54 protein-coding genes and 4 pseudogenes (1 of these 58 only partly in view) are annotated in these 55827 nt (G+C 60.1%); 18 read left to right on the forward strand and 40 right to left on the reverse strand.

Going from position 1 to position 55827, the window contains the following annotated elements:
* Window positions 1-150: 30S ribosomal protein S21 (locus tag ACGYLD_RS14115; RefSeq protein WP_394403055.1), on the reverse strand; the 150-nt coding region annotated here is incomplete at its 3' end.
* Window positions 151-169: 19 nt separating this feature from the next.
* On the opposite strand from ACGYLD_RS14115, the pseudogene ACGYLD_RS14120 reads away from it, so the two are divergent.
* Window positions 170-433 (forward strand): annotated as a pseudogene (locus ACGYLD_RS14120) (iron chelate uptake ABC transporter family permease subunit).
* A gap of 318 nt (window positions 434-751) precedes the next feature.
* Window positions 752-1135 (forward strand): ATP-binding cassette domain-containing protein, encoded by a 384-nt coding sequence (locus tag ACGYLD_RS14125; RefSeq protein ID WP_271694222.1) that lies wholly within the window; start codon window positions 752-754, stop codon window positions 1133-1135.
* A 656-nt stretch (window positions 1136-1791) separates the two neighbouring features.
* On the opposite strand, the pseudogene ACGYLD_RS14130 reads toward ACGYLD_RS14125, so the two are convergent.
* The 4 genes and pseudogenes from ACGYLD_RS14130 to ACGYLD_RS14145 all read right to left on the reverse strand — a co-directional run bounded on the left by ACGYLD_RS14130 (window position 1792) and on the right by ACGYLD_RS14145 (window position 4823).
* A pseudogene (locus tag ACGYLD_RS14130) lies at window positions 1792-2375 on the reverse strand (cation diffusion facilitator family transporter).
* A gap of 133 nt (window positions 2376-2508) precedes the next feature.
* On the reverse strand, window positions 2509-2943 hold the full coding sequence (locus tag ACGYLD_RS14135; RefSeq protein WP_067631023.1) for a CBS domain-containing protein: 435 nt from the start codon (window positions 2941-2943) through the stop codon (window positions 2509-2511).
* A 479-nt stretch (window positions 2944-3422) separates the two neighbouring features.
* A complete protein-coding gene (locus tag ACGYLD_RS14140; protein ID WP_067264455.1) occupies window positions 3423-4088 on the reverse strand; it encodes a L,D-transpeptidase in 666 nt (221 codons plus the stop codon).
* A 405-nt stretch (window positions 4089-4493) separates the two neighbouring features.
* Complete coding sequence (locus tag ACGYLD_RS14145; RefSeq protein WP_236627323.1) at window positions 4494-4823, reverse strand: helix-turn-helix transcriptional regulator; 330 nt, start codon at window positions 4821-4823, stop codon at window positions 4494-4496.
* A gap of 72 nt (window positions 4824-4895) precedes the next feature.
* Here ACGYLD_RS14145 and ACGYLD_RS14150 point away from each other — a divergent pair, with 72 nt between their 5' ends.
* The 3 genes from ACGYLD_RS14150 to ACGYLD_RS14160 are packed head-to-tail and all read left to right on the forward strand — an operon-like array spanning window position 4896 to window position 7492.
* The gene (locus ACGYLD_RS14150) at window positions 4896-5744 is read left to right on the forward strand and encodes a cation transporter (protein WP_067631019.1); all 849 of its coding nucleotides are present in this window, start codon (window positions 4896-4898) and stop codon (window positions 5742-5744) included.
* A complete protein-coding gene (lspA, locus tag ACGYLD_RS14155; protein ID WP_067631017.1) occupies window positions 5741-6241 on the forward strand; it encodes a signal peptidase II in 501 nt (166 codons plus the stop codon). The genes ACGYLD_RS14150 and lspA overlap by 4 nt, the downstream gene beginning before the upstream one ends.
* Before the next feature lie 3 nt (window positions 6242-6244).
* A complete protein-coding gene (locus ACGYLD_RS14160) occupies window positions 6245-7492 on the forward strand; it encodes a cytochrome P450 (protein WP_067631015.1) in 1248 nt (415 codons plus the stop codon).
* On the opposite strand, the gene ACGYLD_RS14165 is transcribed toward ACGYLD_RS14160, so the two are convergent.
* From ACGYLD_RS14165 to ACGYLD_RS14210, 10 genes are all read right to left on the reverse strand, one after another.
* Window positions 7476-8135 (reverse strand): cation diffusion facilitator family transporter, encoded by a 660-nt coding sequence (locus tag ACGYLD_RS14165; RefSeq protein ID WP_394402914.1) that lies wholly within the window; start codon window positions 8133-8135, stop codon window positions 7476-7478. The two genes, ACGYLD_RS14160 and ACGYLD_RS14165, sit on opposite strands and share 17 nt — an antisense overlap.
* 111 nt (window positions 8136-8246) lie before the next feature.
* On the reverse strand, window positions 8247-8861 hold the full coding sequence (locus ACGYLD_RS14170; RefSeq protein ID WP_394402916.1) for a class I SAM-dependent methyltransferase: 615 nt from the start codon (window positions 8859-8861) through the stop codon (window positions 8247-8249).
* A gap of 4 nt (window positions 8862-8865) precedes the next feature.
* Entirely contained in the window at window positions 8866-9567 is a 702-nt protein-coding gene (locus ACGYLD_RS14175) for a cytochrome c biogenesis CcdA family protein (RefSeq protein WP_348348220.1), read from the reverse strand.
* Between the two features lie 115 nt (window positions 9568-9682).
* Complete coding sequence (locus tag ACGYLD_RS14180) at window positions 9683-10204, reverse strand: TlpA disulfide reductase family protein (RefSeq protein WP_067631003.1); 522 nt, start codon at window positions 10202-10204, stop codon at window positions 9683-9685.
* A complete protein-coding gene (locus tag ACGYLD_RS14185) occupies window positions 10201-10728 on the reverse strand; it encodes a DsbE family thiol:disulfide interchange protein (protein ID WP_185805110.1) in 528 nt (175 codons plus the stop codon). The genes ACGYLD_RS14180 and ACGYLD_RS14185 overlap by 4 nt, the downstream gene beginning before the upstream one ends.
* A 364-nt stretch (window positions 10729-11092) precedes the next feature.
* Window positions 11093-11788 (reverse strand): hypothetical protein, encoded by a 696-nt coding sequence (locus tag ACGYLD_RS14190; protein WP_227511965.1) that lies wholly within the window; start codon window positions 11786-11788, stop codon window positions 11093-11095.
* A 105-nt stretch (window positions 11789-11893) separates the two neighbouring features.
* The gene (locus ACGYLD_RS14195) at window positions 11894-12895 is read right to left on the reverse strand and encodes an IS30 family transposase (protein ID WP_317388860.1); all 1002 of its coding nucleotides are present in this window, start codon (window positions 12893-12895) and stop codon (window positions 11894-11896) included.
* A 324-nt stretch (window positions 12896-13219) separates the two neighbouring features.
* Window positions 13220-13333, reverse strand: a complete 114-nt coding sequence (locus tag ACGYLD_RS14200; RefSeq protein WP_141100289.1) for a hypothetical protein — start codon at window positions 13331-13333, stop codon at window positions 13220-13222.
* A 592-nt stretch (window positions 13334-13925) separates the two neighbouring features.
* Window positions 13926-14396, reverse strand: a complete 471-nt coding sequence (locus ACGYLD_RS14205) for a hypothetical protein (protein ID WP_088664340.1) — start codon at window positions 14394-14396, stop codon at window positions 13926-13928.
* Window positions 14393-15019, reverse strand: coding sequence for a TetR/AcrR family transcriptional regulator (locus ACGYLD_RS14210; protein ID WP_394402920.1), 627 nt, complete (start codon window positions 15017-15019; stop codon window positions 14393-14395). Before ACGYLD_RS14210 ends, ACGYLD_RS14205 begins: the two co-directional genes overlap by 4 nt.
* Before the next feature lie 183 nt (window positions 15020-15202).
* On the opposite strand from ACGYLD_RS14210, the gene ACGYLD_RS14215 reads away from it, so the two are divergent.
* Window positions 15203-15595, forward strand: a complete 393-nt coding sequence (locus tag ACGYLD_RS14215) for a potassium channel family protein (RefSeq protein WP_249777944.1) — start codon at window positions 15203-15205, stop codon at window positions 15593-15595.
* A 28-nt stretch (window positions 15596-15623) separates the two neighbouring features.
* Here the strand turns inward: ACGYLD_RS14215 and nhaA are convergent, their stop codons facing one another.
* The 7 genes from nhaA to ACGYLD_RS14250 form a co-directional block, all read right to left on the reverse strand.
* Window positions 15624-16757 (reverse strand): Na+/H+ antiporter NhaA, encoded by a 1134-nt coding sequence (gene nhaA, locus ACGYLD_RS14220; RefSeq protein ID WP_227513937.1) that lies wholly within the window; start codon window positions 16755-16757, stop codon window positions 15624-15626.
* A 5-nt stretch (window positions 16758-16762) separates the two neighbouring features.
* Window positions 16763-18097 (reverse strand): APC family permease, encoded by a 1335-nt coding sequence (locus tag ACGYLD_RS14225; protein WP_088664342.1) that lies wholly within the window; start codon window positions 18095-18097, stop codon window positions 16763-16765.
* Between the two features lie 24 nt (window positions 18098-18121).
* Window positions 18122-19174 carry an NAD-dependent epimerase/dehydratase family protein gene (locus ACGYLD_RS14230; RefSeq protein WP_065335119.1) on the reverse strand — a complete coding sequence of 351 codons (1053 nt, stop codon included), beginning with the start codon at window positions 19172-19174 and terminating at the stop codon, window positions 18122-18124.
* A gap of 180 nt (window positions 19175-19354) precedes the next feature.
* A complete protein-coding gene (locus ACGYLD_RS14235; protein ID WP_017467753.1) occupies window positions 19355-20005 on the reverse strand; it encodes an isoprenylcysteine carboxylmethyltransferase family protein in 651 nt (216 codons plus the stop codon).
* Complete coding sequence (locus ACGYLD_RS14240) at window positions 20002-20268, reverse strand: DUF2933 domain-containing protein (RefSeq protein ID WP_081749914.1); 267 nt, start codon at window positions 20266-20268, stop codon at window positions 20002-20004. Before ACGYLD_RS14240 ends, ACGYLD_RS14235 begins: the two co-directional genes overlap by 4 nt.
* A gap of 107 nt (window positions 20269-20375) precedes the next feature.
* A complete protein-coding gene (locus tag ACGYLD_RS14245; RefSeq protein ID WP_394402923.1) occupies window positions 20376-21677 on the reverse strand; it encodes a hypothetical protein in 1302 nt (433 codons plus the stop codon).
* 76 nt (window positions 21678-21753) lie between these two features.
* Window positions 21754-22647 (reverse strand): cation transporter, encoded by an 894-nt coding sequence (locus ACGYLD_RS14250; RefSeq protein ID WP_394402925.1) that lies wholly within the window; start codon window positions 22645-22647, stop codon window positions 21754-21756.
* A 250-nt stretch (window positions 22648-22897) separates the two neighbouring features.
* Here ACGYLD_RS14250 and ACGYLD_RS14255 point away from each other — a divergent pair, with 250 nt between their 5' ends.
* Window positions 22898-23758 (forward strand): patatin-like phospholipase family protein, encoded by an 861-nt coding sequence (locus tag ACGYLD_RS14255; RefSeq protein ID WP_088665105.1) that lies wholly within the window; start codon window positions 22898-22900, stop codon window positions 23756-23758.
* Window positions 23759-23823: 65 nt separating this feature from the next.
* Here ACGYLD_RS14255 and ACGYLD_RS14260 read toward each other — a convergent pair whose 3' ends face one another.
* A complete protein-coding gene (locus ACGYLD_RS14260; RefSeq protein WP_081749910.1) occupies window positions 23824-24678 on the reverse strand; it encodes a proton-conducting transporter membrane subunit in 855 nt (284 codons plus the stop codon).
* Window positions 24679-24855: 177 nt separating this feature from the next.
* On the opposite strand from ACGYLD_RS14260, the gene ACGYLD_RS14265 reads away from it, so the two are divergent.
* Complete coding sequence (locus tag ACGYLD_RS14265; RefSeq protein ID WP_043847429.1) at window positions 24856-25542, forward strand: DUF6629 family protein; 687 nt, start codon at window positions 24856-24858, stop codon at window positions 25540-25542.
* Between the two features lie 881 nt (window positions 25543-26423).
* On the opposite strand, the gene ACGYLD_RS14270 is transcribed toward ACGYLD_RS14265, so the two are convergent.
* Window positions 26424-27065 carry an RNA polymerase sigma factor gene (locus ACGYLD_RS14270; RefSeq protein WP_149789481.1) on the reverse strand — a complete coding sequence of 214 codons (642 nt, stop codon included), beginning with the start codon at window positions 27063-27065 and terminating at the stop codon, window positions 26424-26426.
* Between the two features lie 371 nt (window positions 27066-27436).
* Here ACGYLD_RS14270 and ACGYLD_RS14275 point away from each other — a divergent pair, with 371 nt between their 5' ends.
* Genes ACGYLD_RS14275 through ACGYLD_RS14315 form a run of 9 tightly spaced genes read left to right on the forward strand, consistent with a single transcriptional unit; the run spans window position 27437 to window position 36949 of the window.
* Window positions 27437-27799 carry an NADH-quinone oxidoreductase subunit A gene (locus tag ACGYLD_RS14275; protein ID WP_017468394.1) on the forward strand — a complete coding sequence of 121 codons (363 nt, stop codon included), beginning with the start codon at window positions 27437-27439 and terminating at the stop codon, window positions 27797-27799.
* Window positions 27799-30219, forward strand: a complete 2421-nt coding sequence (locus ACGYLD_RS14280) for a heavy metal-binding domain-containing protein (protein ID WP_394402928.1) — start codon at window positions 27799-27801, stop codon at window positions 30217-30219. Before ACGYLD_RS14275 ends, ACGYLD_RS14280 begins: the two co-directional genes overlap by 1 nt.
* Window positions 30216-31115 (forward strand): complex I subunit 1 family protein, encoded by a 900-nt coding sequence (locus tag ACGYLD_RS14285; protein ID WP_088665111.1) that lies wholly within the window; start codon window positions 30216-30218, stop codon window positions 31113-31115. Before ACGYLD_RS14280 ends, ACGYLD_RS14285 begins: the two co-directional genes overlap by 4 nt.
* Window positions 31112-31630, forward strand: coding sequence for an NADH-quinone oxidoreductase subunit J (locus ACGYLD_RS14290; protein WP_017469393.1), 519 nt, complete (start codon window positions 31112-31114; stop codon window positions 31628-31630). Before ACGYLD_RS14285 ends, ACGYLD_RS14290 begins: the two co-directional genes overlap by 4 nt.
* Window positions 31627-31938: an NADH-quinone oxidoreductase subunit NuoK gene (nuoK, locus tag ACGYLD_RS14295; RefSeq protein ID WP_088665110.1), complete on the forward strand. Its 312-nt coding sequence runs from the start codon at window positions 31627-31629 to the stop codon at window positions 31936-31938. Before ACGYLD_RS14290 ends, nuoK begins: the two co-directional genes overlap by 4 nt.
* Window positions 31935-33833, forward strand: a complete 1899-nt coding sequence (locus ACGYLD_RS14300; protein ID WP_088665109.1) for an NADH-quinone oxidoreductase subunit L — start codon at window positions 31935-31937, stop codon at window positions 33831-33833. The genes nuoK and ACGYLD_RS14300 overlap by 4 nt, the downstream gene beginning before the upstream one ends.
* Window positions 33834-33844: 11 nt before the next feature.
* A complete protein-coding gene (locus tag ACGYLD_RS14305; RefSeq protein WP_394402931.1) occupies window positions 33845-35305 on the forward strand; it encodes a NuoM family protein in 1461 nt (486 codons plus the stop codon).
* Window positions 35305-36672, forward strand: a complete 1368-nt coding sequence (locus tag ACGYLD_RS14310) for an NADH-quinone oxidoreductase subunit N (protein WP_249777947.1) — start codon at window positions 35305-35307, stop codon at window positions 36670-36672. The genes ACGYLD_RS14305 and ACGYLD_RS14310 overlap by 1 nt, the downstream gene beginning before the upstream one ends.
* Before the next feature lie 13 nt (window positions 36673-36685).
* Complete coding sequence (locus tag ACGYLD_RS14315) at window positions 36686-36949, forward strand: hypothetical protein (RefSeq protein ID WP_394402933.1); 264 nt, start codon at window positions 36686-36688, stop codon at window positions 36947-36949.
* Here the strand turns inward: ACGYLD_RS14315 and ACGYLD_RS14320 are convergent.
* The 12 genes and pseudogenes from ACGYLD_RS14320 to ACGYLD_RS14375 all read right to left on the reverse strand — a co-directional run bounded on the left by ACGYLD_RS14320 (window position 36946) and on the right by ACGYLD_RS14375 (window position 48686).
* Window positions 36946-37737: a TniQ family protein gene (locus tag ACGYLD_RS14320; RefSeq protein WP_394402935.1), complete on the reverse strand. Its 792-nt coding sequence runs from the start codon at window positions 37735-37737 to the stop codon at window positions 36946-36948. The two genes, ACGYLD_RS14315 and ACGYLD_RS14320, sit on opposite strands and share 4 nt — an antisense overlap.
* Window positions 37734-38615 carry a TniB family NTP-binding protein gene (locus ACGYLD_RS14325; protein ID WP_394402937.1) on the reverse strand — a complete coding sequence of 294 codons (882 nt, stop codon included), beginning with the start codon at window positions 38613-38615 and terminating at the stop codon, window positions 37734-37736. The genes ACGYLD_RS14320 and ACGYLD_RS14325 overlap by 4 nt, the downstream gene beginning before the upstream one ends.
* Before the next feature lies 1 nt (window position 38616).
* Complete coding sequence (locus ACGYLD_RS14330; protein WP_028288640.1) at window positions 38617-40251, reverse strand: Mu transposase C-terminal domain-containing protein; 1635 nt, start codon at window positions 40249-40251, stop codon at window positions 38617-38619.
* 147 nt (window positions 40252-40398) lie between these two features.
* Window positions 40399-40758 (reverse strand): annotated as a pseudogene (locus tag ACGYLD_RS14335) (two-component sensor histidine kinase); the annotation flags it as partial.
* The gene (locus tag ACGYLD_RS14340; RefSeq protein WP_394402939.1) at window positions 40755-41474 is read right to left on the reverse strand and encodes a response regulator; all 720 of its coding nucleotides are present in this window, start codon (window positions 41472-41474) and stop codon (window positions 40755-40757) included. The gene ACGYLD_RS14340 and the pseudogene ACGYLD_RS14335, both read right to left, overlap by 4 nt.
* A 105-nt stretch (window positions 41475-41579) precedes the next feature.
* Window positions 41580-42101, reverse strand: a complete 522-nt coding sequence (locus tag ACGYLD_RS14345) for a hypothetical protein (RefSeq protein WP_394402941.1) — start codon at window positions 42099-42101, stop codon at window positions 41580-41582.
* Between the two features lie 5 nt (window positions 42102-42106).
* Window positions 42107-42844, reverse strand: a complete 738-nt coding sequence (locus ACGYLD_RS14350; RefSeq protein ID WP_394402943.1) for a hypothetical protein — start codon at window positions 42842-42844, stop codon at window positions 42107-42109.
* Window positions 42845-42854: 10 nt separating this feature from the next.
* Window positions 42855-43388, reverse strand: coding sequence for a copper oxidase (locus ACGYLD_RS14355; RefSeq protein ID WP_394402945.1), 534 nt, complete (start codon window positions 43386-43388; stop codon window positions 42855-42857).
* Window positions 43389-43615: 227 nt separating this feature from the next.
* Window positions 43616-44113, reverse strand: coding sequence for a plastocyanin/azurin family copper-binding protein (locus tag ACGYLD_RS14360; RefSeq protein WP_009827247.1), 498 nt, complete (start codon window positions 44111-44113; stop codon window positions 43616-43618).
* Window positions 44114-44197: 84 nt separating this feature from the next.
* Complete coding sequence (locus ACGYLD_RS14365; RefSeq protein WP_065335300.1) at window positions 44198-44917, reverse strand: copper resistance protein B; 720 nt, start codon at window positions 44915-44917, stop codon at window positions 44198-44200.
* Between the two features lie 26 nt (window positions 44918-44943).
* Window positions 44944-46929, reverse strand: a complete 1986-nt coding sequence (locus ACGYLD_RS14370; RefSeq protein ID WP_009827245.1) for a multicopper oxidase domain-containing protein — start codon at window positions 46927-46929, stop codon at window positions 44944-44946.
* 1055 nt (window positions 46930-47984) lie between these two features.
* On the reverse strand, window positions 47985-48686 hold the full coding sequence (locus ACGYLD_RS14375; RefSeq protein ID WP_065331824.1) for an IS6 family transposase: 702 nt from the start codon (window positions 48684-48686) through the stop codon (window positions 47985-47987).
* 407 nt (window positions 48687-49093) lie between these two features.
* Here ACGYLD_RS14375 and ACGYLD_RS14380 point away from each other — a divergent pair, with 407 nt between their 5' ends.
* Window positions 49094-51130, forward strand: coding sequence for a protein-disulfide reductase DsbD family protein (locus ACGYLD_RS14380; RefSeq protein WP_394402947.1), 2037 nt, complete (start codon window positions 49094-49096; stop codon window positions 51128-51130).
* A 2-nt stretch (window positions 51131-51132) separates the two neighbouring features.
* Here the strand turns inward: ACGYLD_RS14380 and ACGYLD_RS14385 are convergent.
* From ACGYLD_RS14385 to ACGYLD_RS14400, 4 genes and pseudogenes are all read right to left on the reverse strand, one after another.
* A pseudogene (locus ACGYLD_RS14385) lies at window positions 51133-51853 on the reverse strand (MauE/DoxX family redox-associated membrane protein).
* Between the two features lie 68 nt (window positions 51854-51921).
* On the reverse strand, window positions 51922-52872 hold the full coding sequence (locus ACGYLD_RS14390) for a DUF305 domain-containing protein (protein WP_050686576.1): 951 nt from the start codon (window positions 52870-52872) through the stop codon (window positions 51922-51924).
* 119 nt (window positions 52873-52991) lie between these two features.
* Window positions 52992-53381, reverse strand: a complete 390-nt coding sequence (gene cueR / locus ACGYLD_RS14395; RefSeq protein WP_005619161.1) for a Cu(I)-responsive transcriptional regulator — start codon at window positions 53379-53381, stop codon at window positions 52992-52994.
* A gap of 9 nt (window positions 53382-53390) precedes the next feature.
* A protein-coding gene (locus ACGYLD_RS14400) for a heavy metal translocating P-type ATPase (RefSeq protein ID WP_043847201.1) crosses the window boundary here: on the reverse strand, window positions 53391-55827 show its 3' portion. 74 nt of this gene lie beyond the right edge of the window; only the last 2437 of its 2511 coding nucleotides appear in the window; its start codon lies off the right edge, out of view — the gene reads right to left on this strand; it ends in the stop codon at window positions 53391-53393.

The following is a 55827-nucleotide window of genomic DNA, read 5'->3' on the forward strand; positions in this document are numbered from 1 at the left end:
TTGGATATGGTCATCGTCCTTGCTCCTCTCAGGAAGCATGGACCAGATCGCAATTACACAGAAGATCGGACACTCTCCTTCGCTTTGAAGCTTTTTCTTTAAAACCCGAAGAGCCTGATCGACATTATTATCGCGGACACTGACCTGCATATGGATAACACTATTACTCATGGCGGCCGTGCCGGCTTCCTTCGTCGGTACGATCGGTTTCATCGGCATTGTCGGTCCATATGTGGCACGGCTTCTTTTAGGGGAAGATTAACGCTTCTTCTTGCCCGGAGCAATGCTAGCTGGCGCGCTGATCCTTTCGGCCACATCTGTGCTCTCGAAGGCCTTGTTCGGCGCTGTCCTGCCCATTGGCAATGTCACGGCATTGGTGGGCGCTCCCTTCTTTGCCGCTCTTATTCTGACCAAGGGGCGCAAAGCATGGTGACGCTGCAACTTGAAAACCTCGTTGCGCGCTATGGTCGGCATGAGGTCCTCAGCAAGGCAACAACACCGCCAATTCGAGGAGGCAGTGACGGCTCTTGTGAGGGCAAATGCGGCTGGTAAGTCCACGCTGTTTCGGCGCATCGCAGGACAGATGCGGGGGGCAGGGACTGTGCGCTTCAGCGATGCAGCCACGGAGGACTTGCGCTACATGCCGCAGGATACGGGGATGAATGCAGCGCTGACGGTCTACGAATCCATCATACTCGCGCTGAAGCGCGGTGGGAGCGGTTGACGCCTTTCTACTTCCGAGCTAACGGCCGTGAACGACGTATTGGCCAGATTGGGCATCACCGCTCTTGCTGAGCGGCAATTGCCGGAACTGTCAGGCGGGCAACGTGAGGTCGTATCGATCGCACAGTCGCTGGTGACGCGGCCGCGGGTTGTCCTCATGGACGAGCCCACCTCCGCGCTCGACCTTTGCCTCCAATACGAGGTATCGGAGGCTTTGCAATCCTATGCTGCTGAAAGCGGAGCTGTGATGATCCTCGCTTGGCATGACCTAAATCAGGTGAATACAGAATGCTCGGTCATCATTTTACCTCATAATGATCTCAAGCTGGCGGAAATTGCTGTTGAGCGGTTTCTCCGCGTTCCAGTGTCATGCCCGCAGTTTGCTGTGAAATCGGCCAACTACAGCAGCTAGGTCTCTTTTCGATCCACCCGGATCAACAACAATGGTTCCGGAATGGACCAACAGAAGCACGCCGCGAATGGCGAGTTCTGTCAAAAACCAGTTCACGTCACGTTCTGACAATCCCAAGCATTCTGGTGCCGTCACAACGACCTTATCCCCTTGATTTAGCGACAGCAGCAGTTGCTCTCGTTGGATGAGATGCTTTCGAGGACGCGTAGTTTGCCCTTCAAACTGGTCACACCAAACCTGTTCAATTACCCCATGCAGCGAAATTTCTTGTCGCTGCCGTTTGGCGGACGGCCTACCTTGGGCGGAAAGGATATATCCCCACGTAGCGCCGGATTTCGAAAACTTTGGGTCCATTTAAGGTCTTCCTCCTCTTAATCGTTCTTAGAAGCGGGAGGACTAGATCACGATCCAGCTTGCCGATTGATTGCCTCCGGCTAGGCTCACCCCTCTCCGCGGAACCATCTTCTTATCTGACCTAGTAGGCCAGATTCACAGAGCCAAACGCGACTATGCGCCGGCTTCGAACCTCGTGAGATTGAGGTCTCGGCCCTAGCTTGCTTGTCTCTTGCAGACGCTACTGAAGCAGGACGTGCATCCGTTTCAGATCGCTTTCGCTCAGCTTGCCTTCGCCGACAAGGGCAATCATCTCGTCATGATCAGCCAGTGTCTTGGTTAACATGGTTTTTCTCGTCTTCTTCCGGCCTGCCGTGACCGTAAAGGTCGGCGTTCTCATGGGCTCGGTCTTCGTGCTCAAATTCCAAACTCGAATGACCGATGCTAAAATCGTCCTTCAGCCGGTCCTTGATTGCCGTCTTGATATTTTCGATTTAACGCCAGCCGTCCGCTGTCAGCACGATGTGGCAGTCCAAAGCCGCCTTGTGCTCCTGCATCTGCCACAGATGGGCGGGTCGATCATGCGCATGCCACCCTCGTAGATCAGGTAGAAGCCGAGCAGGATAAGGGTCGTGTAGTTGATGAGCGCTGCGACAATTTCTATCCGCCCATAGCCGAAGGTCATGCGCGCGTCCGCAGGCCGCCGCGCGATTTTCCGAGCGGCAAAGGTGATCACCAACGATGCCATATCCGAGAAATTGTGCAGAGCATCCGCGATCAGTGCGAGGCTGCCGGATAGGATGCCGCCGACAATCTGCGCGACGGTCAGAAGACCGTTGGCCCAGATGGAGATGGAGACTCGACGGTCGCCGGACTCGAGGTCGATATGGGCGTGATCGTGGGCCATCAGGCAACTTCCTATCTGTTCGGCAGATCAAAACGCGGTCAAGCGCCGCGTTTTGACTTCCTTTCAACATGTGCAGCCAGACCGGACTTATTCGCAACAGGTTCGGTCACTCGGGATCCCATGTGCCATTGGGTCAGCAGCAGCCAGAACTCTTCTCTGGCTGCGACACTTCCTGTACCAATTCGGCTGTTTCCGCGCCGTCGGCTTCCCGTGCCACGTCCGCTTGAGCCACGATCCCACAGCATTTGCCGCTTTCGTCTGTAACCACGCTGCGGCGCACCTGTTTTTCTTCCATCTTGCTGCAACAGCTTTTAACGTCCTCATCAGGTGAGACTGTCAGGAGGTCATCCGACATGACGTCAGAAACCGGCGTGTCGGCTGCCTTTCCCTCTGCGACGGCACCACAGCAGATGTCGCGGTCCGTAATGATGCCGACCGGCTCACCGGCGTCATTGATCACGGGAATCGCGCCGACCGACTTTTCATCCATCAGCTTTGCGGCCTCCTGAATCGTAGTGTCGGTACTACAACATGTTGGATTGCTGGTCATGATTTCGTGAACTTGCATGATCTTACTCCTTGTTTTGGTTACTAGGGTGGAAACCGAAAGACGGGTGTTCAAGTTCCTTTCAGCGCGCTGAGTGGCGAGTTTTCGCGCGAGCCGTGCAGCAGCCACAATTTGGATAATTCAGTACTTGGAGCGCTGGTTTCTCTTCGGTCCAGGTCGGAAAAGGTCGGCAAGGGACATCAGGTATCTCCTCGAATCGCTTCCAAGGAAATGTAGTTACTACAGTTACTGTAGCTTCAAGCCACAAGTCTGTCCGGGTAGACGCGGTTGGAAACCTTCCCGAACAAATCGTTAACCTAGCTGCCCCTAGTCAGGACCCCACTACAGCTCGGCTTCGTTCCGAGGATGGGTGTTACTGGCATGAGCACAGCGGTCCAGCAAAAACGACACTGGTGCCGCTCTGCTCAATAGGTGGCAACCCGATCTGCACTACGCGTTCGGCGTGAGATATTGACCAGTGCAAACTGGGTGGGCGTAGATCACGTTCGCGGGGTCACGCTTTCTTCTGCCGAATACAGGAACGCCGTCGAACCAGTTTTGACGTTCGGGTATAGATGGTTGATATGTGCCATGACCATGCGGACACACCCCGAACTCGCGCGCCCGCCGATGCTTCTTGGTTCGGGCGTCCCGTGAATGCGTAGATAGGTGTCTCGGTTGCCTTCAAAAAGGTAAAGCGCCCGCGAACCAAGAGGGTTTTCTGGGCCAGGGTCAACACCGTCGGCAACCGGGCCATAGAGCTCGGGATCGCGTGCGATCATGTTTTGGGTCGGCGTCCAGTTTGGCCATTCCACTTTTCGCTGGATCGTATACGTGCCGGGCTCGTACAGGTTACCACGGGCGATCGCCACACCGTAACGCATCGCAGTTCCCCCTTCTTCGATGTGATAGATGTAGCGCGCTACGGCATCGACGTGGACGTCTCCCGGAACAAGCCCGTCCTTAGCGTCCACCCGCTGGGGCAAAAAGCGCGGGTGCAGGCCCCACGGGTTTGACGTAGTTGGATCAAAAGCGGGAGGTGTGACCTGCGCGTCCCAGGCGGCCTTCTCCTCCTTGGTGGGCCGGGTGGCTGCCAGTAGCGGGCCAGCGATTGGAGTAGAAAACAGCGCACCGCTGGTCTGGAGAAAATGTCGTCTTGTCAGCATCATTCTTACTCCTTCAACGTTAGGTAGGCAAACTAAGCTTAAACAAGGCCACTCTGCCGTTCAGTAAGGAAAGCCTGAAGCAGTATGGCCTGTTTGACTCGAATGCCGTTCTTCGTCTGCGGCCCTAACTCCTAAAGCTACTGTAGGTTCAAGAGAAATATTGAGGTCGAACCGGGGCTTTCGTGTTCTTACTTAGACAAGAACAGACCAGTCCGCCAGCAATTCGGTCGTGGCCCGTCACCGCAGGACTATCCGGTATTCTGGGTGCGGGGCCGATGTTCGCCATTGGTTGAAAAAACCTTCGCGGTAACATCTCGACTGTGTCTCACGTCGAAAGAACTACATCTAAAGAACGACCAAACCGGAGCGATGTAACGACCTGGCCGAAGGCCACGACATCTTGAATCACGTCTCGCGATAGTTGTCACAAGCCTCAACCCCTTCTGCGACGACATCAAGAAGAGCATCTACATCGCTCAATAGCGTTGTGATACGTGAATTGCTGATACGGTAGCGAACAAACCGTCCATCTCGATCGCTGGCGACAAGCCCGCACTCCAGCAGGCATCGCAAATGATTGGAGATATTGGGCTGCGTTAGTCCCGTGTGCGCGACGAGCTCCTGAACGACGAACGGACTTTTTGCCAAGGCGTCCAGAATCGTCAAACGACTGGTATCTGCGAAGCCGCGAAGCAATTTCGCGCGCTGTTCAATAGTGGTGGTCTTGTCTTCCATAACGATTTGCGCCATATCATTTCTCGCTGATATATAGAATCTTCTATCCACTTTAGCAGGAAAGCCGCGATCATGGCCAACACAGACAACGAGATAGCAGATGCGCCATTGTTTCGATACCGGGTTTCCGGCATGGATTGCGCGAAGGATGCTGCACAGATCGAGCGGGCGGCACAGTCGGCCGGGGTAGCGCCCGGCGATGTGAAAGTGTCGGCCGCAACCCACATCATGACACTGGCTGCACCCGAAGGGCGCCTGCCGGACATCGAAAAGGCCGTTGCGGTGACCGGCTACGGCTTCGACCGGATCGAGGGCGATGGAGACATTCCGCCGAATCCCGCCCATCAGGACCCGGCCTACCGACGCGCGCTCTGGATCGTCGTGATCCTGAACGTGGGCTACGGTGTCGTTGAAATGATCGGCGGGTTCATCGCCGGGTCACAGGCCGTGAAGGCCGATGCGCTCGATTTCATCGGCGACGGCGCGATCACCTTCCTTGGCCTGCTGGCCATCGGCTGGAGCCTCGCCTGGCGGGCACGGTCGGCCTTGATCCAGGGCATCTTCCTCGGGCTCCTCGGTCTCGGCGTCCTCGGCACGACCATCGTCCGGGTCTTCGAACGGACGACGCCGGATGCGGGTCTCATGGGCCTGCTTGGCATGATTGCCCTTGTCGTCAACGTCATCTCCGTTCTGCCGCTGCTGCCGTTCCGCAAGGGCGACGCGAACATGCGGGCCGTCTGGCTTTTCTCTCGCAACGACGCCATCGGCAATGCGGCGGTTGTCGTTGCCGCCGGTCTTGTGGCCTGGCTGGGCAGCGCGTGGCCCGACCTTATCGTTGCCTTCGGTATCGCCGGGCTATTCCTGCACTCGTCCTGGGCGATCATTCGCGATGCGCGGGCCGATCTGAAGACGACTGCATGAACAGCCGCGTTCTAGGCGGAGTTTGCGCCATCTCGGCGTTCGCCCTCGATCAGGGCACCAAGGCGCTTGCCCTGAACACACCTGCGCTTGAGGGCGGCGTCGAGGTTCTACCCTTTCTCAATCTCGTGCGGGTTCTGAACGATGGAGTCAGCTTCGGTATGCTGGGCGGGATCGTGCCTTGGTGGGGTCTCATCGCGCTTGCTGGCGTGATCGTGTTATGGCTGCTGATCTGGTTGTGGCGCGCGCCGGACAGGCTGACGGCTGCCGCTCTCGGTCTGATCATCGGCGGCGCACTCGGCAATGTCCTCGACCGGCTGCGTTATCAGGCCGTCCCAGACTTTCTGGATTTCCATTACGGAACATACCACTGGCCGTCCTTCAATCTTGCGGATGTGGCGATTTTCTGCGGCGCGGCCCTACTGTTCTGGGACAGCTTCCGCTCTGCGACGGACAAGCCTGGTCAGGGTCAACGCAAGGAAAACACAACGGGGGTGTAACCCATGTTCGGCATACCATCTGCGAAAGGCTTTGACAGCACACTTGCCCTGCTGCGCAACCCATATGGGTTCATTTCGGAGACCTGCCGCGCACTCGACACAGACCTGTTCGAAACCCGCATCCTCCTTCAAGAGACGATCTGCATGACCGGCGCGGCGACGGCAGAAGCCTTCTATCGGGAAGACCGGCTGATCCGCGCAGGCTCGATGCCAGGCCGCATACAGAAGTCCCTGCTGGGAGAAGGCGGCGTTCAGGGATTGGACGGCGCTGCCCACCAGCACCGCAAGAAGATGTTCATGTCACTCATGGGGACCGAGCGGATCGCCGCGCTTGAGGGCACGTCGCTTCACATGTTGGACAACTATGCGCCGGACTGGGAGGCGAGGAACGAGGTCGTCCTCTATGACGAAGTGCGCGAAATGCTCACAAGAGCTGCCTGCGCCTGGGCCGGGGTGCCGCTTAATGAAGCTGAGGTGGCGACCCGAACGGCGCAGCTTACAGCGCTTTTTCAGGACGCCGGGGCCCTTGGCCCCAAACACTGGCGCGCGCGTCTGGCGCGCCACCGCCTGGAAAAATGGGCAGCACGGCTAATCCAACAGGTCCGCGATGGTGAGCTTCAGCCGACGCAGGAAAGTGCCCTTCATATCATCGCGACATGGCGCGATCTCGATGGGGAGTTGTTGACCCCCAGGGTGGCCGCCGTAGAGCTGTTGAATGTCCTGCGCCCGACCGTCGCGGTATCCGTGTTCATAGTTCAGGCGGCGCATGCTTTACATCGGCATCCCGAGTGGCGGCAAAAGCTGAAGGACGACGAGGGACAGCTCGAACCTTTCGTGCAAGAGGTCCGCCGTCTGTATCCGTTCTTTCCCGCGGTTGCGGCACGGGTGAAGAGCGATTTCGAGTGGCGCGGACATCGCTTTCCCAAAGGGTACAGGGTTCTGCTCGACCTCTACGGCACGAATACCGACGCTCGTTCGTGGGACGCGCCGCAAGAGTTCCGGCCCGAGCGGTTTCACGATCGGGAGGTCACTCCCTACGAGTTCATTCCGCAGGGCGGTGGCGATCACCACAGGAACCACCGTTGTCCGGGCGAGTGGATCGCGATCAGCCAGATGAAGGCGTTTTGCAGTTTCTTCGTGAACGCCATCGACTACGAAGTGCCGGATCAGGATCTGGATCTGGAAACCGGAGAACTGCCGCCCATGCCCAAATCTCGGTTCATCATGCGTAACGTCAGGCCTCGGCAGTAGCTTCGCCCTCGTCCGGATCGACCGACCGCGCATCCTTCGTGGCCTCGAACGCCTCCCATGCAACGTAGGGCACGATCAGAAGCGCCGCCACCGGGTCGGCCCACCACCAGCCCATCCATTGCGTCAGACCGATCCCGGCCAACACCACGATCGTCTGATACTGCCAGATCATGGTGTCCTTGGCATCGTACTTCAGGGCGGGCGCATCGAGCCGCTTGCCGTAGCGATACTTGCCCCAGGCGAGGAACGGGTTGGCCACGAGCGAAGCACCCAGAATCGCGATACCCCACCAGTTGAAGCCCGGCGCCTTCTGCGAAATGAAGGCGGAGACCGCCTCGTAGAGGATCGCCGCGACGACGATCCAGAAGGCACAGGCAACCACGTAGAGCGCGACCTTCTTGCGGTGCAGGACCGTGCGCTTGTCGGCACCGTCCACCTCACTCTTCAAGCGCCAGATCAGAGTCGCAGCCGAGGTGGCCTCGACCGTACTGTCGAGGCCCCAACTCACCAGCGCTGCGCTGCCGGTCAGAAGTCCCACGGTGACGGATACGACGACCTCGATGATGTTGTAGACGAGGCTGGCGATCTCGACCCGGATGCCGCGCGTCAGATTGGCCTGCCGGTTATCTTGATGACTGCTCATAACATCTCATCACCGCAAAATTTTCGGCGAAAGTTCGAGGCGAGAATTGGCTACCTTGCCATCAGTTGCGCCACGGATCGAAAGCCGAGATTGTCCTGTTTCCAAGCTTCCTCAGTAGAGGCGAGCTTGTCCCTCATACATGAAAACCAAGGGCTTCGGACCTGTCGCGTAACCGGTGTTGAGCCGCTCCATGCGGAAGCCGCTTGTCTCGATCAAGTCGGCCGTCGGGCGGTCAAGATGGCAGTTCCCGGCGCAGTGTTTCCAGACAGGCGTCAGCCAGCGTTGCCAGCGCCGGATACGGGGTCCGGGCGCCAGGCCATGCTCGACGAAGCGGAAGACGCCATCCGGCTTGAGAACGCGCCGGATCTCGGCGAGAGCCTTCTCCGGTTCCGAAACGCTGCAGAGTGTCCAGGTGGCGACGACGCAATCGACGCTGCGATCTTCGAGCGGCAATGCTTCGGCCACGCCCTCGATCATCTCGGCCGCGGGCATCAGTCCATGGGAGGTTTGCGCGGCCCGAGAGAGGAGTTCGGGCGACGGATCAATACCGATGATCTGGCGCACGGCCTCGGGGTAGAGCGCAATGTTCAGGCCCGAGCCGATTCCGATCTCCAGCGCACGCCCATGCAGGCCGGAGATGGCGCGGCGCCGGTAGGGAAGAAGTTGATCCTGGCCCATCGCCAGATGCGTCAGCCGAGGGAGGATATGTTTCTCGTACAGTCGCATCTGTTCACCCGATCCGCGCAAGGACAGGGAAGGTGTCCAGCAGCCAGTAGGCCAGTGCGCTCAACCGCCCGGTCATCATCGCCAGGCCCATCAGGATCATGACGCCGCCCGCAGCCTGATGCAGGCGGCGACCCCAACGACCGATGCCGCGCAGCCTGCCGGCAATACTGTCGGTGAACCCCGCGACGACCAGAAACGGGATCCCAAGGCCGGCCGAGTAGACGGCAAGCAATGCGACGCCCTCGCCAATCGTCGCGCTTGTCGCGCTGGCGGTTAGGATGGCACCGAGGATCGGCCCGATGCACGGTGTCCAGCCGAAACCGAAGGCGAGTCCGAGCACGTAGGAGGCGACCGGTTGCCCGCCCGGCAGGTCGAGATGGAAACGCAGGTCGCGCTCCATGGCCGACAGGCGCGCTGCCCCGATCATGAACAGACCGAACAGGATCACGATCGCGCCGCCGACGAGGTTGAGTTCGTAGCGCCACTGCAGCAGCGTCTGACCGAGCGCGGTGGCAGAGGCCCCAAGCGCGATGAATATCGTGGAGAAGCCAAGGACGAAACAGAAGCTGAGCCAGACGGCCCGCCCCTTCGAAGGCGCTGCACTGCCGGTGACCGTACGTCCGGCAACGTAGGATACGTAGCCGGGCACGAGCGGCAGCACGCAGGGCGACAGAAAGGAAACGGCACCGGCCAGCAATGCCGCCATTAGTCCAAGAACGGAAAGTTCAATCAAATCCACATCTCCAAACTGATCGGTAGACCGCCACCACGTGTGCGCACGGAGCGGAACGGCTGGCGCGGTCGTCGTGCTTTTCCATGTCCTATTGCTTACGTTCGTCAATAAGAGCGCTTATCTGCGCAACGGCTTCGGGGCTGTTCCATTCGGCCGGGCCTGCGAGGCGCCCCCGCTCGCGCCCAATGCGGTCGATCAGAATCGTTGTCGGCAGCCCCACCACGGCCAAGGCCAGCATCGCGCGCGTATCCTCCGCGATATAGAGATCGAGGTTGCGAATGCCGGTCTCTCGGTAGAAGCGGCGCACAGGTTCGAGACCGGCCCGATCGATCGACAGCGGCAGAACATGAAAATCCGATCCGCCGAGGCGCGCTTGCAGCGCGTCGAGCGTCGGCATCTCCTCGCGACAAGGCGGGCACCAAGTCGCCCAAATGTTCAGAAGCACGACACGTCCCTCGAAGTCCGCCAGCGTCAGATCCCGTCCATCTCCATCCACGAAAGGCGGCGACAGGAGATCACGCGGAGTCCCGTGATTAGGGATCGGTGGTCGGGCGGAGGCAGGGCTTGCCGCAAGCGCCAAGACTCCGGCAAGGACGTCACGTCGCCTCACGGGTCGCTCTCAGCCTGCAACCGGCGCACGACCGGCAGAATGTCCTCCTCAAGCGAGGCCTGATCAAAGGGGCCGACATGCTTGTATGCAATGCGCCCCTCGGCGTCGATTATGTATGTTTCCGGCACTCCATAGACGCCCCAGTCTATCGCAACGCGGCCTGATCGGTCCGCGCCGATGCGGGTGAAGGGATCGCCGAGCTCTTCGAGGAAACCCAGCGCCTCCTCGGCATCGTCCTTGTAGTTGATACCGTAGATCGGAACGGTGCCCGCTTCGGCAAGATCGACGAGAAGCGGGTTCTCCGTGCGGCAGGGGACGCACCACGACGCCCAGACGTTGACGAGAGAAACCTGGTCTTGCAGGTTCGCCGAGCCTAGGCCGTCCTGCCGCCCTTCGATGGGCGGGAGCGCGAATTCCGGGATTGGTCTTCCGATCAGCGTCGAGGGCAACCGGTCGTCGTTGTTCCAGAGGCCCCAGTAGAAGACTACGCCCAGCAACCCAAACAGAAGAATAGGCAAAATCATGAGCGGCCGTCCGCTCCGGCGCCGCTTTTCTTGGTTATCCTTCGAACTCATAGCCTGCCATCAATGCTTGGAAGGAATAGGGTATCAGCAACCGCTGATATGAAGCAAACCGTCGCCGATCACAATGCCGAACGATGGGGGAGGCTTGGCCGCGGCTTCGCAGACCCGAGCCATACTTACTGTTTAGATTCGTAAGAAATCAGTGAAAGGTCGGTATCTGAAGAGGCCGTTGAATTCAGACCTCTGAACGGCCCCTTCGTCCGCTCTCCGGACATGCGCACCGAAAGCAGCGAAAAGCCGGTATTTGAGCAACTCAGCACGCTCAAATTCTCGCAGCATGATGGCAAAGCTGTCTTTGCCAGCGCTAGTAGTTCACCTGTTCGAAGTCGTAGTTGCCATCATAGTCACGCCAATCGACGAAGACAGATCGGTGATAGATACCCGGGCAATTCTGGCCCCAACGTTCAAGTCCCACATGGGCCTCAGGCAGGGCAGTTATAGAAGATCGCTGCCATGAGAAATCGCCTTGGGTTCCATAAGTGCCGAGGACTACAGTGGCGTAGCGTTCGCAGTCTCCTTCGCTTCCTGCTTCGTATTGCCGCGCGTAACGAACATCAAAGACACGGATGGATCGTACGAAATTGAACTCAGGTCCGCTGATATCGATGTCCGCCCGATCTTGAACGAGCCGGAGGGCCTGGTCGGCGGGAACGAATTTGTCTCTTGGCAAGGATTGGAGCGGTCGACGGCTGTCGGGCCGGTACAAGGCTTCAAAGATACGGCCAGCGTTGTTTGGTGGCCGATCGCCCTCATAGGAGGCGCCCATGGGACAGCGCCAGATTTGCAGCGGCGGTTCCACTGGCCAAGGCGTGATACGCCTGATGAATTCGGCGCGAGCTCGGGCGCAAGGGACGGAAGCGGGCCAGCCGCCAGACAGACACAAGAGGATCGCGCAGTCGATCGGGTATGTCTGCGCTCGGGCGGACATTGGTAGCGAAAGACCAGTCACGGTGAAAGCGACTGCAACCGAGGGGAGGAGCTTCTTGATCAGATAGTGCATGCTGCGGAACCTCCGTGAGAGGAGTCCAGCATATATACGATAATATACTATCGCAATGTGAGCGATACCTGAACTGCGACTCATGTTGGGATCAGGGTAGGGGCGTCATCGCATTTCCTCCAACATCTTTTCGCGGAAGACCTCAGCTGGCGTTTTCCATCCAAGGCACTTGCGCGGCGTATTGTTGAGGCGATCACAGATCACCTTCATATCGTGATCTGTGCATTGCCGGATATCGCGTTTGCGGGGCAACCACCTTCGAAGGCGTCGGTTAGTGTTCTCGACTGTGCCTTTCTGCCAGGGGCTGGAGGGGTCGCAGAACCACGTCTGGGTTCCGATCTCGGCTTGCAGGTGGGGCCAACTGACAAACTCGGTTCCGCGGTCAAAAGTGATGGACCGACGGGCGACGAGGGGGAGGTCTTTGATGGCGCTCATGATCTTGGCCATGACCGGCTTGGTGCGCTTGTTCGGGTTTTTCAGGATCACAGTGAAGCGGCTGACGCGCTCAACCAGTGAGGTAACGTTGGACTGGCCAAGCTTTTGTTTAAACAGCATCAAATCAGCTTCCCAATGACCGAACTGACGGCGATGAGCGACATCATCGGGTCGGAACAGAATGCTGACATCGCGGTGGAATTTGGGTTCTCTGCGCCTTCTGGTGCGACGTGGTCTGCGGGCGACACGGTGGGTCGGTAGATACCACCACAGGTCTTCGCGCTGACCTTCCTTGGAGTAGATGTAACGATAGATGGTTTCCTGACAGACCCTGAGAGGAGCGCGTTCGTGAATCATACGGTTACTGATCTGCTCTGGTGTCCAGCCGTTCTTGATACGCTCGATCACGCACTTGCGAAGCTCAGGATGTTTGATCAGTTTGCGCTCTCGAGCACGACGTTCCGCTTGCATCAGGTGAGCAGCGGCACCGTAATAGCCATCGCAACCCGGCATGCTTTCGTCCGAAAAATGGTTGCGCTTTAGCTCGCGAAATATCGTTGATCTGCAGCGCTTCAGAACGCGCGCCATCTCATCAACTGGGACCTTAGCGTGTCTCCAGCGTTCTATCTTGCGTCGTTCTGTGATACTCAGTTGGTCGTAAACGGCTCCCATACCGATTCCTCTCATTAGATAAACTACTGTTTTCTAACAAGAGTCGCGCTTGAGGGTAGCGCGCGCCAACACTAAGTATAAATACGCATAATGAAGTTTATGTTAAAATGCCTGATCAAAACATCTGCACACAATTTGCTCAGCCGCATCTTCTAAACAGCAGAAGCGTAGAGAAAATCGGTCCGATCCTCCATTTTCGAATAGACGCGGCGATCATCCGTAATTCCAACGGATCGCGAGGTTTCGCGATTACCCCAAAGAGATTTTGCAGATCCAGTCGAGAATTTTATCCAGCACCGAGATGCGCGAAAATATTGCCTTTGGTCATGGGCATTTCGTCTCTTTCAGGTTCATCCGGTCCGCGCGCACATACCGGAAATCACAATACCTGCCGCCAGAGACGAGCGTTTGAGAGCGTTCCAGTTGCCCTCCCCACATCTCCGCCAGCGGATAGTCCAGATTACAGGCATCCCTTGGCAAAAGTCACGGGCGTCCTCCGGCGAGAGCAGCTTGTGATGCAGCTCCTGGTAGGGACACCGCGTCACCAGGAAAACCCCTCCACGATCGCTGTCGATCCAACGCTTGCAATAGGACTTCGGGCCGAAGGGAAAGACGTCCATAATCAGATGCGTGTCGCGTTCGAGACGCTTTGCCGGGTCGCGGGTCGTCAGGCGCACAACCGCGTCCGGAACGGCCATGAACCTGCGGTAAATGATCCATGCCGCATCGCCGACCAGTTCGATGGCATAGGCACGCTCGACGCCGCGGTCGATGGCGGACTGGATCGCAGAGATGATCAGCGCGCCGTTCAAAAGCCAGAGCCGCGCACCGGCGCTGCGTTCGTGCGGGATTTCGGCTGCGTGCTTCTCGAAACGGGTCCATGTATCCGTTAGGAGCGCGTGGATCTCCGCCCGGGTGAAACGGCCCTTCGCCATCTCGCCGCGCACCCGGTTGCGGCCCAGAATGGCCCGCATCGCCGCCGCGCGCACGACCGGGCGGAACAGGACGCGGAACAGGCGCTGTCCGTGGGTCATTTCAGCCAGTCAGGCCCGAAGGCCCTGCCCCGATCCGTAAATGTCATCCAGCCAAGGACGGCGCCGCCCAGTGCGGACATGACGATGCCATTGAGCATGAACAGAAGGCCCGCACCCTGGGCACCGAAATAACCGAAGGTCATATCGAGCCTGAGACAAAGGGTATTGCAAAACAGCCCCAGCATCACCGTTGACAGCAGCGCAGTCAGGCCCACGGCACGCCAGCCGTCCACTCGGCCCAGCAAACCCAGCACCAAGACCGCACCGAATGCACCGCCCATTCCAACGCCGCAATAGACCAGGGTCCACATGGTCTTGTTGAACCAGCTGCCCTTGGGGAAAAGGTAGAACCCCCAGACGAGGAGGATCACAGCCTCGCCAAGGATCGAGAAAAGGAGCGCCAGTTTCAGGGGGCGGGCAGCACCAGTCCCGCCCGCGGTGAATGCGTGTTCGGTCGCGGAAGTCATTCCCGCTCTCCTTTTTGTTCGGTCAGGTCGCGCAAAAGGCCAATGATCCGGGCTGCGGCCTCTGCGACTCGTGTTTCGGACATCTCGCTCCATGTTGCGGCAAACCAGCGGTCGCCGCCCTCGAGCATCCCGAAGGTGGCATCCATCAATAGGTCCTGCGGCAGGTCGGTGCGCACCGCGCCAAGCGCCTGGCCCTGAAGGATCAGCGCTTCCAGCCATTGACGCATCTGCCCCGCCAGTAATTCAAGTGCGGGATGCGCCGTGCCGTCGGCGCGCGCCTGGATCGCGCTCCAATTCAGGGCCGCCAGGACGGGATCGGTCAACTGGCGTTGCAAAAAGGCGCGATACATCGCCTCCCACATCGCCCAATAGTCCGAGGCGGTCGCGGGCGGCGCGCCGGGAACCATGGCTGCCAGCAGGTCGTCAAGCGCCCGTTGCGTCACGGCGGCATAGAGATCGTCCTTGCCTTCGAAATAATGATAGAAAGACGATTTGCTCATCCCCGCAGCGGTGATGACACGGTTTATCGAGGCGCCGGACAGGCCATAAGTCGCGATCTCTGCCGCCGCAGCATCGAGGATTGCCGCCTGTCTCTCGGGCGTGACATTTTGGAAGCGCTTCATGGGAGCCATGGCAAAAGTTGTACTATGGGTTGGACCCGGAGTCCAATCAAACGTATGGTAGCTTTACTTGAGGCATTGGATCACGGCGCTTTCTTGCGTAAAGATCGTTAGAGGGATCATAAGTTGTTAGTTTCGATAGCCATATCCGTCGCACTCTTCGTCGCCACAGCCTATCTGCATCTGATGTCCCTGCGCTTCTGCTCAGGCCGCATGGCATCGGTTCCAATGCGGCCGCATACGCGCGTGCTTTCCATCGTGAGTCTGTTGTTTGTCACCCATCTGTTCCAGATCGGGCTCTTTGCGGGCGGCTTCTGGATTGCGGGGGCGTGGTTCGGGATCGGTGGCTTTGAGGGGTCCGACATGGCACACCCGCTCGACTACCTATATTTCTCGGCCGTCATGTACACATCGCTCGGGATCGGAGATATCGTCCCGACCGGTCATCTGAGATTTCTCGCCGGTGTCGAGGCACTGAACGGGCTTTTGATGATCGCCTGGTCTGCGTCCTTCCTGTTTGCAACAATGAACCGTCTGTGGGACTGGGAGCCTTGCCTCGAGCCCAAAGATGAGGAGTGAGGCATCCGTTGTTAGAGGGCTCAACCGATCAGCGGCTCTTGAACGCAATGAGGCCGAGCAAAGCGGCGACAGCTGAACTGCCCACAACGGCGAGTTTTGCCGTTGCGGCGATCGGGGTTGCGTCGAAAGCCGCGCCGATGATGAACAGGCTCATGGTGAAGCCGACACCGGACAGCAGTGCGACCCCAATGACGTCCCGCATCGAGGTGCCGGGCGGGAGTGTTCCGATGCCGAGGCGAAGCGCCAGGAGTGTTCCGGCGAGAAGTCCCAAAGGCTTTCCGACAATCAGCGCCATCGCAATACCGATGGCCACGGACCATGCCTGTGGATCGGCGGGAAAAAAATCCAGCATAACGCCGCCGTTGAAGAAGGTGAAGATCGGCACGACAAAGAACAGAGCAAATGGCGAAACGCGCCGCTCAGCGCGCGCTGTCGCTCTTGGCGGAAACGACGACAGCGGCAGAGAAAACCCGACAATTGCCCCTGCAATCGCTCCTTCGAGACCGGTCAGTATAAGTCCTGCCCAGAGAACGCAGCCGAAGGCGAGGTAAGGCACGAGCGATGCCCTTCGGGTTCGATTGAGTAGAAATAGACCTGCCAAGCCGCCAACCACCATCCAAAGCGGCCAAAGCTGATCGAACGATCCGTAGAACAATGCGATGACAATTACTGCGCCGAGGTCGTCGAAAATCGCGGCGGCCGTTGCAAAGGCGATGATCGCAGGACCAAGCTGACCCGAAAACAGCGAAAGGACGCCAAGGACCAAGACGATGTCTGTCGCAATGGGGATCGCCCACCCACGAAGGGCGACAGTATCTCCGAAATTGACTCCAAGATATATGGCTGCCGGCACGATCATGCCCCCAAGCGCCGCACTTGCCGGAAGCATGGCCGCACTGGGTTCGGACAGCGCCCCACGGGTCAGCTCGTGATTTGTGTGGATGCCAATCAGAAAGAAGAAGACCGTCAGAAGGCCCTGATTGATCCACTCGATCAGAGGGGCTTCGATTGCCCAGGTGCCCGCCCCAACCCGCAGAGGCAGGTGATGCACAATCGCATAGATGTCCGCCAGCGGCGAGTTCGCGGCCACCATACCCAGAGCAAGACCGACGAGCATGGCGAACCCCGCGCGCCGCCCGTCGCGGACCGATTGCGTGGCCACATCCGTCAACTGTGGGCGGGCTCATCTTGCGGCGCCAGCCAGCGCGACAGATAGGCGCGTTCGAACAGAAAGACTCCCGCGATCGTAACGGCCGCATAGGCGACGATGGCCGGATCGCTCTGCAGCTTCATGGCCGTGAACGCGACCAGAACGATCGCATCAAACCCGAGTGCTGCAAGAATGACGACACCCGAGGCGCCGATCTCTGCCCTGCGGTAGCGCCAGACACCCCAATGCACAGCCATATCCATTGTCAGGTAGAAGAACGCACCCAGCGACGCGATGCGGCTCAGATCGAAAAACACGGCAAGAAAGGATGCGATGACCACCGTGTAGACCAGCGTATGCCGCTGGATCGGACCGGACATGCCGAAATGGCTGTGCGGGATCATCTTCATGTCCGTCAGCATCGCCAGCATCCGCGAGACGGCAAACACACTTGCCAGCACGGCCGAAGCTGTCGCCACCACGGCCAACAGGACCGTCAGCAGGAAGCCGACCTGTCCCAATGCCGGTTCCGCCGCCTCGGCCAGCGAATAGTCCTTGGCGGAGATGATCTGATCGATGGTCAGGCTGGAGCCGACACCGAAGGCCACAAGCAGATAGACAACGACACACAGCGCAATCGAAATGATGATTGCGCGCCCCACATTGCGGTTGGGATCGGTGATCTCAGCCCCGCTGTTGGTGATCGTCGTGAACCCCTTGAACGCAAGAATGGCAAGCGCGACCGAGGCGACGAAACCCATCGCGCCAAAGTCGCCAGCGTCTTGCGTCGCGGCGGCAAAGCCAAACCCGCTCGACCACAGGGCAGCGATCCCGAAGAGCGCGATGCCACCGATCTTGATCGCGGCCATGACCATCGAGAACAGCCCGATCGATCGGTTGCCCGCGATATTCACAAGAAAGGCAAACAGGATCACCCCGACCGCGAGGATGGGCACCAGAGGTCCGCCCTCGATATCGAAGGGACGCAAGAGATATGTGGCAAAGGTCCGTGCGACGAGGCTTTCCGCGATCACCATGCTGAGCGCCATCAGCAGCGCCGCCCCAGCCGCAATCCCTCCCGGCCCGTAGCATTTTTGCAGGATCATCCCGATCCCCCCTGCCGAAGGCCAGGCGTTGGACATCTTGATGTAGCTGTAGGAACTGAACCCGGTCACGATCGCACCGATGATGAACGCAATGGGAAAGAGCGGCCCGGCCAGTTCGGCAATCTGACCTGTCAGGGCAAAGATCCCTGCCCCGATCATCACGCCCGTGCCCATGGCAACCGCGCCGCCCAAAGTGATGGAGTTCTTCTTGTAGCCGTCGCCGCCGTGGCCGTGCTCGTGATTCATGATTTGCCCCGTCTTTCCTGTTTCTTAGTTTGGCCTTTGCCAAGCGTTCGTGTGTATGGCCGCTCCGCCTGCCAAGTGGCGACGCAGACCGCTCAGCGCCTGCTCCAGATCAAGGTGGTCAACAATCGAATTGGCCCCTGCCTGTCGCGCATCGCCGAACCGCATTGCATCAAGTGTCACCAATATCATCGCAGCCGTCAAATCAGCCTGATCGCCACCTTCGAACAGGTTCGCGGCAATCTCTTTGCCGTCGCGATCGAACGCAACCGCCGCGATCCGTGTTCTTAATTGCCCGAATTGCGGCAGCCACTCTGAAAGCTTTGTCAATCGCCGGGAATGCTCTGACATCCAGCGTCCGAGCCAAAGCCGTTGTGCCACTGCAAACAGGCGTGTGACAAATGGCGGATCGACGGCCAGGTAATGGTGAACACGGACTTCGCGTCCGCCAGGATGAATTCCCTCATCGGGAAACGCCACATCGAGCGCCAGTCTCGGCGCCTCGTTCTGTGCGAAACTAAACCACCAGGGGTGCGTGCCAGGAAATACAGACCGGCCCGTCACCGGGTCGTCATAAGGCTGTCCAAGCGTCCGAAAGAACCACTCAGACGCTGCCTTCCCGTAGTGACGGCCCATGCCAAGCTCGACTCCGATACGCAGCGTCTCTACCCGTTTGTCGCTTGCCAGAGCTGCCGCCATCAATGTGCTGAGACCCGGAGCAGTTCCAACACCCGTCACAAGACACCCGTTTGTCCCGTCCGCCGCCCGGATCAGGGCGTGGACATAGCTCGGCGTCGCCGATGTATCGAGCACCGTACCGCCTCTTGCGAGAATTTCAGCGACCAGCCCCGGCGGTGTCGCTTCGGTCAGATTTACGACCATGGCGTCGTCGGGAAGTGAATGGGCCGCGTCGGGGCGCGCCACGTCGAGGGCTGTGTAAACCACGTTTTCATGCGCCGTTTCAACCGCACGGTTTCGCCTGGAAACCGCCCAAACCTTCCATTCCTGATGGTCGGAAAGGAGGCGAACAAGCCGCGACCCGACATCACCGGATCCTCCGAGGATCACCAGATTGCTCACTCCGTTCACCCTCTTGGTCTCGGCGCTTCTAAATCGCAAATCCGTCTTGCATTTCCGATATCAAACTCAATCTTCGATCAATTCGCAGGCGAGCGCTCGATCGTCGGCAAAAACTGACGCCGCTCCGGTTTCCCGATAGCCAGCTTGCGCTCTGCAAAAAACGGAACAGAACGCTTGCGTTCATTGCGCGGCAACTTCCCGGAATCGAGGCAGAAACGCCGGAACATTCTCTGCATATCTCTCCCATGCCTCGCCAAACCGGGCCCGACTGTCGGCCTCCTCGCTCTTGGCAAGTCGCGCATACATCCAGACCAGAACCGGGAACATTGCAAGCGTGAGGATTGTCGGCCATTGCACGAGGAACCCTGCCATGATGAGAACGAACCCCACATATTGCGGATGCCGTATCCGGGCGTAGGGACCCGTGACCGCCAGTCGCCCGGCCCGCTGTGCTGCCCAGAGATGGTGCCAGGCCACCGAGATCAGCCAGAAGCCCCCACCGATGAATGCAAAGCTGAGGAAATGGAACGGCCCGAAATGCGGGTTCGCTTCCCAGCCGAACATCATTTCCAGAAGGTGCCCGCTGTCATGGGCGAACCAGTCAATCCCCGGCCAGTTGGATTGGAGCCAACCCGACAGGAAAAAGATCGTCAGCGGAAACCCGTACATCTCGACAAAAAGTGCCACGATGAAAGCACTGAATGCGCCGAAGCTGCGCCAGTCACGCGATGTCTGTGGCTTGAAGAAACTGAACGCGAACAGAATGAAGACCGCCGAATTGATGAACACGAGCAGCCAAAGCCCGTATGACGATCCCGGGTCGCTCGTCATTTGTCATCACCCGATCCGCGGCCGCCATGTCCGCCGTGGCCACCATGACCGCCATGCATGAAGAAATGCATGCCAACACAAAGCAGCAAAGGGAGCCAGATCAGCAACCCGCTGCCCAGAATGTGCACCCGATGCTCGTAACCCAGCAGTAGTCCACCAAGGATGAGCGCAAAGATCAGGTAGATGCCCGCGCGTGATTTCCAGAACGAGGGCGGCCTCGGCGGATTGTCATTATCCAAATGTTTTTCGTGATGTCTTGTCATAACACATTCCCGTAGTCAGTTGTGGATCGAGGGGACATGAAACCAGCCCCCACGCGTCGGAGCCATTCGCGCAGTTTCTGCAAGGTTATGGCCAGTCTTTTTTCGCGTCATACGTCATGTCCCTTGAAAAGAACTCCTGCGGGCGCGCGACGTCCCTGAACCGCATCGAATTCGGCTTCTGTCAGAAAATCAAGCGCCCGCCGCCCCGTGACATCCGCCGCAGCCGCAAGAACATGCGCCCAGGTTGATCGGTTGGCGAACAGCATTCCGTCTGCATCGAGTGTGCCACCGCGACCGCAGAACCCGAGGAATCTCGACTTCCGCGATCCGGTATCGAGGCGGCGGAGGAGACCGCCGAGCGGCTCCGGCCTGGTATGCGAGACAAAGACCCGGGCGCCTGCCGTTTCGGGAAAGAACATTTCGAGCGTCGCGTCGGAGGCGGTCATCTTCGCCTCATGATCGTCGCGGGGGCTGCGGAACCGTCCCGGCTCGACCATCACGATGACACGGTGCCGCACGCTCTTTTCTTTCAGGCGATCCGACGCCGTGAGAGTTTCGGCCAGTTGGTAGGCGCCGACGGCGACCAGGATCAATTCCGGGTCATCGCCACCGACATCGCGCAGGCAGACCGCGCCGTCGGCCAGCACCCGTTGTGCCAGTTCGGGAGATAGCACGTCTGGAACTTCGCGCTTGGGAACCACCATCGTCCAGATCGCCCCGTGTGATCGAAAGACATCCCGCAGGCATGCGACGGCACTGTTCCAGTCCACAGGAAACACGACGCGAGAGAGATCGGACATTTCCGCCCACATCGTTTCGGCGGCGGTCGTGTCCTGATGGGACAGCTCGTTCTTGCCATTTTCCCACGTATGCGAGGTGAGGACAACCGGCAGGCCAAGCCAATAGGGTTGGCGACCTGCGGCGATCAATTGCCGCGTGAAGATCAAATCCTGGCGCAAAGCGCCAAGCATTTTCGTGGCGAAGGCTTCGTAGGAGACTGCCAGATTGAGACCGCTCTTGTTTCCCAGAACGGCGCATATGACGGCTTCTTCGTTAAGGGCTGTTATCACGCCACCGGTCTCGGATTCCGGCATCCCGGGCTCGGGGGCGGTCACACGATGCTTCAGCAGATCTAGGGTCGCGTTCATCCTGTTGCTGCGCATTTCATCAGGGTTGCCGACGCGGGCGCGCAGGCCGGGATTGGCGAGGACAAGCGCTTCGAAGTATTGGTCGAGACCTTCCATCGGCGAGACGTTTCTGCGACCCTCAGAGGCGTGCCACGGCGGTTCGGGCAGGCTGGGCGTCACCGCCGGGCGCGAGATCAGGGGATGGGCCCGCTCCTTGGGACGTCCCGAGGCGTCATGGTTGTTGAGCGCAAGCACCGCATCCGACAGGTCTTTTGGCGGCACCCAGAGGTTCGCGGCACCTTCGTTGAAGTCACGGCGGGCGGCCGCGTCGGTTCGCGGATTGCCCTCGAGCGGCAGGTTATGCGCACGGTTCCAAAACCTCGCCGTCCACCGGAATCTTGTTTCCCGGGCGGATCACCACCGTTTCGCCCTGAAGCACTTCGGAGGTCGGCACCTCGGTCTCCTGCCCGTCGCGGATCACCGTGGCCATCGGCGGCGCGAGATCGAGCAGCGCCCGGATCGCCGCAGAGGCACCGGCGCGCGCCCGCATTTCCAGCCAGTGGCCCAACAGGATGAAGACCAGCAACACCGCGACCGCCTCGTAGAACTGCACGCCGGGAAAGAAGAAGGTCGAGCCGACGCTGAACACATATCCGGTGCCGACCGACAGCACGACGAGCACGGCCATGTTGAGGACGCCGTTCTTCAGCGCCCGCCAAGCGGCTACGAAAAACGGCCAACTGGGCCAGACGATGCCCGCGCTGCCGAGGAAGAACAGCCAAAGGTCCAGCCTCAGGCCGAAAGGCGGCACCGGGGGCGTGAACATGCCGCCCATCGGCGAGTAGATGAAGATCGGGATGGTAAAGAGCAGCGCCACCCAGAACCGGTTGCGCATGTCGCGGACCATGTCGGCCATCTCCATGCCGCCGCCGTGACCCATCTCATGGGCCATCGCGTCCTTGGCAACGGGCCCTGTCGCGCCATGCGCCGCGTGGTCTTCATGGCCGGTGTGGTCCATCTGGCAGATATGGTTCGGCATACGCTCTCCGGCGCAGTGAAAGCCGCAGGCGTCGATCGCCTTGCGCAGCGCCTCCTCGTTCACCACCGTTTCGTCGTACTGCACTGTCACACTGGCAGACGCAGGGTTCGCTTCCGCCCGGTGAACGCCGTCGAGGGCGGATACATGACGTTCGACCGCGAGATGATCGAGTTCCTCGAACAATCCGCGGACCTCAAGGGTCAAGGTTTTCAATGCTGGCTCCTGTCGATTAATCCTTGCGGTCGCGAAGGACCGTCAGGGGAATAGACGTTGCCAGGCATCGGACGTTACAGTGTCCGGCGAAAATCTTCGCAGGCACTGCCGCTGGTGTCACCCATGAGACGGTAACGCTTTACGTCCACTCGCGTCAGTATTTCCGTATGGCGCGCACTGGCGCAGGGTCGGGCAGCCTGGGACCAACCAATTGACGAAAAGCCAAATTGCGGAGTTTGAATTGAGCAGCATGACCAAAGCGAGCACTGCAACCCACAAGTGCTTTGCCCTCGTGCTAAGTGGCGGCGGGGCAAGGGGCCTCTCGCATGCTGGCGTACTCAGAGCTTTGATCGCCAGGGGCTACATCCCAAGCGCCGTCGTGGGCGTGTCGATGGGCGCGGTTGTCGGTGCTACGTATGCTCTTAATGACAAATGGTACGACGCACTCGTGGGCATGGATACCAGCGGGTTTCCGGCAACACCGGACTTTCGCGTGCCTGGAATGGCTGCAAGGATCAGGGGAATGCGGCTTGCTTTGCTTGCCGCGCGGGACATGTATTTTGGCTGGGGATCAGGCGCGCGCACCGAGACCTGGGGCCGCAGTGTCCTGTCCGGCCTGACCAAGGGCAAGAACCTGCAGGACGGCCGCATCCCGGCTTTTGTCTGTGCAACCGACATGCTGTCTGGCCAACGCGTGGTATTCGGCAAGGGAGATGCCACTGATTATGTCTATTCAAGCGCGGCGCTGGCCGGAATACTGCCGCCCCTTGTCGATGATCCGTATGTACTGATGGACGGAGCCTATTCCGATATCGCGCCGGTGGACGTCGCCAGGGCCACCGGCGCGGAAGTCGTGATCGCTGTGGATCCCAGCCAGCGCGAAAACGCGACTGGCCCGAAAAACGGCTTGCAGGCGATGATGCGATCCATCGAGGTCTGCCAGTATGAACATGCGCGACTGCGTTTTGAGCAAGCGGATTTTGTGATCCGACCCGCTTTCAGCCAGACCATCGGCACACTGGAATTCCGGCAAAAGCGTCATTGTATTGCGGCAGGCGCCGTGGCGACCCGCCGCGCATATAACGACATCAGCATGCTGCTCGCCCCCTGATCGGCGAGTTGCCCCCGACGTGCGATTGCGCTCAGTTGCAGTCACCCAGGAAACATCCCTGCAAGCTACCCCATGAGCAGCGTGATCGGCGCGGTCGCGCCCAACACGATCATCAGCGGCGGCGCCGGGGCGGCGCTGTCCTGTCCGGACTCTCGCGGCTGACACATCGGCACCACGATGCGCAGGTAGGCCGCCAGCGCCAGCACGCTGTTGAGAATGCCGATCACCGCCAGCCACAGATAGCCCGCCTCGATCGCCGTACCGAAGAGCAGCACCTTGCCGAAAAAGCAGAAAAGCGGCGGAATGCCCGTCATTGACAGCAGGAACACCACCATCGCTACGCCGATCACAGGGCGCGCGCGGCCGAAGCCCCGGAAGTCGTCAAGGCTGCGTCCGGCGACCATGATCACCGCGAAGGCGCCGAGATTCATCGCCACATAGGCCGCGCTGAACACGATCACCGAGGGCAGCGCCAGCAAGCCTGGCCCCAGATCCACGATCCCCATCATGAAATAACCCGCCTGCGCCATCGACGAATAGGCCAGCAGGCGCACCTCGTTGCTTTGCACCAGCGCCGCCAGGTAGCCGCACGTCATCGTCATGGCGGCGATTAGCGCGACCACCATCGGCCAGCTGGTACCGACCGGTAGGTCGCGCAAGATCTGCGCGAAGGCGAAGATTGCCGCGACCTTGGTAATTACCGACAGATAGGCGGCCACGGACACCGGCGCGCCGTCATAGGCGTCGGGTGCCCAAAACTGGAACGGCACCAGCGCCGCCTTGTAGCCCAGCCCGATCAGCACCGCGGTCAGCCCGGCCAGCGCGATCAGCGTCCTGCCCGCCAGCCGGCCCAGCTCGGAAAAGAGCGTCGAGCCGGCACCGCCGTACGAGATGGACCAGCCGGAGACCCGGCGTTCAATCGTGCCGCTTTAGCCTCTGCGCCCGCGTGACTGCCGCGGCGACGCGGAGCAGGCCTTCCGCCTCCTGTTTTTGGGGGGAGCCGGACCAATCCTGCGGCTGACGATTTGCATTCTTTTCAAGGCTGTAGAAGTCGCTTACGTTTGGAAACAGAGAGTAGGCCTGAAAAGGAAAATGCCATGTGCCTGTCGGCCCAAGTCAGTTTTGCTGCAAGCGTTTTCCTTGTCGGGGGTGGGGCCGCCATTTCAATCGTGGCCTTCCAGCGCAACAAACGCTATCTCCCGCTTGCATTGATGCCGCTTTTCGCAGGTCTTCAGCAATTCACTGAGGGTTTCGTGTGGGTTGGCATGAACGGAAATGATCCCCTGACGGTCTTGTGGGGGGCAATGGGGTTCATCTTCTTCACGTGGTTCATGTGGCCGATATGGGTTCCCTTCTCGGTTTATGTGCTGGAGCCGGACGACAGTCCGCGCAAGCGATTGTTCCGCCTCATGGCGCTGATCGGACTGGCCTTCGGCCTGCTGCTATACATCCCGCACGGGCTCAACAGCGACATGGTTGTGGTAGAGATCAACAACCAGTCGCTGGCCTATGAAAAATCCATGTGGCTCGATTTCATGATGCCGCGGTGGTTGACCAACACGATCTACGTGACCCTCATCACCCTGCCGCCGGCCCTGTCGCACTACAAACATGTGCGCCATTTCGCCTTGACGCTGGTGGCGGTGATCGTGGTCGATATTGCTTTCCTGCAATATGCCTACATCTCTTTCTTCTGCCTGCTGGCAGGACTTGCGACGCTGCATCTGGTCTACATCATCCTGACAAATAAGTGCGCCCGTGAATGTCCTGAACTGTTTGCCTAAATCCGACAAGTAAATGGCGCGCTCTACGGAATCACAACGGCGATTCTCTGTATTTTTTACCGGCCTGTCCAAGGGGTCGTCGTAGGCTGAACGTCAGGGCTTCCGGGACGCTGCCATGGTACCGGCGCGTGAATGGCAGGGCGGGCTGTCTGGTCGGTCATTGATTATTGCGCTTCGTCTTGCGGGCTTAGACTGTGTTGGTTGGTTTGGTCACTGTGGCGTCATGTGGTCTGCGGGCGGCCTTCCCTGCCTTGCGCCTAGCGTCGGTTCCTGTCTTGAGGGCTTTTTACAGGGATGGCCACGAGCGCTTCTTCGACAACAATGCCGTCACGATGTGCTTCGACTATTCTGCTGGCGAGCAAAACCGAAACGAGGATACCAACCAGAATGAGAGGTCCGAACATGTCTGTCTTCCTTACTGATGAACGCTGATTGCGCGGTTCATAAGGGTAGACGCCGGCTCTGTCCTTTCGTTACACACATTGGGGTGCGGTCCGTGAGCCGACCACTCAATGGGTCCTCTTTCCCCTCCCTTCCCCGCGTGTTTGATCTGCGTCCGACGCCGGTACTGTGAGGACTGACGCTACCAAAGCACTGGCCATCTGGCGGCGGAACAGAAAAAGAACTGTTTTGGCGTCACCTGTGCTGAGCCCGACCGCGTCTGCCGCAGACCGAAGGCTTCGCCCTTCGACATCGACTTTCAGAAACAACTCGCCCGACAACCTTCAAACATCGGCTTGAACAGTGCTTCGACACTCGCAGAACACATCCGATATCAAGTCTGCGACTGCCTGCGCATCTGCCGGTTCCGTGGACATACGATCCTCCCGAGCGGCTTCTGCATGAAGACGCCGTTTGAAGCGCAGCATTACAAAATCGCCTCAAGACGCGGTGTGTTGGTCCTCGCAATCGGTCTCTTCAACCGGATGCTCGCAGCCGTCCGGCGGACAGGAACAATCGTCAAAGCCATGACGGCAACAAGGGCCGCAGTGGGCCATCAACGCGTCACCAAAAGCAGCGCGGGCGCGGTGGAGACGCACATTCAATGTCCCGGACTTGAGCCCGAGGTCAGCTGCCACAATGCCGCGATCCTCGTCGTCGATGTCAATTCGGCGGATCAGGTCTGCATCACCCGGGCGCAGTTCGGTGACCAACCCTTTGACGCAGTTGCAGATCACGTCCATATCTTCGACCGGGTCATCCGTGACAACGGCAGACTGAGCCTCCAGTGCAACAGCCTCCTTTAGACGCCTGGACCGTCCCGACTTGCGATAGTGATCATTTAGCGCTGACCGCAACACCGCGTAAAGCCAGGCATCCATGCGGTCCGCCTCGCGCAGCTGATCCTTACGTGCCAGAACGCGGATGCAAAATTCCTGCAGCACGTCCTCAGCATCGGCTCGGTTTCCCAGCCGTTTGACTAGGAAGCCCAAAAACGCGTTTCTGTTCACCGACAGAGTTGCTTCAAGGCCGGGCTGACCGGCGCCGCTGCCCTTTGCGATATGGTTTTTAGTTTCCGACATGGTTGCACGCCGCCCTTGCATAGAAAGTCCGATCCAACCCGGCAGGCGCAGTCATCAAACATGTCGCCATGGGCAGATACCATGAACCTATCCATTCCAAGGCGAAATTCCAATATCAATGATTTTGAAGTCGGCAATCCATCGCGCCATTGAAATTTATCTGAATGGTTGCGGAAGACAATAGCACAATGTTTTTCACAGTCTCGACGTCTCGCGTAACATCTTCAGCTTCGAGAAGAAATTTCTTGTAATCGTTTTTCTTTTTGGGCGTCTTCGACTAAACGTGGTCAAAAACGGACGGCGCGCACCTGATTGGGGCGCAGCACCCGAACGGGAAAAACCGGCCAAGCACGACAGGAGCCAGGGCGGACATGAGTGAACTGACGCAATACGCCATTCTGCTCGGCCTGACGCTTGGCACGGTCGGGCTGGTCCTGAGCCTCTATGCCCTCGCCCGTGCGATCGGGCGGGCGCGGGCGGAACCGGCCAAGGATGTGCCCGCAACCGCCGGCACTTTGGCGCGCGATCCGGTCTGGGTCCGATACCACGCCAAGTATTACGGCTATGCGCTCCTGTTTCTGGCCTTCGATATGGAGATGGCCTTCATGTACCCCTGGGCGGTCGTTTACCGCGAAGAGGGGCTGGTCGCCCTGCTCGACATGGGCGTTTTTCTCGCGATCCTGTTTCTCGGCCTGCTCTATGGATGGAGCCAGGGCGCGCTGAGGCGGCAATGATGGATTTGTCCGGGGCACGTCAGGGTCTGTTGCGCGGTTTCCGCGGGTTGGTCGCCGGGGCCATGGCGCGGGATTTGCGCGCGTTCGTGGTGCCTGGAGAGGACGTCGCGAATGCGCTTGGTCTCGATCTGGACGCCGCAGGGCTGATCCGCGCGGTGACGCCGCGCCACGCGAACGTCTTGCTGATCGCGGGGCCCTTGCCCACTGCGCTGGCCGATGCGGCCAGCGTCGTCTGGGCCCAGATGCCGCGACCCCGGTGCATTCTCGCGCTTGGTGAGGCCGATCTTGGCCCTCTGCCCACTGCCGACGTGATGGCGGAGATGTCGCAGGCGGGCCTGATCTCCGGACTGGAGGATCTGCGCAAACTGCTCTGCAATGGGGCTTTTGCACCAGACATCGCGGAATTTGATGCGCCTGCCCTGTCGGAGCGGATCGAATACACCTGCCCCATGCATCCGGAAGTCATTTCGGACGAACCCGGCAAATGCCCGAAATGCGGGATGTTCCTTGTGGAACGCCGCGTTTCCGGCGCGGCGTCGCACGGCCATGAGGGCCATGAGGGCCATGAGGGCCATGAGGGCCATGAGGGCCATGAGGGCCATGAGGGCCATGAGGGCCATGAAAAATCGTCCGCGGTTTCCACGCAAGCAGAAAAGGCCCATCATCAGTCGGATGCTGTGACAGGCGCCGAGACGTCCGCCTCCTATGTTTGCCCGATGCACCCGGAAGTGACCTCGGACACGCCCGGTTCCTGTCCAAAATGCGGCATGGACCTCGTCCCGCAGGCCGAGGCCGGAGAGCACGTGCACCACGGCCATCACGCCGAACCGGCCACGGAGCCGACAGGCCCCTATACCTGCCCCATGCACCCGGAGGTCACCTCTGACACGCCCGGCTCCTGCCCGAAATGCGGCATGGACCTCGTCCCGCAGGCCGAGGCCGGGGAACACGCGCATCACGAACATGGCCATCACGCCGAACCGGCCGCAGAGCCGAAAGGCCCCTACATCTGCCCGATGCACCCGGAGGTGACTTCCGACACACCCGGGTCCTGCCCTAAGTGCGGCATGGACCTCGTCCCGCAGGCCGAGGCCGGGAAACATGCGGACCACGGCCACGGCCATCACGCCGAACCGGCCACGGAGCCGACAGGCCCCTACACCTGCCCCATGCACCCGGATGTCGCCTCCGACACACCGGGTTCCTGCCCCAAGTGTGGCATGGACCTCGTCCAGCAGGCCGAGGCCGGAAAGCATGCGCATGGTGGACATGGCGGTCACAAGCACCACAAGGACATGCCAGCGCAAGAGGGCCAAGGAGAGCACGCCGCGCATGGCGCCCACGAACAGCAGGATGCGCATGGCGCGCATCATGGCCACACAGGCCACGGCGCGGCGCCAGACATCCCGGGGATCGAACCGCATTTCATGTCAATGGTCGAACTCACCGAAGGCAAACCGGTCAGCCCCGACGGATTGGTCATGGAATGGATAGACGCGCCCTTTGGCCCCTTCTTCCCGGGTCTTCCGGGCGGTCTGCACCTGGACCTGACCCTCGATGGAGACAGCGTCGCGGGCACCGCGGTCAGAGGGATGAAGATGGCGGCGCTGCCATCAGGCGTTGCTCTCGAAGACTTCGCTGATCATCTTGCGGACGCGGTGCCCTTGTCGCCGGTGGCAATGCGCGAACTGGCTTGCCGTGCTGCCGAGAAGGCTACCGGACAAACTGCACCCAAGGACACTCTGGCCGCCCGCGCCGCAGCAGTGGAACGCGAACGGATTGCAAGCCATCTCAACTGGCTGGCCGGGTTGGCTCGACAAGCGGGCCTTGCACCGCTGGGGCGCCGGGCGGCGGCCATGGAACACCGCGTCCGGACGGCTAAAGCGGATGAGGTGGCAGAGCAAGCAACTTCTATAACGAGCCTTCTGTACGGTGCACTCAACCGATCACTTATGGGACCAAAACTGACCGGGATCGGGACGCTTCAGGGAGCATCGGAAGGTCCTGTGGCACGTGCGGCGGACCATGCGTCCGATGCCAGACACGGCGACGGGGTCTACGACGAATTAGGTTTCGAACCGATCACGCAGGATGAAGGCGACGCCATGGCGCGGCTCCGCCAGCGCTGCGCAGAAATCGGGCAAAGCCTTGACCTGATATCGGCGGCGGGCGCGACCGCGATGCCAGAGATGCCGCGTGCAACAGGCGACGGCCACGGCACGGCAACGTTGGAAACACCGCGCGGACCCGCAACGCTGCACCTGACATTAAAGGGCGGTACAGTCGCCTCGGCCCATCTGAAGACGCCGTTCTCCGACCTCGCCGCGCATGTGCCCGACCTGATAAAGCAGATGGAACTTGCCGACGCACTGACCGCAATCGCCTCGCTCGATCTCGATCCCTGGAGCGCGACCCAATGAGCATCGCGGTGATTATCCTCGCTCTCGCGATCGGCTGCTACGCCGTGGCCGTTCTGGAAGGCTGGGCCGTCCATGGACGCCTCAGCCTCACACGGCCGGCGACCTCGGCGCTAGCGCTGCTGGGCCGCGAACAGATCCTGCCGCGCACATCTGACAGGCTGTTTTTCGAGGCTGGCCCGGTCCTCTTGCTGGTCGCGGGCCTGTTGTCAGTCGCCGTTATCCCACTGGCACCGGGGCTGATCATCACCGATCTGGCCATCGGCGCGTTGTTTCTGAACGCCGCGCTGGCTTACGTGCTGGTTGCGCTTATCATGGCCGGCTGGGGGCCGAACGGGGCCTACGGGATGATCGGCGGCTGGCGCTTTCTGGGCCAGTTCGTCGCCTATGCCATGCTGATCGTGATGCCCATAACGGCAGTTGCGATGCGGGCCGAGTCGCTCTCCACCACGCAGATCGTCCTGTCGCAGGCGGCCTTGTGGAACGTCGCCTATCAGCCCATCGGCTTCGTCCTGTTCGTCATCGCGGCGATGGGTGTCGCCTGGCTGCCGCCCATCGACCTGCCCACCGGCGGCGGCGATCTGGCGGGTGGAGTCGAGGCCGAATACACCGGCGCGCGGCTGGCCGTCCTGCGACTGGCGCGGCTTGTGATCATCGTCGCACTGGCCAGCGCGACCGTTACCTTCTACCTCGGCGGCTGGCTTGGACCGTGGCTGCCGGGCTGGGCCTGGACTGCGCTCAAGACACTTGGTGTAGCGGCCGCGATGCTGATGCTCGGGCCGCGCCTGCCGCGCCTGCGCGAGGCGAAGTATCTGGAACTGAGCTGGAAGCTCGGCATCACCCTGGCGCTGGCCAATATCTTCCTTGTGGGCGTCATCGCCCTCGTGGTGCCGATATGAGCCTTGCCACCGCTCTGTTTCTCGCCTTTTTCGGCACCGCCGCGATCTGGTTCGGGGTGGTCGTCTTTCGCACACATTCGATGGTGCGTTCGGCCATTGCGCTCCTGTTCAGTCAGACCGCCATCGGGGCGATGTTCCTTGTCATGCAGGCCGAATTTCTGGGCGTGCTCCAGATCATGATGATGGCCACGGAGATGAGCGTCATGGCGATTTTCATGGTCATGTTCATGATGGACCCCGGCGGCATGGGCAAGATGGACATGACGCACCAGAAACGCCTGTCGCTCTGGGCGGGCGGGATTGGCTTGGTCGCCGCACTGGTGGTGATCTGGACCGCCGGCTGGCAAGGCCCCGTGCCCGACGTGCCCGGGGCCGATGAACAGGCGCGCTTGCTGGGCCGCGAACTGCTGGGCCGCTCCATGTTCATTTTTGAAAGCGCGGCGCTGATGATCCTGACCGCGATGATCGCGGCGACCATGGTCGCGATCGCCCCGCAAGAAAAGGATAGCCAATGATCCCGGAACTCATGATCGCGCTCAGCGTCGGTGCGGCGCTTTTCGGCGTTGGCCTCTATGGTGCGCTCAGCCAGACCAACCTTGTGATGATCATCATGGGGGTCGAGTTGATCCTTGCCGCGGCACTGCTCAATCTCGTGGCGTTCTGGCGCTATCTGCACCCCGATGTGACAGCGGCGAAGATGTTCGTGCTGATCGTCATGGCGGTGATGGCGGTCGAGATGGCCGTGGGTTTCGGCATCGCCATCGCCCGGTTCCGCTCGCGCGGGTCGGTCGAGATGGAAGAAGCGCGGGAGCTCAGGGGGTGATCTGGCTTTCGCTGACGATCCTCGCGCCTTTGGGCGCGGGCCTGACGACACTTGCGCTCCGGCGCATGCCCGAGGCGATTGCGCTGACCGGTGCGGCCTTGGGCCTTGCCGGGGCGATTGCTCTGTTGGCCGGGGTGGCGGGCGGTGCGGATGTCACGGCCACCCTGCCCTTCCTGCCGGACCTGCCGATCCGGCTGGTGGCCAACCCGCTGACGGCAACGCTGGCGCTGGTCGTCGCGACCGTCGCGGCGATGGTCCTGACCTATGCGGCGGGTTACATGTCCCATGACCCCGAGCGCCCCCGCTTTTTCGGCACCATGCTGATGTTCGTGGCCGCGATGCAGCTTCTGGTGCTGTCGGGGGACTGGATCACCCTGCTGGCCGCGTGGGAGATGATTGGTTTTGCCTCCTACCTTCTGATCGGCTTCTGGCATAGGCGAAAGGGCGTGCCCGGAGCGGCCATGCGGGCATTCCTCTATACCCGGACGGCCGATCTGGGCCTCTACCTCGCGGCCTTCCTGCTGATCGGTATCGCCGGAACCTCCGAGATTTCGGCCACGCTTTCCACCACCGGCACCCCGGCGCTGATCGCAGGGCTGCTGCTCTTGTTTGCGGCGATGGGGAAGTCGGCGCAGGTGCCGATGCAGGACTGGCTGATGCGGGCGATGGCGGGGCCAACGCCGGTGTCTGCCCTGCTCCACTCGGCCACGCTGGTGGCGGCGGGGGCGATCCTGCTGATCCGGACCGCGCCGATGCTGCCCGGCGGCGCGCTTCTGGCCATCGGGATTGTCGGCGGGGCGACGGCGGTGATTGCCGGGCTGATGGCACTGGCCGCAACAGACCTCAAGCGTCTGCTCGCCGCCTCGACCGCCAGCCAGTACGGGCTGATGCTGATCGCGGTGGGGGCCGGCGCGCCCGTTGCCGCGCTTTTGCATCTGATCGCGCATGCCGCGATCAAATCGGCGCTCTTTCTCGGCGCAGGCGTCTTTCAGCACGACCGCGAGAGCACCGATCTGGACACGCTTGCCGGCGCGGGCCGCGCCCGGCCCGGCATTTTTGCGGGCTTTGCACTGGCCGCGCTGGCGCTGGCCGGGCTGCCACCGCTCGCCGCCTTCTATTCCAAGGACGCAATCCTCGCCGCGGCTCTCGATAGCCCCTCTGCCGCGTGGTTTCTGCCGCTGGCCCTTGCTGGGTCGGTGCTGACCGGGGCTTATATGGGCCGGGCATTGAAGGTGCTGTGGTCCGGCACGCCGGAGAAGCCCCGCGATAAGGTGCCGCTCATGGCCGTCGGCATGGGCGTTCTCGTGATACTCGCCGCGACTCTGGGCTTCGCTTTCAAACCGCTGGAGGCGATGCTGGGCGCGCATCTGGCCGAGCCCGGCTGGATCGTCCCGGCCATGGGGCTGGCGGTGGGTCTGGCCGGGCTGGCGCTTGGCTGGCTGCTGGCCCCCGCCCGCCTTCTGGGTCCGCTGCTTGCGCCAGCACGAAACGGCTTCCCGCTCGCAGGTGGCATGGACGCCCTCGTGGTCCGCCCGACGCTGGCCCTGGCACGGCTCTGCGACCGCCTGGATGCCTGGATCATCCGCCGTGTCGTGCTGGGCGGCATCGTCGCAGGTACACAAGCATTGTCACGCCGGATCGAACGCGCCGAAGACAGTCTTCTGGCGCTGCTCAACGCGGTGGGCAGGCTCAACCTGTCCCTCGGGCTGGCCAGCCTGCGTTTTGACCGCGACACCATCGATCGTGCGATCTTTGGCCTTGTCGATCGCACAATCGCCCTCGGCACCCGCGCCCGCCGTCTGCAAAGCGGCCTTATCCACCGCGAAATGGCGCTGACCGTCGCCGGAATCGCTCTCGTCACCGGCGTACTCCTCGCCGCCCCGTTCTACTTCTGAGGATCGCGCCCATGCCGCTTCTGACCATTGCCACCTTCCTGCCCATCCTTGCCGGTCTCGCGCTCATGGCGCTGCCCGACCGGTCCACGCGAACGGCACATGCGGTGTCCATCGCCGCCACGGGGGCCGTGTTCCTGATCACACTGGCAATCTGGGCGCGCGGCATCGTGGCCGGAGACTTCGCCCAGGTCGAGGAAATCGCCTGGATCCCCGCCATCGGCGCGGCCTACCGGCTGGGCGTGGACGGATTGAGCCTGCCTCTGGTGCTGCTGACCTCGCTTCTGTTTTTCCTGTCGGCGTTGTATTCGGCGCGGATCGGGGAGCGGGCGGCCTCCTATGTGGTGCTCATGCTGATGCTGGAAACCGCCTCGCTCGGCACGTTCATGGCGCTTGACGGCCTGCTCTTCTACGTCTTCTTCGAGGTCTCGCTGGTCGGCATGTACTTCATGATCGCAGGCTGGGGCTATGAAGAGCGTCAGCGGGCCGCACTCATGTTCTTTCTCTACACGCTTCTGGGCTCGCTGCCGCTCCTGCTGGCGATCATCGGGCTTTACCTCGGATCGGGCACCTTCGACATGCGTGTCTGGGTCGAGGGCACCGCACTGGGCGGGCTTCCTGCCATGCTGGCGCTGATCGCGATGCTCGTGACCTTCGCGGTCAAGATCCCGGCCTTCCCGGTCCACACCTGGCTTCCGGCGGCGCATGTGCAGGCGCCCACGGCGGGCAGCGTGATCCTGGCCGGCGTGATGCTGAAATTCGGTACCTACGGGCTTGTGCGCTTTGCCTACCAGATGACGCCCGAGGCCTTCGCACAGGCCGGACAGGTGATCCTCGCCTTCGGGGTGGTCAGCGCGCTATACGGGACCTTCGCGGCACTGGCGCAGAGCGACCTGAAAAAGATGATCGCCTACACGTCCGTTAACCATATGGGGTACGTGGTGATGGGCGTCGCCATTGCTGCACTGGCGACAGAGCCGCGCATCCGGACCATCGCATTGGATGGCGCAACCCTGCAAATGGTCAGCCACGGTCTGGTCACGGGCGCGCTCTTTTTCCTTGTGGGGATGTTGCAGGACCGGGCCCATACCCGCGGAATCGGCGATTTCGGCGGGCTGCTGGGCCGTGTGCCGTGGCTTGGCTGGGCCTTCATCCTGTCGGCTTTCGCCTCTCTCGGGCTGCCGGGGCTCGCACACTTCCCGGCCGAATTCCAGATCTTCCTTGCCACGCTGAACGGCATGCCCTGGGGGTTGATCGCGATCCTGGCCATCGTGATCACCGCAGCACTCTACCTGCGCGCCATCGCCGGCGTCTTCCTGGGCGAGATGAACGACAAATGGGCCGACATGCCGGATCTGGATAGGCGTGAAAAGCTAGTGATCCTGCCGCTTCTCGTCCTGACCGTTCTGATCGGTGTCGCGCCCGGCTGGCTGATTGACATGATCCACACCACTATGATGGGCCTCGGCAACTGATGGAGATGGGCCGCGATCTTGCCCTTCTGGCGCCGGAGCTGACGCTGGCCGCCGCGGCGATGCTGATGATCGTTGCGGAGATGTTTCGCGCGGCGCGGCTGGTGCTGGCCATCGGGCTGGCCGGGCTTGCGGCGGCGACGATCCTGACGCTGCCGATGCTGAGCGTCGACGCCACCGTCTTCGGCGGCACCTACCGGATCGACCTGATTTCGGGCTGGGCCAAGCTGATCCTGCTGCCCGGCACCGCACTGTCCCTGCTGCTGGTCCGGGCCGAGATTGCTGGCCGCCGGCGCGAGGGCAGCGTTCAATCCCTTGTCGTGCTGGTGACCCTCGGCGCGCTGATGCTGTCGGGGGCGGGCGACATGATGGTGGTGGTGATCGGTGTCGTGCTCACCGGTCTGGGCTCTTTCGCGCTTGTGGCCTGGCCGCGCGACGATGCGGCCACCGAAGCGGCGATGAAATACCTCGTCTTCGGGGCGGTCACCGGATCGGTGATGATCTACGGGCTGACCTTCTGGTTTGGGGGCTCCGGTTCGACGCTGTTTTCGAAACTTGGCCAGTTGCAGGGCCAGACACTTGTGATCATCACCGGGCTGATCGCCATCATCGTCGGTCTGGGTTACAAGGGAGCTCTGGTGCCGTTCCATTTCTGGGCACCGGACGCCTATCAGGGGGCGCCCGTCTCGATCGCGGCCTACCTGTCCGTCATCACCAAGGCGGCCGCCTTTTTCGCCTTCGCACAGGTCCTGCGCGACCTGCCCCGTGACGGTGGCTGGCCTCTGGCACTGGCGGTGATCGCGGCGGCGACAATGACCTATGGCTATCTCGCCGCACTGGTGCAGACCTACCTTGTGCGCCTCATCGCTTATTCCTCGGTGGCACAGTCGGGATATTTCCTGATGGGCGTCGTGGCCCTTGGGGCCAGCGGCTTTGCCGTTCCGGGCATTCTGGTCTTTGCCGCCGCCTACGTGGCGATGAACCTCGGCGCCTTTGCGGTTGTCCTGCTGGCCGGGCGCAATCTGGGCGATCTTGAAGGCTTTGGTCGCACCCATCCGTGGCTCGGCGCGGCGATGGTGGTGTTCCTGCTGTCACTGACCGGCATCCCGCCGCTTTTCGGTTTCGTGGGCAAGTTCTACCTGCTCTCGGCAGCGGTCGAGGCCGGGTATCTGTGGCTTGCGATCATCGGCATCCTGAACTCGGTGCTGGCGCTCGGGGTTTATCTGCGGCTGGTGGTGCCGATGTATCGAACTTCTTCGACAGAGCACCCATCAGAGGTGGGCGCTGTTCTGGCCCAAGGAACAGTCGTAGTCACCGTGCTTGTCACGCTTCTTATGGGGTTCGCGGCCGGGATCCTGCCCGGGCCGTAGACCAGACATCGGCATGGATTTGAAGGTGACCGGGCCAGCCCGCCGGTTTGAGACGCGTTCAAGCGAAGAGCATCGGACATTCGCGCGCGCACTTTTTGCGCGCGATGATGTAGATGAGGTGCTGGGTCCCGAGACCGGCAAGCAGGCAAAAAAATCTACGCATAAAACACGAACAGGGTATCGACCACTGCCACAATCGTCAGCGCGCATCATCGCATGTGTCGCGTTGCCCTTTAATCTGAGACGCGACGCGTTTGGCGACTATTTTTGCCCTTAATTGTGAGATACGGCTGTCATGGGGCCCCTGTTTCTCGCGCACCTTTGCGCGATGTGATCAACCGCGGCAAGCAATCGAGGCTCCTTCTCGAAGGCGCGCAAGAGAGCAACCCTTGCATAGTCGTCGATGCTTTTGCTGACGATGGCTGCCTTAGCCAAGGGATGAGATCGAGCGGCGGCGATTGCGGCGAGGTAGAACAGCCTAACTTCCGATCTGGGGTTCTGGACAGCGAACGACGGATCCCCGCGGAAGGTTTTGAGTGACATGGCAAAGGTGACTGCGCGCATTGCGCGCCGAAGTTGCTTGGGGCCGCGCGAGCGCGCGGCGCACTCAAGCATCTCTGCCCCGCGGCGCGCTCGGTATATCAGTTTTCCAGATATTTGTTCCTCACGGAGTTTGCCAAGGGTCTGCACAAGTCTCGTCCCGCAAACTTGGCAGTCAAATGCCCAGGCCCGCCTCCAATGCCTGAGCGAAAGACCCTCTCTGGCGCATTGCATGCAATGCTGGAATGGCATCTGAGCCGTCAGCGAGGCTTCTCGTGGCGTCATTGCCGGAAAGGTCAAAGATCGAACAAAATCTGGGTTAACCCGTGCGGCGTTGGCAATCTTCGCCGCCGCAGCCGCGTCGACGTTGAAGTCCAAGGCGGTGCCATGCGCGGTATCGATTCTGAGATGAGCCAGTAGTTCCGCATCATCACAGTAGTTGGCCGCCGCCAGCCGAGACAACCAACCTGACAACAACTCGTCTGGCAGCGGCGCGACAGTCTTGGGCAGCGGGTGCGGCTTCACACCCGGGACTTCTGGAGCCGCCGATGGGGGTTCGCATGGCGCGACCAAACCGGCGTCCATTTTGCGATTGCGTCATCGGTGATGCATTCCTCGCCTGTGATAATGGCGTCGATGGAAAGATCCTTGACCAGAGCGAAGATGCGCGAGGTCACCCCACCGGTCAGTGCCAAGACCTGCTTGAGAGATTTGACCTTCAGGTTGGACTTCTTTTCCAGTGGCATGGCAGCAATAAGGGTCTGGATCATGTCCGAGAACTCGGCATCGTCGCGCCAGTTTGGCAGATGATGTTCGTCCAGCCGTCGGGCAAGCTGGATATCACCGCGAATAGCATCGACGGCCTCGCTGACCCCAAGGCAGACCAGTGACACCTCGAGTTCATTGCTGAGATACCGCAGGACATTGAGAAATCGGCGCTGTTCGCGGTGGGTCCCGGCCAAGAGATTGTGGACCTCGTCGATCATGATCATCCGCAGGCCAAGGTCGCGTAAGAGCGCGATGACACGGACTTCGAGGGAAGCCACATTTTGAGCGCGGGCGCTAAGAGCCGTCGCCGGGGCGCCGACGGCGGCCAGGATGTGCAGGTAAAACCGCCGTTCATCAGGTGCGGGCGGCGCTTGCAACAGCAGAAGCGGTGTGCGGGTGATGCCCGACGCCGGATCGTATTCTGGTGCGTACTTGCGCGACAGGTTTCGGGCAATCATCGTCTTTCCGATCCCGGAGGCGCCATGCACAAGAAGCCCAGGCATACGGGTTTGTCGTGGCGCATCGATCATGCCCTGCAAGCGGTCCAACACCTGTTCCGCCCGAGGAAAGCCGATCCAGATATCCGATTGAATGAGGGCGATCCGGCCGTCTTCTTCAGTTGTCCCTGCCCTCAATTCACCATCTCTCCACCTTGAACAATGGGCGCGATGTATCACCCGTATCGATCGGGCGCAGCCCTTCGGTTGTCGAGACGGCCGAGTTCGTGCCCTTCAATGTCCCTTTTCTTTCACGGGTTCTGCGTTCGGCCTTCGTCAGGCCCCGGCTTTCAGCTTCGATCTGGCGTTGCTGTCGGATCAGCTCAGCCAGCACCAGCTCATTAGACCCGGACTTGCCAAGGGCACGGGCCTTCCTCATCGCTTCGCGATATTCCCAGAGCGAGACGGGCGGAATTTCCAGGTTTCTGTACCGCGCCTCAACATACCGGCCATCGTCCAGTTCGACCCAGATCATTGAGATATCGCGAGGATCGTAGCGAACGACCACCTTTCCATCCCCGCGCCCAATGTGGCCTGCAAGGGCATCGGACCAGTACCTTATCTGGAACAGATGGATGCCGTCACGCCTGATCTTGCGCAGTTCACTCGGCAGGAAGCTCACCTGAAAGGCTTCCATCTCGAAGGGGATGTCGCCTGTCATTTGCTCTGAGAGCGCCTCCCATTTGGCAACGGGCGTGCAGCCAAGACTTGAATGAATGCTGTTGTTGTAACGGCAGATTTCCAGAGCAAACCAGCGATCGAATTCGCTCAACGTCATCGTGGCCTTGCTTTCGGCGTCATAGTCGCCCTTTGCCGCGATCGAGGATTGCGTTGTTCCCGGCAACAGGTGAACGGCCCCCATCATGGTGCCGATCAACCGTTCGATGTGACCACCGAAGTGAGGACTTGCTGGCGGTCGATAGACCAGATCGATCCCCCAATCCGCACAGGCCGACCGAAAGGCGCGCGACCGGAAATCGCGACCGTTATCGACGTGGATGCTGTGCGGTTTGCCCTGTGCCGGCCAAGGAACATCGCACGCCAATTCCGCAAGAAGTTCCTCCTTGAGGGCCACCGCCTGTGTCAGGCAAAGCGCCACTGACAGACGCGAAGGTGCCTCGAGAGAGGTGTAATATCCGGTCACCATCCGCGTTGCGACGTCGATCGCCAGCGTGACCCAAGGCCGCCCAATTGGTTTGCGTTCAAAGCCGTCGACAAGAATGATGTCCGCCGGTGTATGATCAATTTGGACGATCTCCAGTGGCATACTGGCCTTGTTCTCACCTGTGACCGGCGCAAATTTCTGGCGGGCCGCCTTTGCGCCCTCTCGTGCCTTCGCAACTTCGCGGGCATCCATCGCATCCAGACGACGCTGAACCGTTCGCCGTGTCGGCGGTTGCAAGCCCTCCTGCCAGCAAGCGCTGCGGATTTCTGTCACGACGCGCGACAAGCTCGAACGCTCCCGGCGCAAGAAATAGCGGCGAAGGTGCTCCTCGATTACCGCTTCGACTTTGCTGGATATTAACATCGTCCCGGTCGGGCGGCCCCGTTTCCGCGGAGCCAGAGCGCTGGTGCGCCCACCCTCTTCCGCCAACCGTTTTATCCAACGCCAGACCGTCGCCCTGCTGACACCAAGCTCCCAAACGGCGTCATTGATGCCACGTTCCAGGCTGCCAGTCCCATTGAGATATGCCTGAACAAGAGGGCGCAGCACCGCGGCCCTGCGCGCCTCTTCAGCACCAACAGCAACGCAGTCTTCGCCATCATCATTCATCGATATTTGCCGCAAATGTCTGTGAACCCTGTCTCAGGTTTAAGGGCAAAAATATCAGAATTAAAGGCAAAATCTCATATTTAAGGGCAAAGCTCAGCCGTTGATTTCGTTGGATTTCCCATCTCACAATTAAGGGCTACGCGACACATGGATTTCGATGCGGATGTCGCGGCTGTAGTCATCGCCCAGAAGAGCCCTCACCCGCGCCTCGACCGCGCCGCCTGCGTCATGATCCGTATGCACAACCTCCGGCTCTTCGGTCAGGTTGAAACGGATCAATGGAGAGGTCGCGGCGCGAATGATCTGGGGGTGCAGCTCCGGAGGCGCGCCTTCGATCAGTTGTGCTACATTGGCGGCCCGTCCGGCGGCTTCCGCGCCGATCGCCGCCTGTACGGCGAGTGTTCTTTCGTCAACGAAGAACCAGAGGCTCACCGCCTGCGCCACGACGATAACACCCAGCACCAAGAGTGAGATCTGCGTGCGCAGTCTCCACGGGCGCGTTTTCACGAACTGACCTCGACATCGCAGGTCAGGCTGTAACCGCCGTTGCGCACGGTGGAGATGACACGGGGGCGCAATACGTCCGGTTCGATCTTGCGGCGCAGGCGGCTGATCTGATTGTCGATCGTCCGGTCAAGCGGTCCGGCCACGCGCCCCGCTGTCATTTCCAGCAGCTCATCGCGGCTCATGACGATACGCGGGCGTTCGAGCAGGATGGACAGGAGTTTCAGCTCACCGGAGGTTACCTGATTGCGGGTGCCGTCCGGGGCGGTCAGGGTCCGTCCGTCATAGTCCAGTTCGAGATGGGCGAACCGGATGCGCTTGCCCGCGAATGGGTCCTGCGGAGGGCTCTTCTCGCTGCGTCGCATGATGGCCCTGATCCGGGCCAACAACTCGCGCGGATTGAAGGGTTTGGAGAGATAATCATCCGCGCCGCCTTCCAGACCCTCGATGCGGTCGTCGTCCTCTCCGAGGGCGGTCAGCATCAGGACCGGTGTGCCGCACTCCTGACGCAATCTTTTGCACGCAGTCAGCCCGTCTTCGCCGGGCATCATCACATCGAGCACGATCAGATCGAAAGAATGTCTTGCGCGCTGAGCGTCCATCTCTGCGTCACTTTCGGCGACCGAGGTTCGCATGCCGTTCCGTTCGAGATAGCTTGAAACGGAATTGCGGATCTCGTCATGGTCGTCGACGACCAGAATGTGGGCAGGTTCGCTCATACCCGGTGTATATCAAACCGCCGGTGTAAATGTCCGCCCCCTCTTTGTAGCCAAATGTAACGGCAGTTTGACGCGTCGCGGGAGCAGGGGGGACAATAGGAGCCCTCAAGTCTGCGACAGCGCATGTTCCGGCGGTCTGCGGATCGCCAGCCGGTGCACCCCGGCGGATTGCTGTTCTTCCATGCGGGGCGGCGTCCCGGCGAAGAAGGTCGTGATTTCCTGATACCTGATCCGCGTATCCTCAAGCGCCTGATAGTATCGGAAAAGCTCCTTCAGTGGGGCCGAAAAGTCTTTGTGCGCGGCGAGGACCGCGACCAGTGCCCCAAGCGTGATCCGGCCTTCGATGACGAAATATCCGCCAAGTGAGTAGAACAGAAACGGTGTCAGCGCCGTCAGAAAGTTGTTGAGCGCCTTGATGAAGAACTTGAGACGAAAGATCCTTCTGCGTACCTGCTCCAGCGCCTTGAAACTAGCGCCCGCCGCCGACAGGCCGGACGAGGCGCCCTGTCGTTCGCGCAACTGCTCGCTCAGTTGCCTGCCAAGATCGCGGACCTCTTTGATCCGGATACGCGACAGGGTGTTCACCCGGCGCTGCAGCTTCGGGAGCAGAATAAGCTGAATGGGCAACACGGTCAGCGCGCGGCACCCAGGATCGGGTCCTGAATGAACATGAACAGCAGAATGGTGAAAAGCGTGCCACCCTGCAAAACCGGCAGGGTCAGGACTTCGGCCGCGAAGCCGCCGATGGGTTCCACTTCCTGTGCGAGTATTGGGACGATCTCGCTTTGCTCGGACGCCTCCGCATCCGAGCGCCACCGCCGATAGATCAGCAGCCTGAAGCGTCGGAGAAACCGCTCCGCCGTATAGCCCTTGAAGACGTTGAGCGTGTATTTGATGAGTCCGTTCAGGCTGATCGACAGCAAATACAGCCCGCAAAGCAGCAGCAGGAATATGACCTGATCCAAACTCTGGCCCAGAACCTCGACCGGGAAAGTCGCGGATTCCAGCGCATTGTTCACGATCTGCTTGGGCAGTTCCAAGGTCAGATACAGGATCGGAAGCGCGAGAAGGCTCAGCATGATCATCTGCGCCTGCTGCCGTCTGGTGTAGCGCAGGACCGAGCTGAACAACCCGGCATCAAGCCCCCTCACGTGGTTCATGCGCGCGACCGGTTTTGCCGGGCGGCTCCAGAGCCGCAGGATACCGCGCAGGACGAGATAGAGGGCGACGCCGATCAGCAATCCCGGCGCCAGGACCAGAATGAGGTGAATGAACGGATGAACCCAGTCCGGCGTCGTATCATTGTAATCGTATCCGAAGAGGGCGGAGACGTCATGTACGAGGACGTGATACCTGTCCATCAGCGACATTGGAGCGCGCTCAATATCCGGCGGGTGAGGCGAGGTGATCATGCACGATGATGCCCCCCCACATCCCGGCATCTCTGTGGCCGGGGACCAGACAGGCAAATTCCAGATTGGTCACGTCTGAAAACTTCCAGATCAGTTCCCCGGTTTCACCGCTGGGTATCGATATGAAGTTGGCGGCGTCATGGGTCATGTCCGGATGCTCCTGCATCCATTGCCGGTTTTCGGTGACTTCATCGAAGGAGCCGAGAAAGAAAGTGTGATCGAGTTTGCCGGAGTTCGTGACCCGAAAGCGGACAACCGCTCCGTTCTCGATGTGAAGCGCATCCGGATCAAAGAGCATGTAACCGCTTCCGGTCTCCCTGACCGTGATGTCGACCGTCCTGTCGGGCGTGGCATCGCCGGGGGGTTCTCCGATCGGGTCATGGTCCGGAAGGTCGTAGGCCCTCAGATGGGGTTGCTGGCTTTTGCCATCGGACGCATGCGCGGAAAGGGCGGACAAGATGAGCGCTGCCGCGAGGGTGCAAGTTTTGAACGATGTCTTCATGTGCTCAACGCCTCCGCAGTAGGGGAAATTCTAGAACCGGGTTTATTCGATCGATTGAAGCCGTGAGCCCAAGGGTTCAGCAAACGTCGGATCTGGGTACTACCGCCGCTGGCGCGGTACACCATCGTCGCAGACGGGCGCCCAACGGGGGAAAGAACGGGCGCGGTGTACGCCCGTTCTGGTATTAACGTTATCGCAAGGCGGTGCTCGCGATCCGCACTGACCGTTTAGTGAGTAACGGAGACTTCGCGGAACATGCCGGATTCGTAATGACCGGGGATCAGGCAAGCAGCTTCGAACGTGCCGTTATTTGCAAATGTCCAGATGATTTCGGCATCTTCGCCGGGCGCGAGCCGGATGCGGTTGGGCTCATTATGACCCATATTCATACCGCTCATATCCGCCATTTCGTTCTTGTGCGCGGCGTTCTTCTTTTGCGAGTCGAGAATGAACTCATGGTCCAACTCGCCCTCGTTGCGGACGACGAAACGGACGGTCTCGCCTTCTTTGAAATCCAGATCGCCGCCCTTGAACAGCATTTCGCCGTCGTCTGTTTCGACCATGTCGATCTCGACCGTGCGGTCCACCGCAGCGGCATCGCCGGGCATGCCGATCTTCATTTCTCCATGGGTGTCGCCGGACTTGTTTCCGTGAGCCGCTTCGCCGGCAAACCCCGGTGCCGCAAAGGAGGAAGCCAGTGCGATTGTCAGCAGTAGATGTTTCATCTGTTTAGTCCTTGGTTGCTTTTGGGTTCAGGTATTGGCCGGAGGACTCATCAGCCCTCCGGATTGCTCCCGCAGGAACAAATCTCAGAATTGAAGGCGTGTACCGATCACGACCGAGAACTCATCTGTATCCCCACCGGCCGCGCGGGTGATGTCCCGCGTGTCGCCGAACGAGGTCTCGTAGTTGACGCCGATATAGGGTGAGACCGCACGGTCGATGAGGTCGTAACTCAGCCGCGCACCGATCTCCATGACTGCGCCACCCGCACCCCGCCCCCGGGCGATGTCATCCTTCAGCGGCATATCGATCTCGATGTTCGGGGTCAGGATCAGACGGTTGGTAAGGAGCAGTTCGTATTCCGCCTCGAAACTGAAGAACGAATAGTCGGAGAGGTAGAGATCGGCGTCGATCTCGAACCACTGCGGCGCGAGCCCTTTTACCCCCACGACAGCCGCGTAGCGTTCCGGAACGCCCTCGGGTGTGCTGGCATAGGCTCCGACCACGCCGTTAAAGAAGGTCGAGATTGGAAACCGGAGACGTAGCTGGTTTTCGAGGCTTTCGAACTCATCGGACGAAAGACCGTATTCAGCTTCGCTGCGCCACACCAGCTTGAGCTCATCCGTGCCGATGAGGGCGTCGAAATCCCAGACAAGGACCTCTTCGTCATCCAGTGCGCGAATTTCCAACTGTTCCGCCTGCACGCCCCAGATCAGCTGTTCGGTCTGTTTGACGGGCTGAGCCTGCACGAGCGAGGCCCAAGGAAGGATGAGGCCGGCCAGTCCGGCGAGTTGACTGTATTTCATTACGTTCGTCCTTTGTATTTCCCGGCTCAAGCCGCGCGTCCCTTGACCACGACCTTGCGGAACATTCCCGCCCGCGCGTGGTAGCTGAGGTGACAGTGGAACGCCCATTGACCGGGGGCGTCGGCCTCGACTTCGATGTCCGTCGTGGCGGCGGGATTGATGTTCACGGTGTGCTTGATGGGATTGCGCGGACCGTGACCGGCATCGATGATCGACCACATCCCGTGCAGGTGCATCGGATGCGACATCATCGTTTCGTTGATGAACCGCATGCGCACCCGCTCGCCGTATCGGAGCGTGATCGGGGCGGCATCGTCGTATTTCACGTCGTTGATCGACCAGATGTAGCGCTCCATGTTACCGGTCAGCCGCAACACGATGGTGCGTGAGGGTGCGCGGTGACGGTAACGAGGGCTGGCGGCGCGCAGGTCTGCGTAGGACAGGAACTTGCCGCCGTTGTACGCGACAGGCGTCAGTCCGCTGCCCGGGACATAGAACGGATCGCCGCCATCAGACATTGCCATTCCGCTCATACTGTCCATGCCGCTCATACCGTCCATTGCGGGCTTCTGCATCTGGGCATGGTTCATGCCTGACATCGGTGCCTTTTTCTTCTGCTGCATCTGCGTGTGGTCCATGCCGTCCATCGCAGGCTTTTGCATCTGCGTATGGTCCATCCCAGCCATCGAAGTCTTTTTCTTCGGCTTTTCCTCTGACGGGGTCATCGCAGGCATCGGGGGCTGCTGGCTGGATTGCATGTTTGAATGGTCCATGCCTGTCATGTCGGTGTGGTTCATTCCGGTCATGTTCTGCATGACGTGGTCGCCCATACCCATGCCCATATCCATACCCATACCGCCCATCATGCCGCTCATGTCGGCCATGGTGAGCAAGGGCTTGGGTCTGAGACGGGGCACGGCACCGGCATAGCCCTCTCTGGGTGACAGGGTGCCCCGAACAAGCCCGTTGCGGCCCATGGATTCCGCAATAATGCTATAGACCTTGTTCTGCGTAGGCTGGACGATGACATCATAGGTCTCGGCAACCGCGACCCGCAGTTCATCCACGGCGACAGGCTCCACATCGTTGCCGTCAGCCTGCACGACGACCATTTTCAGTCCCGGTATCCGCATGTCGAAGTAGGTCATCGCGGAGGAGTTGATGATCCGAAGGCGGACCTTCTCACCGGGCCGGAACAAACCGGTCCAGTTTTGCGACGTGCTGCGACCGTTGATCAGCGAGGTAAATCCCTGCACGTCTTCGACGTCGCTCGGCAGCATGCGCATGCGCCCCCACATGCGGCGCTCTTTCAGCGTCGCCTTGAGACCGTCCATGCGGGCGTCCCGGATCAGGTCCTGAAAAGTGCGCTGCGAACGGTTGTAGTAGTCGGACTGCATCTTGAGGTTCCGCAAGATGCGGTTGCCCGGATGGGGATGTTTGTCGGCCAGCTGAACGACATAGTCGCGGTGCGCTGGTATGCGTTCCCTGCCGCGCGGCTCGATCACGATCGCACCGTAGGCGCCATCCGGCTCCTGAAGGCCTGAATGGCTGTGGAACCAATAGGTCCCGGCCTGCTGGATCGGGAAGCGATAGGTAAAGGTCTGACCGGGGGCGATGCCGTTGAAGCTGATCCCCGGAACGCCGTCCTGACGGAAGGGCACGATAAGTCCATGCCAGTGGATCGAGGTGCTTTCGCTGAGGTTGTTGGTCACGTTTATCGTAACCTCCTCACCTTCCTTGAAGCGCAGGATCGTCGGAATCTGGCTGCGGTTGTAGCCCACGCCCATCTTCTGAAAATCGCCCGTGTTGATGCGCACCGGGTCGACTGTGATATTGTAGGTTCCCTGAGAGGTCACCTGCGTGGAGCCATGCGCGCTCAACGCTTTGGGCATCGCAAAAGCCGCAGCCGCAGCCAAGCCGAACTGACGCCGCGACAACCCCTTCGCCAGCTCTTCAGAGGTACTGAGCGCCGTATCCCAGAGGGCCAGCTGCTTTCTATTGAAGAATTGCATTCGTTTTCCTTGTATTAGTCTGTCTGAAAGGTGCCGCAGCGCGCGTGCTCAAGGGTTCGACGGCGTTTTGGAGGTCAGTCGCACCCGGCTCGGCACAGTTCGCTTCGAACACGGCACGTGCCGGGGGGCGTTTACGCGCGGTTCTGCCTTGCAACTTGCGAGGGTCAGCGCGGGGCCTGTTTCGAGTTCTGAATTTGTCGGATCCATGATTCACGTGCCCTCCGTGGAACTGGAGGTTTTATCGCCGGAACGCCTGCAAAGGATCAAGAATACATATGGTTACATATGGGGTTAGGGTGTGCTGACCGTCGGTAGGGTGGGTGGTTGCTGATGTGATTTGCTTTGGTTCGGGAAGGGCGAAGGGGCGCCTACGCAGTTGCCCGAAGGTTCGCGAACGCGCTTGATGTAGATCATCTCTCGCTTGCTATGCCCGGTTTCCAGAGATGATCGGCGAAAGACAGGCTCATCCAAGAATTGATCAACAACTCATCTGGAGATAGCGATCAGACGTTGATAGAGGCTATCGCGGACCTGGTTCGGAGGACTTTACTCGCTGCAGCAATACATCCCTGAAATAACCTGCGTGCAGCGTCAGAAAGCGAGATCGTGTGCCAATCAGACATGCTTGTGTTTTTCTGAGATTTATTAATGCAGCGGATTGCAAAAACTCTCGCTGTGCGCTCTGAGGCTACAGCCTTTCCAAGCTTCGCCCTTGTAAGCCAGTTCATTCGGAATATCCGCTAAATGCAAGTGTTTGGGACGGAACTCATACCAAGCCGTAGAACTCCACAGCGCTGCGAACGCTGCAACTTTTCCTAGTTTAAAGACAGCAAGGTGCTCAATATGACCCGAATAGTGATAATCAACCATTACGGTTCAACCACAGGCACCGGTATGGGCGGACGGCATCACTATTTCGCCCGGGAGTTAGCGCGCAAGGGCCATACAGTAACATTAGTCGCCGCTCGATCACATCACCTGATCCGCGACGATATCGATTCAGGGTGTTGTCACGTTAACTCGCCGAATTTGCAAGTTGGCAAGCTGTTCGTTGATCAAGCGGCCTGTGCCGCGGATTTCCACGCCTCGAATGCTTCGAGCCGATGGTAGCGGATGGTGAGCGCAGAGCGGCGGCGGGCTGGGACAGAGAAACTATTGCGGGTTGCAGACTTCATAGATACGAAGCGTTGTAATCCACCCGGCGATCGGAAGCCTTGCATCACCCGCTCTCGTTTTCGGAAGGGCAAGTGGCTGTTTTCTGCGCGGTTATTGAGTCCCTTGTGTGACCAATGATCAAGGCCAGGCGCGACCTCGCGCTTTGCGGCACCATAGGAGCGCAGCTTGTCCGTAATGATCCTTTTTGGCACGAAGCCCCAACGTTTCATCAGCTTGACCAAAAGCCGCTTTGCGGCGCGCTTGTCTCGTCTCGATTGGAGAATTTCCTCAAGAACAAAGCCGTGTTGGTCGACCGCGCGCCAGAGCCAGTATGACCGACCCGCGATCTTCACAACGACTTCGTCCAGATGCCAGACATCGCCGGGGCGCGGCTGCCGTCGCTGTAGAACGTGGGCGATCAGGGGGCCGAACTTGACGCTCCAGCGCCGGATTGTCTCATACGAAACGTCGACGCCACGTTCCAGCATCAGCTCTTCGACCTCGCGCAGGCTCAAGTTGAACCGGACGTAAAGCCAGACAATATGAGCGATGATCTGAGGCGGAAACCGGTGGCGTTTGTAGCTGATCTTTTGTGTCTGCATCGACACCGCCTACGCCCAGATCAATGAACCAGCAACCTCAGGACCGTGAATGTGACAACACCTCTTCTTCCTTCTCTCAATTGCTAAGCGTTCAACTAAGTCATCCGCATTTGGTTTCAATTTCCAGCGCTGGAAGGTTGGAGGCCGCGGTTGCGATTGAAATGTTCAATGAAGAAAAAAGCTTCTATTGGCCTTCCTGCTACGAACGCGGACTTCGTCGCGTTATTCTCGCAGCGGGATGGCTTCACAAACGACATTGTATCCGTTTGTAAAGTTGACCAACCGGGAGATGCAGCCATAGAGGTGCTTCGGATTTCGATCTCGGGACAAGGGTGGAAGCGAGCCAAAAGATGATGCGAACCACGTTGCGCCTATTCTTCCTTCTCATGGCTTGCCTTTGGGCCTCCATGGGCTTTGCTGCATCGAGCGATACCTACGAGAATTCAACAATCACGGCCCGGCTCATCTCCGTTGAAAATGGGGTCGCGGAAACCTCCAGAACCCTTTCCCTTGGCCTGGATGTCGAGCTGGCCGAGGGCTGGAAAGCCTATTGGCGTTCGCCCGGCGAGGTGGGTCTGCCGCCTGAAATTTCATGGGATGGATCGGAAAATCTGGTGAGCGCACAGATGCTCTGGCCCGCGCCTGAGCGCTTCACGGCATTCGGCATCGAGAATTTTGGCTACAAGACCCGTGTCGTCCTGCCCATTCAGGCAGTTCTCGAAACTGCGGGCCAGTCCGCAACATTGCAGGCGCGTGTTTCATTGCTGGCGTGCTCGACTGTCTGTGTGCCGCATGATTTCGATCTCGCACTGACAATTCCGGCGGGCACCGGGATTGACGCGAAGGCGGCGGGCCTGATTTCGGAGTATGCCCAGCGGGTGCCGCTTGGTCCCGAAGAGAGCGACATCATTGTCGAAACGGCGGTGATCGCGGATGATGCGCTTTATGTGACGGCGCGCAGTGCGAATGCCTTTGTGAAGCCGGATATCTTTCCGGAACTGGGGCCGGAATTCACCTTTGGCAAACCGGACATCCGAACCGATGATGCGGGAACAGCCCTTTGGGCCAAGCTGCCTCTTCTCGCGCAAGGGGAGGATCCGCCGCCCCTGCAACTGACTTTGACCGATGGATCACGCGCGGTGACAGCGCAGCCCGCTTGGTCAGACCGCATCCCGGGTGCACCATTCGAGGTTATGGCGAACCTGCCGGATCTGACGCAAATCCTGGCGATTGCGGCCTTTGCCTTTCTTGGCGGTCTGATCCTGAATGTCATGCCCTGTGTTCTGCCTGTCCTGTCCATCAAGCTGACATCGGTTCTCAATCATGGAAACAAGCCAGCGCACGAGGTCCGGAATGGGTTCCTGATGTCGGCGCTTGGCGTTCTGGTGTTCATGTGGGCCCTCGCCGCAATCATTCTGGTTCTGCAATCCGTCGGCGTCACCGTTGGGTGGGGCCTGCAATTCCAAAGCCCTGTTTTCCTGACCGTCATGTTTCTGGTGCTTGCCGTGTTCTCTGCCAATCTGTTCGGGGTGTTCGAAGTTTCATTGCCCTCCGGGTTGCAGTCACGGCTGGCCAGATCAAGCGGTCGCGACGGGTATGGCGGAGATTTTGCAACAGGCGCCTTCGCGGCGGTGCTGGCCACGCCCTGCTCGGCCCCGTTTTTGGGGACAGCGGTTGCCTTTGCCCTGTCCGGGCGCCCGATTGATGTCATTCTCGTTTTCACGGCTCTGGGGCTTGGGCTCTCCCTGCCCTATCTGGTTCTGGCGGGGAAGCCTGGTCTGGTCCGGTTGTTGCCCAGGCCGGGACGTTGGATGGTTGTCGTCAAATGGGTGCTTGCCGGTCTTCTGGCCGGGACCGCGATCTGGCTGCTCTGGGTACTGATAGGGGTGGCGGGTGGCCGGGTGGCCATGACCGTGCTGCTTATGACGAGCCTTTTCATTCTTCTCGCAACAATACGTTTGCCGGGCAGATTGACGCGCCCGACAGCGCTGGTGGTGGTTGCTGTTCTCAGCCTTCTGGTGCCGACGGCGCTGACAATCCCGCCGCAGACGAGAGCGGTGGGCCAGGACTGGGTCGCGTTCGATCGCTCCGAGATACCGAAACTGGTGTCGCAGGGAAAAACCGTCTTTGTCGACGTGACCGCAGACTGGTGCCTGACGTGCAAGGCCAACAAGACGCTGGTGCTGGACCGTGCGCCCGTGGTCGACCAACTGCGGGGTGATAATGTCGTTGCGATGCGGGCAGACTGGACTAGGTCCAGCACTGACATTTCCCGGTATCTGGAAAGCCACAACAGGTTTGGCATCCCGTTCAACATCGTCTACGGGCCAAACGCGCCAGACGGGATCATCCTGTCCGAGGTTCTGACGTCCGAAGCCGTTCTCGACGCGCTGAGCAGGGCTGCACTTGGCGACCCTGTGACCGCTTTGAAAACGGATGGTTAGGCCTAAAAGAGGCCCATCGCACGCGCCGACATCCAGACGCCCATGAATATCATCATCAGGTTTTCGGTCAGGGACACGAAACCCAGCGGCACGTTTGAACCGCCGCCCACGCAGGCGCACTTGATCTCGCGCTTATCGATGTAGACGGCCTTGAAAACTGAAGCCGCTCCGACCGTACCGATGAACAGTGCAACAGGCGCGCTGATCCAGACCAAGGCACCGGCGACCATGAGAATACCGGCAAGTGCTTCGCCGAAGGGATAGACATAGCCATAGCGCACCCATTTCTGGGCAAGCAGATCGTAGTTCAGAAACATCGTGGAAAACGTCTCGACGTCCTGCAGTTTTTGAACAGCAAGAAAGCTCATCGAGATCGCGATGAACCACTCGAATGCCCGCAGCGTCAGGATCGAACCGTAAAACGCCCAACTGAGACCAAGCGCCATAAGGAATGCGACCGCGAATATCGCAATGACGGGTTGATAAGTCGTCTCGTCGTCATCCTTTACGTCCTGGCCGAAAAATTCCCTCAGCGCGTCATAGCCACCAATTCTTTCATTGCCGATAAAGGTCTGCGGAGTCGTTTCGACACCGTGTTCTTCCATGAAAGCATCCGTTTCCTCGCGGGTGTTCAGAGGCCGGTCCTCAATCGAATACCCCTCCCGCTCAAGCAGGTCCTTCGATTTTCAGCCCATAGGGACAAACATGCTCCTCCATCACCATTCGGTACAAAACCGCCGTCTTCGGGGTGGATTTTGCCTCTCTCGTCATGACGCGTTCCTTTAAATCCTTTAACCGTTGCAGGTCCAATACCCGGTAAATCCGACAGTCAGAGGCGTCTCTCCCGTCAATTCAAACAGCAGGGTGGCGTCTTCACCGTCCGCGTCACCCGGCGCCAGCGTGAATTGGCCACCATCGGCAGACAGGACGCCACCGGACGTCACTGTGTCTTGCGACGTGAAGTTGACCAGCGATCCGGATATCTTGGCGACGCCGTTCCCCGCCCCGTCCGTGACCAGAATGGGATCGGCGTTCACGGCGCGAATGAAACGGCATTGTCCGTCGGACCCCAGTGCGCGTGTTATTTCTTCGGCTTTGAGCGGTGCAGGACGGATTCCGGCAATCACCGGGGTTGCAATCGCTTCTTGAAGCCCCTCCATTTCAGCCGGACCGTCCGCTTCACCAAGTGGCCATTCAGGACCGGCTTCGCCATTTGCCTCAATGTCATCTATGAGGAAACGCATTTCGGAAATTTCGCGGTTTTGCGCCGTCACAATTTCCGAAGCCAGCGCCTCGACCCTTGGATCTGTCAGCTCGGCCCGTTCGCTTGTCATGATCGCAATGGAGTGGTGCGGAATCATCGCGCTCATCCAGCTTTCGTCCTGAATGGTCTCCTGGCTTCTCACGAGCCAGAGCGCGCCGGCGAACATCACGACAGACCCGAGAATGATCGCGGCGTTGACGCCCTTGTTCTTGTACATGTTCAACATGAAAAGGAGCATCACGGTCGCCATCGTCGCGCCCATGATGAACGTCATGTAAAATCGGGTTTCGCTCCAGTAGACATGTTCGAAGGAGTACGAGTTGATGTACATCAGGCCGAACATGATCGCAGTCGATGTGCCGACCATCGCCAGAAACCGGCCATAGGATGAACCTGAATGGCCTCCCGAATGTGCTGCACCTTCACTTGAACGGGTATCGGACCCGCCACGAGATTTCCCGATCGCATCTTCAGACATCTGATCTCTCCATCATGGATTCTATTTGTGGAGGAACAACATTCCAGCGCTGGAGGGTTTCAAGACGATATATCGAAACGGCATGAAACCCCATAAATGTCTGGCCCAGGCATCGTGCGTTACGGGTCTTTGGCCAGATCTTTCAGGATTGGACAATCGGGGCGGTGATCGCCCTGGCAGGCGTCAACGAGGTGAGCCAGGGTCTCTCGCATCGACTTGAGCTGGGCGATTTTTTCGTCAACGGCGGCCAGATGCTCTTGAGCGACAGCCTTGACCTGTGCACTTTCCCGCGTCTCATCTTCATAGAGATCAAGCAGCGTGCGGCAGTCTTCGATCGAGAACCCGAACGTCCTGGCGCGACCGAGAAATGCGAGCTTGTGGATGTCGCTGTCGCGAAAGGCGCGATAGCCGTTGTCGCTGCGCAAAGGCCGGACAAGGCCGATGTCTTCGTAGTAGCGGATTGTCTTCGCTGGCAAACCCGCGCGTTCTGATACTTCTCCGATGTTCACACCTGTCTCCTATTCTGCGGGCTGCGTTGCGAATTTCGTCTCCGCGTCGTGGGGCGGATCCTGTTCCGACATCGTCGCCTTGATCCGTCGCAGCCGCAGCGCGTTGGTCAGAACCGACACGGAGGACAGCGCCATGGCCCCGGCGGCAAACACCGGCGACAGGAGCAATCCAAAGGCCGGGTAAAGCGCGCCCGCCGCCACAGGGATCAGCGCGACGTTATAGCCAAAGGCCCAGATAAGGTTCTGCCGTATGTTGCGCATGGTCTTGCGCGACACGTCGATGGCATTCACCACGCCGCGCAGGTCGCCCGACATCAACACCACGTCGGCGCTTTCGATTGCGACATCCGTGCCGGTTCCGATGGCGATGCCGACATCGGCATGGGCCAGCGCTGGCGCGTCGTTGATGCCGTCTCCGACAAAGGCGATCTTGCTGTTCCCTTGCCGCAATTCGTCCAGGGCGGCGACTTTTCCATCCGGCAACACCCCTGCAATGACATGGTCGATCCCGACCTCGCGGGCGATGGCATCTGCCGTGGCCTTCTTGTCTCCGGTGATCATCGCGACCTTGATCCCTCGATCATGCAGAGCTGCGATCACTTCGGCGCTGGAGGATTTGACCGGGTCTGCCACGGCAATCACGGCCGCCAGGGATCCGTCCACCGCAGCATAAAGCGCGGTGCGTCCCTTTTCGGCCAAGGCCCTTTCGCGGTCTTCCAGCGGGCTGGTGTCAATGCCCTGCTGCACCATGAAGCGATCCGCACCGACATGAACCTTGCGGCCCTGGACAAGCGCCTCGACACCGTAGCCGGTCACGGACCGGAATTCCGTCGCATCGGGCCAGGACAGGCCTTCGCTCTTTGCGGACTGCACAATGGCCTCTGCCACCGGGTGCTCAGACTGCGCCTCGACAGATGCGATGAGGGCGAGTGTCTCTGCCCGGTCAAAGCCGTCGGCCGTGATGAGGTCTGTCAAACTGGGTTGCCCTTGCGTGACCGTCCCGGTCTTGTCCAATGCGACAACGCCAACTTCATCCAGATGTTGCAGCGCATCTCCCTTGCGGAAGAACACCCCCATCTCAGCCGCGCGTCCTGTCCCCACCATGATCGAGGTGGGCGTGGCCAACCCCATGGCGCAGGGGCACGCAATGATCAGAACGGAGACACCCGCCACAAGCGCAAAGGTCAGAGCCGGATCGGGACCGACCAGCAGCCAGACAACCACAGTCGCAAGCGCCAGAACCAGAACGGCAGGCACGAACCACATGGTCACGCGATCCACTAGGCCTTGGATCGGCAGCTTGGCCCCCTGAGCATCTTCGACCATGCGGATAATCTGCGCCAGCGTGGTATCCGCCCCGACTCGCGTCGCCGTTATGGTCAGGCTCCCGGTGCCGTTCACCGTGCCGCCGGTCACCGGTTCGCCAGCAGCCTTTGGCACGGCGAGGGGTTCACCGGTGATCATGCTTTCATCGACGTTGCTTGATCCTTCTGTGACCTCGCCATCGACAGGCAGCCTTTCACCGGGACGCACGAGGATCTGATCGCCGATCCGCAGTTCCTTGATGTCAACCTCGGTCGCCTGCCCGTCACGCAGGACCCTGGCTGTCTTTGCCTGCAGACCAAGAAGGGCCTGAATGGCTGCACCGGTCTTGCCCTTGGCCCGCGCTTCAAGCCAGCGACCCAACAAGATCAGAACGACAATAACCGCCGCTGCTTCGAAATAGACGGCGCGCACACCGTCAGGCAGCACCTGAGGCAGGAAGGTCGCGACTACGGAATAAGTCCACGCCGCCCCGGTTCCCAGTGCGACAAGGCTGTTCATATCCGGGGCACGCTTGATCAACGCCGGAATGCCCTTCGCAAAGAACCCCCAACCCGGTCCGAAAAGAACCACCGTGGCAAGCGCGAATTGGATCAGCCATGACGTTTGAATGCCGATTGTGCTCTCAATCAGGCCCTCAAAGCCGGGTATGGTATGTTTTCCCATTTCCAGAACGAACACCGGCACGGTCAGGATCGCGGCAAGGATGACACGGCGCGCCAGCGCGTCGGCTTCTTCTGCCTTGCGGTCCGATCGGTCCTCGTGCGCATCGCTCTGCGCAATCTCGGCCGGGTACCCCGCCTCCGTACTGATCCGGGCAATCTTTTCCGGGGTGATGGCATCTGGCAGATACTCTACCACAGCCGTTTCGGTTGCCAGATTGACCGCCGCATTCAATACGCCGGGTGTCCGTACAAGCGCCTTTTCAACCCGACCGACACAGGACGCGCAGGACATGGCGTCTACGTTCAATGTTACGCGCCCCGTCCGTGCCGGGTATCCGGCGTTCGAGAGGGCCGTGACCGCCACGCCCGTGGTGGCCGGATTATCCATCTGAAATTGAGCCGTTTCGTTCACAAGGTTGACACTGACGTTCGAAAGGCCCGGAACCTCGTTCAAAGCC

The organism is Sulfitobacter sp. 1A12056 (assembly GCF_043558125.1).
Lineage (GTDB): Bacteria > Pseudomonadota > Alphaproteobacteria > Rhodobacterales > Rhodobacteraceae > Sulfitobacter > Sulfitobacter faviae.

Excerpts from the sequence above, each read along its gene's own strand:
- ACGYLD_RS14135 (WP_067631023.1), bottom strand. The coding sequence starts at position 2,943 with ATGCAAGTTCACGAAATCATGACCAGCAATCCAACATGTTGTAGTACC.
- ACGYLD_RS14140 (WP_067264455.1), bottom strand. The coding sequence starts at position 4,088 with ATGCTGACAAGACGACATTTTCTCCAGACCAGCGGTGCGCTGTTTTCT.
- ACGYLD_RS14145 (WP_236627323.1), bottom strand. The coding sequence starts at position 4,823 with ATGGAAGACAAGACCACCACTATTGAACAGCGCGCGAAATTGCTTCGC.
- ACGYLD_RS14150 (WP_067631019.1), top strand. The coding sequence starts at position 4,896 with ATGGCCAACACAGACAACGAGATAGCAGATGCGCCATTGTTTCGATAC.
- lspA (WP_067631017.1), top strand. The coding sequence starts at position 5,741 with ATGAACAGCCGCGTTCTAGGCGGAGTTTGCGCCATCTCGGCGTTCGCC.
- ACGYLD_RS14160 (WP_067631015.1), top strand. The coding sequence starts at position 6,245 with ATGTTCGGCATACCATCTGCGAAAGGCTTTGACAGCACACTTGCCCTG.
- ACGYLD_RS14165 (WP_394402914.1), bottom strand. The coding sequence starts at position 8,135 with ATGAGCAGTCATCAAGATAACCGGCAGGCCAATCTGACGCGCGGCATC.
- ACGYLD_RS14170 (WP_394402916.1), bottom strand. The coding sequence starts at position 8,861 with ATGCGACTGTACGAGAAACATATCCTCCCTCGGCTGACGCATCTGGCG.
- ACGYLD_RS14175 (WP_348348220.1), bottom strand. The coding sequence starts at position 9,567 with ATGGCGGCATTGCTGGCCGGTGCCGTTTCCTTTCTGTCGCCCTGCGTG.
- ACGYLD_RS14185 (WP_185805110.1), bottom strand. The coding sequence starts at position 10,728 with ATGATTTTGCCTATTCTTCTGTTTGGGTTGCTGGGCGTAGTCTTCTAC.
- ACGYLD_RS14190 (WP_227511965.1), bottom strand. The coding sequence starts at position 11,788 with ATGCACTATCTGATCAAGAAGCTCCTCCCCTCGGTTGCAGTCGCTTTC.
- ACGYLD_RS14195 (WP_317388860.1), bottom strand. The coding sequence starts at position 12,895 with ATGGGAGCCGTTTACGACCAACTGAGTATCACAGAACGACGCAAGATA.
- ACGYLD_RS14200 (WP_141100289.1), bottom strand. The coding sequence starts at position 13,333 with ATGTGGGGAGGGCAACTGGAACGCTCTCAAACGCTCGTCTCTGGCGGC.
- ACGYLD_RS14205 (WP_088664340.1), bottom strand. The coding sequence starts at position 14,396 with ATGACTTCCGCGACCGAACACGCATTCACCGCGGGCGGGACTGGTGCT.
- ACGYLD_RS14210 (WP_394402920.1), bottom strand. The coding sequence starts at position 15,019 with ATGAAGCGCTTCCAAAATGTCACGCCCGAGAGACAGGCGGCAATCCTC.
- ACGYLD_RS14215 (WP_249777944.1), top strand. The coding sequence starts at position 15,203 with ATGTCCCTGCGCTTCTGCTCAGGCCGCATGGCATCGGTTCCAATGCGG.
- ACGYLD_RS14225 (WP_088664342.1), bottom strand. The coding sequence starts at position 18,097 with ATGAATCACGAGCACGGCCACGGCGGCGACGGCTACAAGAAGAACTCC.
- ACGYLD_RS14235 (WP_017467753.1), bottom strand. The coding sequence starts at position 20,005 with ATGACGAGCGACCCGGGATCGTCATACGGGCTTTGGCTGCTCGTGTTC.
- ACGYLD_RS14240 (WP_081749914.1), bottom strand. The coding sequence starts at position 20,268 with ATGACAAGACATCACGAAAAACATTTGGATAATGACAATCCGCCGAGG.
- ACGYLD_RS14255 (WP_088665105.1), top strand. The coding sequence starts at position 22,898 with ATGACCAAAGCGAGCACTGCAACCCACAAGTGCTTTGCCCTCGTGCTA.
- ACGYLD_RS14265 (WP_043847429.1), top strand. The coding sequence starts at position 24,856 with ATGTGCCTGTCGGCCCAAGTCAGTTTTGCTGCAAGCGTTTTCCTTGTC.
- ACGYLD_RS14270 (WP_149789481.1), bottom strand. The coding sequence starts at position 27,065 with ATGTCGGAAACTAAAAACCATATCGCAAAGGGCAGCGGCGCCGGTCAG.
- ACGYLD_RS14275 (WP_017468394.1), top strand. The coding sequence starts at position 27,437 with ATGAGTGAACTGACGCAATACGCCATTCTGCTCGGCCTGACGCTTGGC.
- ACGYLD_RS14280 (WP_394402928.1), top strand. The coding sequence starts at position 27,799 with ATGGATTTGTCCGGGGCACGTCAGGGTCTGTTGCGCGGTTTCCGCGGG.
- ACGYLD_RS14285 (WP_088665111.1), top strand. The coding sequence starts at position 30,216 with ATGAGCATCGCGGTGATTATCCTCGCTCTCGCGATCGGCTGCTACGCC.
- ACGYLD_RS14290 (WP_017469393.1), top strand. The coding sequence starts at position 31,112 with ATGAGCCTTGCCACCGCTCTGTTTCTCGCCTTTTTCGGCACCGCCGCG.
- nuoK (WP_088665110.1), top strand. The coding sequence starts at position 31,627 with ATGATCCCGGAACTCATGATCGCGCTCAGCGTCGGTGCGGCGCTTTTC.
- ACGYLD_RS14305 (WP_394402931.1), top strand. The coding sequence starts at position 33,845 with ATGCCGCTTCTGACCATTGCCACCTTCCTGCCCATCCTTGCCGGTCTC.
- ACGYLD_RS14310 (WP_249777947.1), top strand. The coding sequence starts at position 35,305 with ATGGAGATGGGCCGCGATCTTGCCCTTCTGGCGCCGGAGCTGACGCTG.
- ACGYLD_RS14315 (WP_394402933.1), top strand. The coding sequence starts at position 36,686 with ATGGATTTGAAGGTGACCGGGCCAGCCCGCCGGTTTGAGACGCGTTCA.
- ACGYLD_RS14330 (WP_028288640.1), bottom strand. The coding sequence starts at position 40,251 with ATGAATGATGATGGCGAAGACTGCGTTGCTGTTGGTGCTGAAGAGGCG.
- ACGYLD_RS14340 (WP_394402939.1), bottom strand. The coding sequence starts at position 41,474 with ATGAGCGAACCTGCCCACATTCTGGTCGTCGACGACCATGACGAGATC.
- ACGYLD_RS14350 (WP_394402943.1), bottom strand. The coding sequence starts at position 42,844 with ATGTCGCTGATGGACAGGTATCACGTCCTCGTACATGACGTCTCCGCC.
- ACGYLD_RS14355 (WP_394402945.1), bottom strand. The coding sequence starts at position 43,388 with ATGAAGACATCGTTCAAAACTTGCACCCTCGCGGCAGCGCTCATCTTG.
- ACGYLD_RS14360 (WP_009827247.1), bottom strand. The coding sequence starts at position 44,113 with ATGAAACATCTACTGCTGACAATCGCACTGGCTTCCTCCTTTGCGGCA.
- ACGYLD_RS14365 (WP_065335300.1), bottom strand. The coding sequence starts at position 44,917 with ATGAAATACAGTCAACTCGCCGGACTGGCCGGCCTCATCCTTCCTTGG.
- ACGYLD_RS14370 (WP_009827245.1), bottom strand. The coding sequence starts at position 46,929 with ATGCAATTCTTCAATAGAAAGCAGCTGGCCCTCTGGGATACGGCGCTC.
- ACGYLD_RS14375 (WP_065331824.1), bottom strand. The coding sequence starts at position 48,686 with ATGCAGACACAAAAGATCAGCTACAAACGCCACCGGTTTCCGCCTCAG.
- ACGYLD_RS14380 (WP_394402947.1), top strand. The coding sequence starts at position 49,094 with ATGGGCTTTGCTGCATCGAGCGATACCTACGAGAATTCAACAATCACG.
- ACGYLD_RS14390 (WP_050686576.1), bottom strand. The coding sequence starts at position 52,872 with ATGTCTGAAGATGCGATCGGGAAATCTCGTGGCGGGTCCGATACCCGT.